Origin of the sequence: Pseudomonas sp. YuFO20 (assembly GCF_035064975.1) — a bacterium.
Lineage (GTDB): Bacteria > Pseudomonadota > Gammaproteobacteria > Pseudomonadales > Pseudomonadaceae > Aquipseudomonas > Aquipseudomonas putida_AE.
This window is the reverse complement of record NZ_JAXDEO010000009.1, coordinates 57672-114525: the sequence shown is the minus strand read 5'-3', so window position 1 is coordinate 114525 and position 56854 is coordinate 57672. Positions and strand designations below refer to the sequence as shown.

The following is a 56854-nucleotide window of genomic DNA, read 5'->3' as shown; positions in this document are numbered from 1 at the left end:
AAAGCTTTGCCCAGTTCTCCCTGCGCCAGAGCCGGGTCCACGCGGAGTTTTTCCGCAGCGAGCCGTTGCCGGCCGAGCAACAGGCGAAGTTTGAAGAGCGGGCGCGTTCGTCGCTGGCTCAGCAAGCGGAGCTGGAGCAGAACGAAGTCGGTGATTTCGATGTGTTTGTCGGCTCGTACCAGGCAAGCATCCTGGCGATCAGCAATTAATCGAAAATCACGCAAACCCTGTAGGAGCTGGCTCGCCAGCGAAGGCGGTGCAACCGTCACACCGCGCCGCCTGGTTCGCCAGCAAGCCGGCTCCTACAAAGATACCCTTAGAATTTTCCGCTCATAAGCTCATTCGAAAAAGTTATTTATTTTCGGATTCTTATATCATTTAGTCTCCTTTTCACGCCGACTCTCGGTCGCCTGACAAGGAGCTTCCCGATGAAACTGAATTTCCCTCTTCGCTTGCTGGCGGCCGCTTCTCTGGCTGCGGCGAGTCTGTTTGCCCAGGCGGCTGACGTGACCGTCGCTTACCAGACCACGGTAGACCCGGCAAAAGTCGCCCAGGCCGACGGCGCGTATGAAAAAGCCACCAAGGCCGACATCAACTGGCGCAAATTTGATAACGGTGCCGACATCATCGCCGCCATCGCCTCGGGTGACGTGCAGATCGGCTACCTCGGTTCCAGCCCGCTGACAGCCGCCATCACCCGCAAGGTGCCGGTGGAGACCTTCCTGATCGCCACCCAGATCGGCGCCGCCGAAGCCCTGGTGGCCCGCGACGGTTCCGGGATCAAGACCCCGCAGGACCTGATCGGCAAGAAAATCGCCGTACCGTTCGTGTCCACCGGCCACTACAGCCTGCTGGCCGCGCTCAAGCACTGGAACATCGACCCCTCGAAAGTCACCGTGCTCAACCTCGCTCCACCAGCCATCATTGCCGCGTGGAAACGCGGTGACATCGACGCCACTTACGTGTGGGACCCGGCCCTCGGTGTAGCCAAGGAAAACGGCAAAGTGCTGATCACCTCCGGCGAACTGGCCAAGTTCGGTGCGCCGACCTTCGATGCCTGGATCGTGCGCAAGGACTTCGCCGAGAAGCACCCGGAAATCGTCACCGCGTTCGCCAAAGTCACCCTGGATGCCTACGCCGATTACCGCAAGGACCCACAAGCCTGGCTGGCCAATCAAGGCAACGTCGACAAGCTGGTAAAACTCTCCGGTGCCAAGGCCAGCGACATTCCGCTGCTGCTGCAAGGCAACGTCTACCCACTGGCGGCTGACCAGGTGATCACCCTCGGCGCGCCGACCACCAAGGCCATCACCGACACCGCCGCGTTCCTCAAGGAACAAGGCAAGGTCGACGCTGTGCTGCCGGACTACGCGCCGTACGTCAGCGCCAAGTTCATCACGGATTGATCGGGAGTTAATGACGATGGCTTTGCTACAGCTGGAGCGCATCAGCGCACAGTACCCCGGCAGCCCTGCACCAGTGCTGGCGGATATTTCCCTGACCCTCGGCCCCCAGCAGTTGCTGGTGGCCCTCGGTCCGTCCGGCAGTGGCAAGACTTCGCTGTTGAACCTGATTGCCGGTTTCGTCGAGCCCAGCGCCGGGCGCATCACCCTTGACGGCGTGCCGGTCAAAGGGCCGAGCGCCGAACGCGGCGTGGTGTTCCAGGACGACGCCTTGCTGCCCTGGCAGGACGTGCTGGCCAACGTAGGTTTCGGCCTGGAATTGGCCGGCGTTGCCCGGGACCAACGCGAAGTCCGCGCAAGGGAAATGCTTGCGCTGGTGGACCTTTCCGGCTTCGAAAGCCGCCGTATCTGGCAACTCTCGGGCGGCCAGAAGCAACGTGTCGGCCTGGCCCGCGCGCTCGCTGCCGACCCGCGGGTGTTGCTGATGGACGAACCCTTCGGCGCCCTCGACGCCTTCACCCGCGAACAGATGCAGGAGCTGCTGCTGCAAGTCTGGCGGCGCACCGCCAAGCCGGTGTTCCTGATTACCCACGACATTGAAGAAGCGGTGTTCCTCGCCACGGATCTGATTCTGCTGGCGCCGAATCCTGGGCAGATCGTCGAGCGACTGCAGCTGGATTTCGGCCAGCGCTACGCCGCGGGGGAATCGGCCCGGTCGATCAAGTCCGATCCACGCTTTATCGAAACCCGCGAACACGTACTCGCCAAAGTGTTCTCCCAACGCAGCGCCGCCCAGCGGCAGGAGCGCGCATGAGCAGCTACGAAATTCCCGTTGCAGCGGTCAAGCCAGGTTCCACGGTCACGCCCCTGCGCCGCAGTTTGAGCACTCGCTGGATCAGCGTGCTGACCCTGGTCGCGCTCGTTGCCATCTGGTGGGCGGTCACCGCCACTGGAATGATCGAGCCGCTGTTTCTGCCGCCGCCGTCCGCCGTGCTGCAAAAAGGCTGGCTGCTGGTCACCAGCGGCTACATGGATTCGACCTTGTGGCAGCACCTGGGCGCAAGCCTCAGCCGCATCGGCCTGGGCCTCGGCTTCGCGGTGCTGACCGCCGTGCCAGTAGGCATCGCCATCGGTGCCAACCGCATTGCCCGGGGCGTGCTGGATCCTTTGATCGAGTTCTACCGCCCTATTCCTCCGCTGGCTTACCTGCCGCTGATCGTGATCTGGTGCGGCATCGGTGAGTTGTCGAAAGTGCTGCTGATCTACCTGGCGATTTTCGCTCCGATCGCTATCGCGACAGCGACCGGCGTGCGCACGGTAGACCCGGCGAAATTGCGCGCCGCGCAGTCACTGGGTGCGACCCGCGCGCAGTTGATTCGCCATGTGATCCTGCCCAGTGCCTTGCCGGATATCTTGACTGGCGTGCGCATTGGCCTCGGAGTTGGTTGGTCGACACTGGTGGCCGCCGAATTGATCGCCGCCACCAGCGGCCTGGGTTTCATGGTGCAGTCGGCTGCGCAGTTCCTGGTCACCGATGTGGTGGTGCTGGGGATTCTGGTGATCGCGCTGATTGCCTTCGCCATGGAGATGGGCCTGCGCGCCTTGCAACGCAAACTGGTGCCATGGCACGGCCAGGCTCACTGATTTTTAAATGTGGGAGCGGGCTTGCTCGCGAAAGCGGTGTGACAGTCACTTTTTGTTGCCTGACAGTTTGCATTCGCGAGCAAGCCCGCTCCCACAAAAAGCACGCCCCGGATTGAAGAGAACCACCATGAGCCACCTGACCATCGTCCCTCTAAGCTCGGCCCTCGGCGCGCAAATCAGCGGCGTCGACGTCAGCCAGCCGCTGAACCTGGAACAACGCGACGCCATAGAGCAGGCGCTGCTCAAGCATCAGGTGCTGTTCTTCCGTGACCAGCCGATCACGCCGCAGCAGCAGGCGCGATTCGCCGCCAATTTCGGCGACCTGCACATTCATCCGATCTACCCGAACGTGCCGGAACAACCTGAGGTACTGATCCTCGACACCGCCGTCACAGACGTGCGCGACAACGCGATCTGGCACACCGACGTGACCTTCCTGCCAACCCCGGCCATGGGCGCGGTGCTCAGTGCCAAGCTGCTGCCGGAGTTTGGCGGCGATACCCTGTGGGCCAGCGGCATCGCGGCGTATGAAGCCTTGTCGGCGCCGATGAAAACCCTGCTCGAAGGGCTGACCGCCACCCATGACTTCACCCGTTCGTTTCCGCTGGAGCGCTATGGCAACACGCCTGAAGCGCTGGCCCAATGGGAAGAGGCACGGCGCAAGAATCCGCCGCTGTCGCACCCGGTGATCCGCACGCATCCGGTGAGCGGGCGTCGCTCACTGTTCGTCAACGAGGGCTTCACCTCGAAGATCAACGAGCTGTCGGACACCGAGAGCGAGGCGATCCTCAAGTTCCTGTTCGCCCATTCGACCCGGCCGGAATTCACCATTCGCTGGCGCTGGCAGAAAGACGACATCGCGTTCTGGGACAACCGCGTGACCCAGCATTACGCGGTGGATGACTATCGCCCGGCGCGGCGGGTGATGCAGCGGGCGACGGTGTTGGGGGATGTGCCGTTTTTTTTTTAAGATCAAAAGATCGCAGCCTGCGGCAGCTCCTACATGGAAATGCGTTCCCCTGTAGGAGCTGCCGCAGGCTGCGATCTTTTGCTTTACAGCTTACTCAGCCGTAGAAGGCTTCTCCCAAAGATTGATCCCACCCTCCTGGGCAAACCGGTCAATCTCCGCCAGCTCCTCAGCACTGAAACTCAGGTTCTTCAACGCCCCGACGTTCTCGATGATCTGCTCCGGCCGGCTGGCACCGATCAGCGCCGAGGTCACCCGCGGGTCACGCAGGGTCCAGGCCAGCGCCAGTTGCGCCAGGCTCTGGCCACGACGCCTGGCGATCTCGTTGAGTGCACGCACATGCGCAATGTTGGCTTCGGACAAGTGCGAGGCCTGCAACGAACCACCGCCAGGACGGTTGACCCGCGCATCCGCCGGCACGCCGTTGAGGTACTTGTCCGTCAGCAAACCCTGGGCCAGCGGAGTGAAAGCAATGACACCGGTGCCGAGTTCATCGGTGGTGTCCAGCAGGTCCTTTTCCACCCAACGATTAAGCAGGTTGTAAGCCGGTTGGTGAATCAACAGCGGTACTTTCCACTCTTTGAGCAACGCCGCCATTTCACGGGTTTTCACCCCGGAATAAGACGAGATGCCGATGTACAGCGCCTTGCCCTGTTGCACCGCCGTGGCCAGCGCGCTGGCGGTTTCCTCCAGCGGGGTGTCGGGGTCGAAACGGTGGGAGTAGAAAATATCCACGTAGTCCAGGCCCAGGCGCTGCAGGCTCTGGTCGAGACTGGCAAGCACGTACTTGCGCGAGCCGCCGCCCTGACCGTAAGGGCCGGGCCACATGTCCCAACCGGCCTTGCTGGAAATGATCAGCTCGTCGCGGTACTGCTTGAAGTCTTCACGCAGCAAACGGCCGAAATTGATCTCGGCACTGCCGTACGGAGGGCCGTAGTTGTTTGCCAGGTCAAAATGGTTGATCCCAAGGTCGAAAGCCGTGCGCAACAACGCGCGCTGGGTATCGATCGGCGTGCTGTCGCCGAAGTTGTGCCACAGGCCCAGGGACAGCGCCGGCAGTACCAGACCGCTGCGGCCAACGCGGCGGTAGGGGATGGAGTCGTAGCGGTTTTCGGCAGCGGTGTAAGTCATCGAATCCTCTCTTGTCTGTCTTGAATCTGGTCTCGACTGCTTTGCAAGTCGCCCAGCATACGCCCAGACAAACGCCAGAAAACCTGAGACTCGAAAAATGGCTGAAACGTTTCACATTTTTCCATTCAAACGGCCCCCGCAAACACCTCCCCCAACCAATCCACAAACACCCGAACCCGTGGCGACATGTGCCGGTTGTGCGGGCACTGGATCAGGCCCAGTCCGGCGATCGCTGAGGCGACATAAATTTCCGCGGCCGGATTCGGCTTGGGTCAACGGGCAGATTCTGCGGGTGAACGGTGGGTTGGTTTAACTATGCTCAAACCGATATCGGGGTGACCCATTCGCGAGCAAGCCCGCTCCCACATTGATCCCGGTTGCTCACAAGATTAATGTTCAAAGGAGATACCCTGTGGGAGCGGGCTTGCTCGCGAAGGCGGCCGACCAGTCAATACACATCCGGCAGGCAAAACACACCATGCACACCACCATCATCATCACTTTTGGCCTGATCCTGCTCGCCCTGATGCTGTACATCGGCGAAAAGATCGGCTTTCCCCGCCAGGTCCTCGCCTACAGCTTCATCGTGCTGTGGCTGGCCCTGACGCTGATCAATGGCGCGGTGGGCATGGTGCATGCCGGCCAGCCGCTGGGCACGGAACTGGTGGTGGGCAGCGCCGTGTTCGGTATCCCGGTGGCGGCGCTGGTGTTGTTCATGGTGATGACCACCGAGGCCTAGACCCGCTCAACGCACCAGGTGCAAGAACTGCATGTGCCGTTCGTACTGGTCAAGGATGTCGTTGATGATCTGTTCCTTGGTGTATCCCACCAGATCGTAGTTCTGACTGCCCTCGCTCAAATGCACTTCGGCCCGGTAATAGCGCCGGTTGTTGAGTTCCTTGGAGCCCATGCCGCCGCGGGCGAATGACGGCGTAAAGTAGCCGCGCATCTGTACCTGATAGATGAACGGGTGTTCGTCGCCGTGACCGATTTCCAGGCTGACGCTGTCATTGACCGGCTCAGGGTGAGTCACGACCTTCAGGCCCTTTTCGATAAACACCGCCGACACCTCTTCGATGGCCGGGCGTATCGTCGAATCGAGGAAGCGATAGACCTCGTCCCGCGACGGGAAATGCACCGCCTGACTCAAGCGCTGGCGCCAACCACCGCGCCGCGAACCGGACACTGGTGCCAGGGAATGCATCTGCGCAATCTGCTTCTGCGATTCCAGATAAAACGCTTTATGCAGGCCCCACATCATCAACAGCAAAATCAGCGAGAACGGCAGCGAAGTCAGGACCACGGCGGACTTCAACGCATCGATGCTGCCGGAAAACAGCAGCGCACTGGTCACCAGCGCAGTCATTGCGCCCCAGAACACCCGCAGCCATTTCGGCCCGTCTTCATCCGGGTTGCCACCCTTGGCGGACAGCGTCGACAACACCACGGTGCCGGAGTCGGCAGAGGTGACGAAGAACACGAAGCTGATGAACACCGTGACCGCGATCACGGTCTTGCTCCATGGGTAGGTTTCCAGCAGCAGGTAGAGGGTCATCGACGGGTTGTCGATGGCCGACATACCCAGCGCCGTCATGCCGTGGTTGAGCACCTGATCGATGGCGCTGTTGCCGAAGATCGACATCCACGCCAGGGTGAAGCCCAGCGGAATCAGGAGCACGCCGAAGACGAACTCGCGGATGGTGCGGCCACGGGAAATCCGTGCAATGAACAGGCCCACGAACGGCGACCAGGCGATCCACCAGGCCCAGTAGAACACCGTCCAGCCACCCAGCCAGTCGCTAGGCTTGTCGTAGGCGTAGAGGTCGAAACTCTTCATCGGCAAGGCGCCGAGGTAGTCGCCGACGTTCTGGATCAGGGTATTGAGCAGGTGCTGGGTGGGCCCGGCGAACAACACGAACAGCAGCAGCGCACAGGCCAGCAGCATGTTGATGTCGGACATGACCCGCACGCCCTTGTCGACGCCGGACACCGCGACGATGATCGCCGCGCCCATCATCAGCGTGATCAGGCCGACCTGGATCCACTGGGTGTGAGCAATGCCGAACAGGTAGTCCAGGCCCGAGTTGAGGTGCAACACGCCAAAGCCCATGTCGGCACCGAGACCGAACACCGTGGCGATGATGCCAAAGCCGTCCACCGCGTAACCGATGGGGCCATTGATGCGCTTGCCGATCAGCGGGTACAGCGCCGAGCGCAGGGCCAGCGGCAGGTTATGCCGGTAGGCGAAGTAGGCCAGCGCCATGCCGACAAAGGCGAACACGCCCCAACCATGCAGGCCCCAGTGCAGGAACAGGATCTGCATCGCCTGCCGCGCCGCATCCGCCGTGCCGGCCTCGCCCTGGGGCGGTTGCAGCATATGGGTCAGGGGCTCGGACACGCAGAAGAAAAACAGCGTGATGCTGATCCCGGCGGCGAACAGCATGCCGGCCCAGGACAGATAACTGAATTCGGGCTCGTCGTGGTCGGCACCGAGTTTTATCTTGCCGTAGCCCGATAACGCGGTGACCACCACGAAGACCAGATACAAGGTCATCGCCAGCATGTAGTACCAGCCAACCGTGTTGGCCGCCCAGTTTTGCGCCGCCAGCAACCAGGCGCCGGCCTGTTCGGGCATGGCAATGACCACGACGCCGAACAGCAGAATGAAGGTCGCCGCGAAGTAGAACACCGGCGGATTCATGCGGACCAGGCCGCTTGGGGGAATGGACGATGCACTCATTGCAGGTGCACCTCGAAGGGGTCAATCGTGGCTGTAGAAATCGGACTCAGCAAAGGCAAGCCTCCTGTTGTGAGCGGGCAGCGAACCACCGGTTTAACTTGAATGAACGTTCAAGTTAAACATGAATAGGGGGCTAAGGACTAATTCCAGGGCTCGGCGGTCATGCTTTTGTAGGAGCTGCCGTAGGCTGCGATCTTTTGATTTTTGCTTTTGCGGTGCTTCTGAAAAGATCGCAGCCTCGTTGCACGAGACAGCTCCTACAGGGGGTTGCTGACAGCTTCTTACTTCTGAGCCCCGTCATCCAGTTGCAGATTGGCCTGGGTCAGGTTACTGCCCGCTGGCACACTGCGGGTCAGCCAGACATTGCCGCCAATGGTCGAGCCCTTGCCGATGGTGATCCGCCCCAGAATCGTCGCCCCGGCGTAAATCACCACGTCATCCTCGACGATCGGATGCCGCGCCTGGCCCTTCTGCAACTGGCCGTCTTCATCCGCCGGAAAGCGCTTGGCACCCAAGGTTACCGCCTGATAAATCCGCACCCGCTCGCCGATGATCGCGGTCTCGCCGATCACCACACCGGTCCCGTGGTCGATGAAGAAACTGCGGCCAATCTGCGCGCCCGGGTGGATGTCGATACCGGTGGCGGAATGCGCGATTTCCGCGCTGATCCGAGCCAGCAAGGGCAAGCCCGCACGATATAGATGATGAGCCAGGCGATGGTGAATCACCGCCAGAATGCCGGGATAGCACAGCAACACTTCATCGACGCTACGCGCCGCCGGATCGCCGTGATAGGCCGCCAGAACGTCGGTGTCCAACAGGCTGCGCAGCCCAGGCAACGCGAGGGCGAAGTCCTGGATGATCTGAATGGTTTTCGCCTCGACCTCGGTGTCGGCCTGGGCGCTGTGACGGGCGGCATAGCGCAATTCGAGCCGTGCCTGCGCCAGCAACGCATTCAACGCCACATCGAGGGTGTGGCCGACGTAGAAATCCTCACTCTCTTCGCGCAAGTCCACCGGCCCCAGGCGCATCGGGAACAGCGCCCCGCAGAGTGCCTCGAGAATCTCCGCCATGGCGGCCCGTGACGGCAACTCGCGACCACCCTGCTCACCGCTGGCGCGGCCGTTTTGTGCACGCCACTGCTCACGTGCCGTACGCAGTTGGCTAACGATGGTTTGCAACTGCCAATGGCTGGAACGCTCACTCACGGTAAAAACTCCTCACGGGCGGCCGGACAGTCTGGCCGCACTGACGGCGATTACTTTACGGCAAGGCCCGCAAGCAAAATTAAGAACCAATTGTGCTGTCGTAATTACAATTGGCTATAAGCGATTGGCGGTTGCTCCGAGAAAGTGGCGTGCCTATAGTCCAGTGACCTTCCACCGCCAGTACGGACCCATGATCAAACAACAGCTTGCCCGCTTCAACCGTCTAGACCTGCTGGGTCAACCGACCGCCCTGGAAAAACTCGAACGCCTGTCGGCCTGGCTGGGGCGCGACGTCTACGTCAAACGCGATGACCTGACCCCACTGGCGATGGGCGGCAACAAGCTGCGCAAACTCGAATACCTGGCGGCCGATGCCCTGGCCCAGGGCGCAGATACCTTGATCACGGCGGGAGCGCTGCAGTCCAACCATGTACGCCAGACCGCTGCCATTGCGGCCAAGCTGGGTCTGGGCTGCGTGGCCCTGCTGGAAAACCCCCTGGGCACCGACGACGCCAATTATGTCGGCAACGGCAATCGGCTGTTGCTGGATCTGTTCGATGCCAAGGTCGAGCTGGTCGAAAACCTGGATAACGCCGACGAGCAATTGCAATCCCTGGCTGCTCGCCTGCGCAGCAACGGCAAGAAGCCATACCTGGTGCCGATCGGTGGCTCGAATGCGCTGGGCGCCCTGGGTTATGTGAGAGCTGGCCTGGAACTGGCCGAGCAGATCAAGGACACCGGGCTGAATTTTGCCGCCGTCGTCCTCGCCTCGGGCAGCGCCGGAACCCACAGCGGCCTGGCATTGGCGTTGAGCGAAGTATTGCCGGAATTGCCAGTCATCGGCGTCACGGTTTCGCGCAGCGATGAAGACCAGCGGCCAAAGGTCCAGGGCCTGGCCGAGCGTACCGCCGAGTTGCTGGGGGTGACGTTGCCGGAGAGTTTCAAGGTCGAGTTGTGGGACGAGTATTTCTCGCCACGTTACGGCGAGCCCAATGCCGGGACGCTGGCAGCGGTGAAGCTGCTGGCCGGCCAGGAAGGCCTGTTACTGGACCCGGTCTACACTGGCAAGGCCATGGCGGGTTTGTTGAACGGGATCGGACGTTCACGTTTCGATGAGGGCCCGATCATCTTCCTGCACACCGGCGGGGCGCCGGCGTTGTTTGCCTATACGAGCTTCTTGTAAGAACCAAGATCAAAAGATCGCAGCCTTCGGCAGGTCCTACAGGGTACGCCGATCCATGTAGGAGCTGCCGAAGGCTGCGATCTTTCACCAAACAATGCATATTCCTTGAAGAAATAATAAAAATAGAATTTATTATTTTCTAATCTAAAAGCACCATCATATAGTCACGCCGCAGGCGAATTTGCAGCGAGACGCATACGCTGCTTTAGGGCAGGATATCGCAGTCGTCCAAATCCCGAATTTGCCAACTTTCCTTAAGCGTCTTCCATAAGAAAACACAGGGGCTTGTCATGAATTTTTCCGCACTACGTCGAAATCTGCTGGTGGGTTCGCTGGGCCTGGCCCTCAGTGCCGGCCTGATTGGCCAGGCCGTGGCCGGTGAGCAGCTGCAACAAATCAAGGACAAAGGCGTGATCAACGTCGGCCTGGAAGGCACCTACCCACCGTTCAGCTTCGTCGACGCCGACGGCAAACTGACCGGCTTCGAAGTCGAGTTCTCCGAAGCCCTGGCCAAAGAGCTGGGTGTGAAGGTCAAGCTGCAACCGACCAAATGGGACGGCATCCTCGCGGCACTGGAATCCAAGCGCCTGGACGCGGTGATCAACCAGGTGACCATCTCCGAAGAGCGCAAGAAGAAGTATGACTTCTCCGAGCCCTACACCGTTTCCGGGATCCAGGCGCTGGTACTGACCAAGAAAGCCGCCGAACTGAACATCAAGTCCGCGGCCGACCTGGGTGGCAAGAAAGTCGGCGTGGGCCTGGGCACCAACTACGAGCAGTGGGTCAAGGCCAACGTGCCGACCGCTGACGTGCGCACCTATGAAGACGATCCGACCAAGTTCCAGGACCTGCGTGTCGGCCGTATCGACGCCATCCTGATCGACCGTCTGGCCGCGCTGGAATACGCCAAGAAAGCCAAGGACACCACCGCTGCCGGTGAAGCGTTCTCCCGCCAGGAGGCCGGCATTGCCCTGCGCAAAGGCGAGCCTGAACTGCTGGCAGCCGTGAACAAGGCCATCGACAAGCTGCGCGCCGACGGCACGCTGAAAAAGCTTTCGGAAAAATACTTCAGCGCTGACGTCACTCAATAATGGAAGAAGCTTTTCAACTCGCACTGGACTCCCTGCCCTTCCTGCTCAAGGGGGCCTACTACACGGTCATCTTGAGCCTGGGCGGGATGTTCTTCGGCCTGGTGATGGGCTTCGGCCTGGCACTGATGCGCCTGTCGCGCTTCAAGCTGATCAGCTGGATCGCCCGCATCTACGTGTCGTTCTTTCGCGGTACGCCGTTGCTGGTGCAACTGTTCGTGATCTATTACGGCCTGCCGCAATTGGGCATGGAACTCGACCCGCTGCCGGCGGCCCTGATCGGCTTCTCGCTGAACATGGCCGCCTATGCCTGTGAAATCCTGCGTTCGGCGATCAGTTCCATCGAGCGCGGCCAATGGGAAGCTGCCGCCAGTATCGGCATGACCCGCGCGCAAACCCTGCGCCGGGCCATCCTGCCGCAGGCGATGCGCACCGCATTGCCGCCACTGGGCAACAGCTTCATTTCGCTGGTCAAGGACACCGCGCTGGCGGCCACCATCCAGGTGCCGGAGCTGTTCCGCCAAGCACAGCTGATCACCGCCCGTACCTTTGAAGTCTTCACCATGTACCTTGCCGCCGCGCTGATCTACTGGGTCCTGGCTACGGTGCTGTCGCACCTGCAGAACCAGCTGGAAGCACGGGTCAACCGGCACGACCAGGAGTCCTGACCCCATGATTGTCGTGGAAAAACTGACAAAGCAGTTCAAGGGTCAAGTGGTGCTCAACGGCATCGATCTGCAAGTGAAGGAAGGCGAGGTGGTGGCGATCATCGGGCCAAGCGGCTCGGGCAAGACCACCTTCCTGCGCTGCCTGAACTTCCTCGAAGAACCCACCAGCGGCCGGATCAAGGTCGGCGACATCGAGATCGATACCAGCCGCCCGCTTAACCAGCAACAGAGCCTGGTGCGCCGTTTGCGCCAGCACGTGGGCTTCGTGTTCCAGAACTTCAACCTGTTCCCCCACCGCACCGCCCTGGAAAACGTTATCGAAGGCCCGATCATCGTCAAGAAGATCGCGCACGCCGAGGCCGTTGCCCTGGGTAAAAAGCTGTTGGCCAGGGTCGGCCTGGCAGGCAAGGAAGACGCTTACCCGCGCCGCCTTTCCGGTGGTCAGCAACAGCGTGTGGCGATCGCCCGCGCGCTGGCGATGGAGCCGGAAGTGATCCTGTTCGATGAACCGACCTCGGCGCTCGACCCGGAGCTGGTGGGCGAAGTCCTGTCGACCATTCGCAGCCTGGCCGAGGAGAATCGCACCATGGTCATCGTCACCCACGAAATGGGGTTTGCCCGCGACGTGGCCAATCGTGTGGTGTTTTTCGACAAGGGCGTGATCGTCGAACAAGGCGAAGCGAAGGCGTTGTTTGCCAACCCCAAGGAAGAACGCACGAAACAGTTTCTCAGCAAGTTCCTGAACAACGCCCACAACTAAACCTCTCGTAACATCGGTCAACTTCCATGGATGGAAGTGCCACCCTCCCCGCACCAAACCCTTACTCTTACTCTTACTCTTACTCTTACATAATTAAATGTACGTGCACGACAAGCACATCTTGTCAGCGCACTCGATACATATATGTATTGCGCAACAGTTTTGCCGACTGGACATTCAAGCGCATCGTGAACCCACATAATGCGCCAGCCCCTCATAAAACGGCGCCTTGAGCAGGTAAAGTCGACTCATCGGAACGGCTTATTAACTTCAACGCGTAGGAGTTTTCTGAATAACACCCAACACTTCATTTAACTAGTCCACTCTATTGACACTGACTCCAGCGCACTCTTATCTAGTCTCCTGCCAGCGGCACTGATCACGCCAAATCATTATTTCAAATCAAAGTAATGAACGGTTTTGCTGTTGTTTCCCGAAACGGACTTCATTGCAAAACATCAAGGAGACTTCCATGACATGCACCTCAAATAAAATCGAACTTGCCGCCCCGACACTGGCGCAGTCCCACAAGGCCGGGATCAACCTCGCCTCGGCCGCGCACTTGCTGATCGAGGTGCCACCCTACCCCGGGATGGACGAAGGCGACCTGATCGAACTGTTCTGGGACAACTGCTACGTCGCCTCGAGGGCCCTGAAGGCCAATGAGATCGGCCAACCCGTTCAGCTACGGGTACCCGAGAGCTTTATCGCCAGTGGCGCTTCTCGCGTTCACTATCGAATCATGCAAATAGGGCAGGCGCCGATCGTATCGCCCGCCCGGCGGCTGCAGTCAAAACTCGAGTGCCCCGGTGGACAGCCTACTGCGCTGACTGGCGACGAGAACCAGAGCCTGGCACCGGTAAAACTTCCCGGAACGATTTGCCGGCAGGGGGTGAATCCCAACCAGATCAAGCGCGGCGTGCCAGTCACCATCGAGCCGTACCTGAACATGGCCGCCGATGACGAAATCACCCTGCGCTGGGGCGATGCCCGCATGGATTTGCCGCCACTCAAGGAGAGTGATGTGGGCCAGCCGATTCAGATCTGGGTGCCACCGGCGATCATTCTCGAAGCCGGCGAAGACCTGCGCCTGGAGGTGACTTACTGCATCCTTGATCGTGTCGGCAACAATTCGCGCTGGGCGCCAGCACGGGCGTTGAAGATTGGTTGTGCCAATCCCTATCTCAAGGTGCCGAAAAAAGAACACCTCAAAGCCGCCGAACGACGAAAGTGATGAGGAGCAGCTTGACCTTCTATACATATTCCTAAAAGTTAGTTCAAAAAACATTTATACACGTTTAGGGTATATAAACCGGACCACCGGACATTCTTGTTTTCGTTCGCCGCACCCCGCGGTGTTTCCATGAGATGTGAGGTAGGTATGGTCCGGAACACAATCACCCCAGTGCAGATCGCCAGGGCATTGCGTGTAGCCAAGGAGTGGCACTGATGTCCAGTCTGGCTGATGCAATCGTCCAGAGTGACCTGGACATCGCCCCCTTGTTGTTGCCCGCGCACGTGCTGCGCAACGATGCCCAGGCCATCAAGGCCGCCCATGAGCTGGCGCAAGTCGCTCGCCTGCAGGCAGCCCGGCGCGACCAGCAGCGCAAGCTGCCGTGGTCGGAAATCGAACAATTCACCCGCAGCGGCCTGGGCAGCATCGCCATTCCCCGCGAGTACGGCGGCCCGCAGGTTTCATTTGTCACCCTGGCCGAGGTGTTCGCGATCATTTCCGCGGCGGACCCGGCCCTGGGTCAGATTCCGCAGAACCAGTTCGGCATTCTCAACCTGGTGCTCGGCAGCGCCACCGAGGCGCAGAAAAAACAGCTGTTCAAGAGCGTCCTGGAAGGCTGGCGAATCGGTAATGCCGGGCCGGAACGCGGCGCTAAAAACACCCTGGAACTCAAGGCGCGCATTACCGCCGACGGTGTTGGGTTTGTCCTCAACGGGCAGAAGTTCTATTCCACCGGCGCGCTGTTCGCGCACTGGGTCGCGGTCAAGGCGCTCAACGACGATGGCAAGCAGGTGCTGGCCTTCGTCCGTCGCGGTACGCCGGGGCTGCGCATCGTCGATGACTGGTCCGGTTTCGGCCAGCGCACCACCGCCAGCGGCACCATTTTGCTCAACAACGTGCGGGTCGACGCCGAGCTGGTGGTAGACAACTGGAAGATCAATGAAAAACCCAATACCCAAGGCGCCGTCTCGCAGCTGATTCAAGCCGCCATCGACGCCGGTATCGCCCGTGGCGCCATCGACGACGCCATCGAATTCGTCAAAACCCGCGCCCGACCATGGGTCGACGCCAACGTCGAACGGGCCAGCGATGACCTGTACGTGATCGCCGACATCGGCAAGCTGAAAATCGAATTGCACGCCGCCGAAGCACTGTTGCGCAAGGCCGGGCAGGTGCTCGACCAGGTGAGCGCCGCGCCGCTCACCGCCGAGTCTGCCGCCCGCGCCTCGATTGCCGTGGCCGAAGCCAAAGTGCTGACCACCGAGATCTCGTTGCAGGCCAGCGAAAAGCTCTTCGAGCTGGCCGGCAGCCGCGCCACCCTCGCCGAATTCAACCTCGACCGCCACTGGCGCAACGCCCGGGTGCACACCCTGCACGACCCGGTGCGCTGGAAATATCACGCGGTGGGTGCCTATTACCTGAACGGCACTTTGCCCGCTCGCCATTCCTGGATCTGACGACCAGACATCTGGAGAAACACATGACCCTTTCTCAACACGTCGCGGTCATCACCAGCGATGAGCAAGCCCTGATCGTCGCCAGCGACCTGGCCGAAGATTTCAAACGCGACAGCGCCCTGCGCGACCGCGAACGCCGTTTGCCACACCCGGAACTGGAAGTGTTTTCCCGCTCGGGCCTGTGGGGCATCAGCGTGCCCAAGGAATACGGCGGCGCCGGCGTTTCCAACGTCACCCTGGCCAAGGTCATCGCCCTGATCGCCCAGGCGGATGGCTCCCTCGGGCAAATCCCGCAGAACCATTTCTACGCCCTCGAAGTACTGCGGGTTAATGGCAGCGAAGAGCAGAAAAAACGTCTGTACGCCGAAGTATTGGCCGGTCAGCGATTCGGCAATGCCCTTGCCGAACTGGGTACCAAAACCGCCCACGACCGCGTCACCCGCCTGACTCGCGATGGTGACGGCTATCGCATCAACGGTCGCAAGTTCTACGCCACCGGCGCGATCTACGCGCAGCGCATCCCGACCTCGGTGATCGATGAAAACGGCGTGCAGCAACTGGCGTTCGTCCCGCGCGACAGCCAAGGCCTGACCGTGATCGACGACTGGAGCGGCTTCGGCCAGCGCACAACCGGCAGCGGTTCGGTGGTGTTCGAAGATGTCTTTGTTACCGCCGAAGACGTGATCCCGTTTCAAAGCGCGTTCGAGCGCCCGACCCCGGTCGGCCCGCTGGCGCAGATTCTCCATGCCGCCATCGACACCGGCATCGCCCGCGCGGCCTATGAAGACGCGCTGCATTTCGTGCGCACCAAGACCAGGCCGTGGATCGACGCCACCCATGAAAAAGCCACCGACGACCCGCTGACCATCAAGAGCTTCGGCCACTTGAGCATTCGCCTGCACGCCACCGAAGCCTTGCTGGAGCGCGCCGGGGAATTCCTCGACAAGGCACAGGCCGACACCAATGCCGAAAGCGTCGCCGCCGCGTCGATTGCCGTCGCCGAAGCCCGGGCCATCAGCACCGAAATCTCCCTCGCCGCCGGCACTACCTTGTTCGAACTGGCCGGCAGCCAGGCCACGCTGGTCGAGCACGGGCTGGATCGCCACTGGCGCAATGCCCGGGTGCACACACTGCACGACCCGGTGCGCTGGAAGTACCACGCGGTCGGCAACTACTACCTCAACGATGAAAACCCGCCGCTGCGGGGGACCATCTGATGGCCGACGCGAAAAAGAAGATCCTGCTCAACGCGTTCAACATGAACTGCATCGGGCACATCAACCATGGCCTGTGGACGCATCCACGGGACACCTCGACCCAGTACAAGACGATCGAATACTGGACCGAACTGGCGCAACTGCTCGAGCGCGGGTTGTTCGACGGCTTGTTCATCGCCGACATCGTCGGCGTCTACGACGTCTACCAGAACTCGGTGGATGTGCCGCTCAAAGAGTCGATCCAGCTGCCGGTCAACGACCCGCTGCTGCTGGTCTCGGCGATGGCTGCCGTGACCAGCAACCTCGGCTTCGGCCTCACTGCCAACCTCACCTACGAACCGCCGTACCTGTTCGCCCGGCGCATGTCCACGCTGGATCACCTGAGCCGCGGTCGGGTGGGCTGGAACATCGTCACCGGCTACCTCGACAGCGCCGCCAAGGCCATGGGCCTGAGCGAACAGGTCGAGCATGACCGCCGCTACGACCAGGCCGATGAATACCTGCAAGTGCTCTACAAACTCTGGGAAGGCAGCTGGGAAAACGGCGCGGTGCTCAACGATGCGCAGCAACGGATCTACGCGCAACCGGAAAAAGTGCACAAGGTCGAGCACAAGGGCGAGTTCTATCAGGTGGAGGGTTATCACCTGTGCGAACCCTCGCCGCAGCGCACCCCGGTGCTGTTCCAGGCTGGCAGTTCCGATCGCGGATTGCTGTTCGCCGGGCGACATGCCGAATGCGTGTTCATCAGCGGGCAGACCAAGGCGTCGACCAAGGTACAGGTGGACAAGGTTCGAGCCAGCGCCGTCGAGGCCGGGCGCAACCCTGAGGACATCAAGGTATTCATGGGCTTGAACGTGATCGTCGGCGCGACTGAAGAACTCGCTTGGGCCAAGCACGCCGAATACCTGAGCTACGCCAGCGCGGAGGCGGGAGTGGCGCATTTTTCGGCCTCCACCGGGATCGACTTTTCCGAGTACGCCATCGACGAACCGATCCAGTACGTCAAGAGCAACGCGATCCAGTCCGCCACCAAAAACCTGCAGAACAACGACTGGACCCGCCGCAAATTGCTCGAGCAACACGCCCTCGGCGGACGTTACATCACCCTGGTCGGATCGCCTGAACAAGTGGCCGATGAGCTGGAATCGTGGATCGCCGAAACCGGGCTGGACGGTTTCAACCTGACGCGGATCGTCACGCCGGAAAGCTATGTGGATTTCATTGAGCTGGTGATTCCGGAACTGCAACGGCGCGGGTCGTACAAGACCGCCTACGACGACGGGTCCTTGCGCGAAAAGCTGTTTCATGGCGAGGCGCATTTGCCTGAGCAACACACCGGATCGGCGTTTCGACGCTAAAAGCTTCGCGAGCAAGCCCGCTCCCACATTTGAAATGCAATCCCCTGTGGGAGCGGGCTTGCTCGCGAAGATGCCCTGATAAACACCCCAAATTCATGCACTGACTGGAAAAACCATCATGACCAAGAACCACCTCTCTAACCCAGTCAAAGCACTGGCCCTGGCCCTCGGCCTGTTCAGCTGCGCAGTGTTCGCCGCCGACGCCCCACTGAAGATCGGCACCACCGCCGCCTTCGCCATTCCTCTCGAAGCGGCAGTAGAAGAAGCCGGCAAACAAGGCCTGAAAGTCGAACTGGTGGAGTTCACCGACTGGATCGCACCCAACGTCAGCCTCGCCGCCGGCGACATCGACGTGAACTACTTCCAGCACATCCCCTTCCTGGAAAACGCCAGGAACGCCTCCGGCTTTGACCTGGTGCCCTTCGCCCCGGGGATCATCAACAACGTCGGCCTCTACTCGAAGAAATACAAAAGCTTCGACGAGCTGCCGCAAGGCGCCAGCGTGGCCATCGCCAACGACCCGATCAACAGCGGCCGAGGCTTGCAGCTGTTGGCCAAGGCCGGCTTGATCACGCTCAAACCGGGTGTCGGCTACAAGGCCACCGAAGAAGACATCATCGCCAACCCGAAGAACATCAAGATCCTGCAGGTCGAAGCCGTGCAACTGGTGCGCGCCTATGACGACGCTGATCTGGTACAGGGCTACCCGGCCTACATCCGCCTGGCGAAAACCTTCGACGCCGGCTCCGCCCTGCTGTTCGACGGCCTCGACCACAAGGAATACGTGATCCAGTTCGTGATCCAGCCGAAAAGCAAAACCGACCCGCGCCTGATCAAGTTCGTCGACATCTACCAACACTCGCCGGCCGTTCGCGCAGCCCTGGATAAAGCCCACGGCAAGCTCTACCAAGCCGGCTGGGAGAGCTGAGCATGACGGCAGCCACGCAACGGCGACTGGACATTCCAGCGCTCAAGAATGCTGACCAGACCGAACTGCACCCGGCGCTCAATCGGGCCCACGTGCGCTTCATCGGCCTGGGTAAAACCTACGACGGCAAGCAAGGACCGGTGGCGGCGCTGCAAGGCATCGACCTGGCGATCCAGCGCGGTGAGGTGTTCGGCATCATCGGCCGCAGCGGCGCCGGCAAGTCGTCGCTGATCCGCACCATCAACCGCCTCGAACAACCGACTTCGGGTCGCGTGCTGATCGATCAAGTGGACATTGGCGAGTTCGACGAAGACCGCCTGGTGGCGCTGCGTCGGCGCATCGGCATGATCTTCCAGCACTTCAACCTGATGTCGGCCAAGACCGTCTGGCAGAACGTCGAGTTGCCGCTGAAAGTCGCCGGAGTGCCGAAGGAAAAACGCGAGCAGAAGGTGCGTGAACTGCTGGAACTGGTCGGCCTGCAGGGCAAACACAAGGCTTACCCGGCGCAGCTTTCCGGCGGGCAGAAACAGCGCGTCGGCATCGCCCGCGCGCTGGTGCATGACCCGGCGATTTTGCTGTGCGACGAAGCCACTTCGGCACTGGACCCGGAGACCACCCAATCGATCCTCGGCCTGCTGCGTGAGATCAATCAGCGCCTGGGCCTGACCATCATCCTGATCACCCACGAAATGGCGGTGATCCGCGAGATCTGCGATCGCGTGGTGGTCCTGGAACATGGACAAATCGTCGAGCAAGGCCCGGTCTGGGAAGTCTTCGGCAACCCTCAGCATGAGGTCAGCAAGACCTTGCTCGCGCCACTGCAACACGCCCTGCCGCCCGAGCTGCAAAGCCGCCTGCATCAACAAGCGCAGTCTTCGGAGGATGCCGTGGTGCTGCGCCTGCAATTCACCGGAACGGCCCATGCCGAACCAGACCTTGCCGCGCTGTTCGCTGCACTCGGTGGCCGCGTGCGTCTGTTGCAGGGCGGTGTGGAACGGATTCAGGGGCACGCGCTGGGGCAACTGCTGCTGGCGGTGACCGGCTCGCCTCTGGGCGCCGATGAACTGCGTCATCGCGCCGGCAACTGGGCGCAACAGGTAGAGGTGTTGGGTTATGTGGTTTGATCGCTTGCTGCAAGGCTTCATCGACACCTTCCTGATGGTTGGCGTGTCGTCGTTGATCGCACTGCTGGCGGGGATTCCGCTGGCGGTAGTCCTGGTCACCAGCTCCAAGGGCGGCATCTACGAAGCCCCGGCGCTGAACCGCGCACTGGGTGCCTTCGTGAACCTGTTCCGCTCGATTCCGTTCCTGATCCTGATGGTGGCGCTGATCCCGTTCACTCGGTTGATCGTCGGTACCACCTATGGCGTGTGGGCGGCGGTGGTGCCGTTGACCATCGCTGCCACGCCGTTCTTTGCACGCATCGCCGAGGTCAGCCTGCGCGAGGTCGATCATGGTTTGATCGAAGCGGCGCAGGCCATGGGCTGCCGACGTGGGCATATCGTCTGGCATGTGCTGTTGCCTGAGGCGCTGCCGGGGATAGTCGGGGGCTTCACCATCACGCTGGTGACGATGATCAACTCATCGGCCATGGCCGGGGCGATCGGTGCGGGTGGCTTGGGGGATATTGCGTACCGGTATGGGTATCAGCGCTTTGACAGTCAGATCATGCTGACGGTGATTGTGTTGCTGGTGGCGTTGGTGGCGGTGATTCAGTTGGGTGGGGATAGGTTGGCTCGGGGGTTGAACAAACGCTAGATCAAGATCAAAAGATCGCAGCCTTCGGCAGCTCCTACAGGGAATGTGTACACCCTGTAGGAGCTGCTGAAGGCTGCGATCTTGGCGATATTTCGTACAAGAAAATCGGCAATTCTGAAGGCTAAATCCCTTTCCTTTGCAGGACGTTTCCTAGATTATTCCGCTCGCTTGCGCCTGCAAATTCCGTGGTTAGTCTCGGTCCGTCACTGCTCATCAGTGATCGGGTTTAGTAGCCCGGAACAATAGGCGCATAGCGTTTCCATGCTCATGTCGGCACTTTGCCGCATGCGGAATATGGTGGCTGTGCGTGGGGCACCTTCGGGTGCACCGGTTTTCCTATTGACCGGCCTACTAACCTGCGTACAGCCGCCACCCAATCGTTTAGTAGGCGATACGTAAGGCCACCATCGCTGGCAAGCCAGCTCCTGCAGATGACCGACGCGATCCATTGTAGGAGCTGGCTTGCCAGCGAATGGCTGCGCAGCAGCCCCAGGCTTGATGGCGTATATTCGGCAAACCCCTATTGCCTGCGCAGCCGACCATGAAACAGACCCCCGACGACCTCGAACAGATCACGTCCACCACCCTGGGCCATTACAACTCGGTGGCCGAAGGTTTCCGCGAAGGCACCCGCGATCACGATGTCAGTCAGAACATCGACGCGCTGTTGCGGCATATCCAGGGTAAAGCGCCGTTCGACATTCTCGATTTTGGCTGCGGCCCCGGTCGCGACTTGCAGACCTTTACGCGCATGGGCCACACAGCGGTCGGTCTCGACGGATCGGAGAAGTTTGCGCAGATGGCCCGGGAGGACAGCGGTTGCGAAGTCTGGCAGCAGGACTTCCTGAAGCTGGATTTGCCGGACGAGCGTTTCGACGGGATTTTTGCCAATGCGGTGCTGTTTCATATCCCGCGCCAGGAGTTGCCTCGGGTGTTGAAGGAGCTGCGTGCGGCGTTGAAGCCGAAGGGTGTGTTGTTCAGTTCCAATCCCCGTGGTGAGAATCAGGAAGGCTGGAACGGGCCGCGGTATGGGGCGTATCACGATCTGCAGGCGTGGCAGCAATTGCTGACCGAGGCGGGGTTTGTGGAGCTGGAGCATTACTACCGGCCGGCGGGGCTGCCGCGGGAGCAGCAGCCTTGGTTGGCGAGTGTGTGGCGCAAGATTCAAGACTGACCATTGGTGGGGTCTGTACTGGCGCTTTCGCGAGCAAGCCCGCTCCCACATTGGATCTTTGTGTACACAAAATCTGCGTTCAATGAAGATCCAGTGTGGGAGCGGGCTTGCTCGCGAATAGAGCGCGCAGCGCTCGCCTTACTGCACTTCTTTCTTCGGCTCTTGGATCCTGTACCAGGCCACATACAACGCCGGCAAAAACAGCAGCGTCAGCAAGGTGGCGACAATGATCCCGCCGATCATCGCGTAGGCCATCGGCCCCCAGAACACCTCCCGGGCGATCGGGATCATGCCCAGGCTCGCCGCCGCGGCGGTCAGCAGGATCGGCCGGCGACGGTGCTCGGTGGCTTCCACCACGGCATCCCAGGGTGACGACCCTTGCGCCACGAACGCGTCGATCTGGGTCACCAGGATCACCGAGTTGCGGATGATGATGCCGATCAGCGCCAGGATGCCGAGAATCGCCACGAAGCCCATCGGCGTCCCGGTCGGCACCAGCGCCAGCACCACGCCGATCAGGCCCAGTGGCGCGACGCTGGCCACCAGGAACATCTTCTGCACGCTGTGCAGCTGGATCATCAGGAAGGTGGCCATCAGGAACACCATCAGCGGTACGACCTGGTTGATCGGCCCCTGGGCCTTGGCGCTCTCCTCCACCGTACCGCCCGTGGCGACCTTGTACCCCGCCGGCAACGAGGCGGCGAATGTGTCGATGTCCGGCTTGAGCAGTTTCACCAGGTCGGTGGGCTGGATATCACCGATCACCGCGGTCTTGATGGTGATCGTCGGCTTGCGGTCGCGACGCCACACCAGCGGTTGCTCCAGCTCGTAACGCACGGTGGCAAACGCCAGCAGCGGAATCGAGGTGCCGCCCGGGGTGAGGATCTGCAGGTTCTGCAGGGTTTCCGGCGAACCCCGTTCGGCGTCCACCGCGCGCCCGACCACGTTGATCAGGTAGATGTCGTCGTCGACCTGAGTCACCGTGGAACCGCTAACGATGCTGTTCATCAGGTTCGCCACGTCTTCGGACGACAAGCCAAGCTGGCGCGCCTTGTCCTGGGCGATGTCGATGCGTAGCACCTTGCCGGGCTCGTTCCAGTCGTAAATGATCTCGCCGATGTGCGGGTTCTTGTCCAGCACGGTCGCCAGATCGATGGCATGCTTGCGCACCTGGTCGATGTCCGGGCCGCTGACGCGGTACTGGATCGGCCGCCCCACGGGCGGGCCCATCTCCAGTGCCTGGACGAAACTGCCGATGCCGACGAAGTCTTTGCGCAGGCGCTCACGCAGGCGATCGCTGAGGGCTGTGCGCGTCTCGAAGTCCTTGGCGACGATCACCAGCTGTGCGTAGTAAGGGTTCTGCAGTTGCTGGTCGAGGGGCAGGTAGAAACGAATCGCGCCCTGGCCGATGTAGGTACTCCAGCGCACGATGTCGGGGTCGCCCTTGAGGGTCGCTTCCAGCTTGTCCACGGCTTTGCGGGTTTCATCGATGGAGGCGTTTTGCGGCAGGTTCAGGTCCACCAGGATTTCCGGACGATCCGAGGCCGGGAAGAACTGGTTCTGCACAAAGCGCATGCCGACAACCGACAAGGCGAATATCAGCATGGTGATGCCAATCGCCAACCAGCGATTGCGCATGCTCCACAGCAGGCCGCTATTGAAGGCCCGCCCCAAGCGCCCTGGCTCGGCCGAGTGCGGCTTCACATTGACGCTGAGGATGTGCACGCCGATCACCGGGGCGAACAGCACCGCCACCACCCACGAGACCATCATGGCCACGGCGATCACCGCAAACAGGGTGAAGGTGTATTCACCGGCCGAGCTGCCATTGAGGCCGATGGGGACAAAACCCGCCACCGTCACCAGGGTGCCGGTAAGCATCGGGAACGCGGTCGAGGTGTAGGCAAAGGTCGCGGCCTGCTCCTTGGTTTCGCCCAATTCCAGGCGCGAGACCATCATCTCGACCGTGATCATTGCGTCATCCACCAACAGGCCCAACGCGATGATCAGCGCACCGAGGGAAATCCGCTGCATGGTGATGCCGCTGTATTCCATGAACACAAACACCATCGCCAGTACCAGCGGGATCGAGCACGCCACCACCAGGCCGGCGCGTACGCCGAGGCTGATGAAGCTGACCACCAGCACGATCACCACGGCTTCGAACAAGGCACTGGTGAACCCGCCAACGGCGGCTTCCACCACCACAGACTGATCGGACACGTTGTGCACGCCGACGCCCACCGGCAGATTGGCCGTCAGCTCGCTGATGCGCTGGTGCAGGGCCTTGCCGAAGTCCTGGATGTTGCCGCCCGTTTGCATGGCAATGGCCAGGCCGATGGCGGGTTGGCCATTGAAGCGAAACTCCGGCGTCGACGGGTCGACGTAGCCACGCTGGATGTCGGCAATGTCGGCCAGGCGATAAAAGCGATCATTAAGGCGCAAATTGACGTTGGCCAGATCCTTCTCGGAAATGAACTGCCCGGACGTGCGCACGGAAATCCGCTCGGGACCGGCTTCAATGACCCCGGCCGGGGTCACCGCGTTCTGGGCCTGCAGGCTTTGTACGACTTGCTGTTCGTCGATACCCAGCGCCGCCAGTTTGCGGGTCGAGAAATTCAGATAGAGCACTTCGTCCTGTTGGCCGACCATCTCGATCTTACCCAGGCCCGGCACACCGCGGATATCGGCGCGCGCCTGCTCGACGTAGTCGCGCAACTGGCGCAGCGACAGGCCATCGGCGGTAAAGGCGTAGATCGAACCGAACACGTCGCCGAACTCGTCGTTGAACGACGGGCCCTGGATGCCCTGGGGAAACGAGTAGCGAATGTCGCCGATCTTCTTGCGCACCTGGTACCAGATTTCCGGAATGTCCTTGGCCTTGGTGGTGTCGCGCAAGTACACGTAGACCGTGGATTCGCCGGGACGGGTGTAGCTTTTCACGTAGTCGAGGGAATCAAGCTCTTCGAGTTTTTTCTCGATACGGTCGGTGACCTGCTTGAGGGTTTCTTCCTGGTTCGCACCCGGCCAGCGGGTCTGGATCACCATGGTCTTGATGGTGAACGACGGGTCTTCCTCGCGTCCCAGGTTGAGGTACGAAAACACGCCCATCAACAGTGAGACAAACATCAAATACCAGACGAACGACTGATGCTTGAGGGCCCATTCGGATAAGTTGAAACTCCCTTTCATTGTGGGCTGCCCTCGTCGACTTTCACTTTTTGCCCCGGCTTGAGGCTGTTCACACCGGCACTGACCACTCGCTCGCCGGCCTTGATATCGTTGGCCAGCACCACCGTGCTGTCCGTGCGGCTGACGATGCTGACATCCCGTGGGGAAACGGTTTGCGTCTGCGCATCGATGACCCAGACGCGGTTTTTACCATCGACCTCCTGCAAGGCGCTCAGGGGCAGTTCGATGCGCGGCTTGACCGCGCTCTTCAAGGTCACGCTGATCGCCGTGCCGAGACGAAATGCGGGCGGCGTCTCGGTCAGCGTCAGGCGCGCGCGGCGTGTGCGCGTTGCGCTTTCGGCCTGGGGCTCGATTTCGCGCACGGTGGCCGTGGTGGTAATGCTCGGGTTCAGTTGCGAGGCGACCTGAAACACCACGTCGGCGGGCAACTGCTCGATCAGGGTGTCGGGCAAGTCAATCACCGCTTCCTTGATGTCCGGCTGCGCCAGGGTCACCACCTGCTGGCCCGCGGTGACGACTTGCCCGGCTTCGGCAGCCCACGCCGTGACCACGGCCTTGTGATCGGAGCGCAACTCAACGTAGTTGAGCTGATCCCTGGCCTGGCTGACCGCGGCCTTGGCCTGGTCGAGCGAGGCCTGGGTGGTTTTCAGATCGGTAATTGCACTGTCGAGTTGCGCCTGTGAGCCCACCCCGCGATCGAACAGTTGTTGCTGGCGTCGGGCGCTGGCCTGGGCATTGATGAGCTGCGCCTGGATACTCGCCAGGTCGCCTTCGGCCGAACGCAACTGGTTCTGCTGGTCGGTGGGGTCGAGCGTGGCGAGCAAGGCACCTTTTTCGACTTCGGCACCGACATCGACGCTGCGACTGGCAATGCGCCCCGGCACGCGGAAGCCGATGTTGCTTTCATAGCGGGCCTGGATGCTGCCAGCGAATCGCCCCAGGTTTTCTTCGTCGAGGGCTTTGACCTTGATGGACAGCACCGGACGCACTGGCTCCGGAGCGGGTTCTTCTTTCGAGCAGGCCGCCAGCATCACACTGGCGAACACCAGTAGCAGGCGCTTCATGGCTGAGCCCCCGCAGTCAGGTCCTTGTAGGTGTCTTCGGCGATTTCCACCTTCACACCGGGGTGCAGCAACTGGCCCCCGGCGATCACGACTTTTTCACCGCCGGTGAGCCCGGCGCTGATGATGACTTTACCGGTCAGGTAGCGGCCCACCGTGACGTTGTGCAGTTGCGCCTTGCCTTCGCCATCCACCAGCCACACCGCCGGCTGGCTGATGTTTTTGGTCAGCGCCGACCACGGCAGCTCCACGGCGGATTTGCCCCGGGTATTGGCGGTGGCACTCACCACCGAACCCAACTGCATGCCTGGCGGCAAGGCGTCGAGGGTGACCTTGACCTGCACCGTACCGGTTTGCTCGGAGACGGCCGGGGTCACTTCGCGCACGGTCCCGGTGGTCTTGATCGCCGGGTTATCCAGCAGGCTCACCACCACCGCTCGATCCGACGGCGGCTCGGCCAGCAGCGATTCGTAGACGTTGAACACCGCATCGCGGTCGCCGTCCCGGGCCAGGCTGAAAATCGGTACCGTGGCCTGCACCACCTGGCCAACCTCGGCCTGGCGTGCTGTTATCACGCCCGGCGCGTCGGCAATCAACGCCGTGTAGCTCAGCTGTTCACGGGCGTTGGCCAGTTGCGCCTGGGCCGCCGCCAGCGAGCTTTGGGTGCTGCGCAAGGCCGCCTGGGCGGAATCGTATTCGCTTTGGCTGGTATAGCCTTTGGGCAAGAGTTTTTGCTGGCGCACGAAGGCGGCGGCGTTCTGTTTGACCTTCGCCTGCTCGGCGACGACCTGTGCCTGGGCCGAATCCACGTTGGTCTGCAGGTCCTTGGGATCGAGCCTGGCGAGCACCTGCCTGGCCGAAACCCGGTCGCCGACATCCACAGTACGCTGGATGATCTTGCCCCCGACGCGGAACGACAGCTCGGTTTGCACCCGGGCCTGGACATCGCCGGTCAACGTGATGTTGACGGCGTAGTCGGCCAGCTTGACCTCCTGCACGAAAACCCGTGGCCGATCCTTCTCGACCGGCTTTTCTTTGTCGCAAGCACTCAGCAAAGCCAGGAGGCTCAAGCCAAGCGCTATTTTCAATCCGGGAACAGCCATGCAGACTCCTTTGCGTTTAACGGGCGCGATTCGTCTGTCAGCTTAGAACAGGGTTTAATCTTCGCCTACGCAATAATCATCATTTCCACTGCAGGAGCTGCCGCAGGCTGCGATCTTTTGCGTTTGAATGATAAAGATCAAAAGATCGCAGCCTGCGGCAGCTCCTACAAGGTCACAGGGAACGTCCTTCATGCTAAAAACCCTCGCGGTGGCCAATTACCGCTCGATCAATAAACTGGTGATTCCGCTGGGCCGGCTGAACCTGATTACGGGCCCCAACGGCAGTGGCAAATCCAATCTCTACCGCGCGCTGCGCCTGCTGGCGGAAACCGCCCAGGGCGGCGTGGTCAATGCATTGGCCCGCGAGGGGGGATTGCATTCGACCTTCTGGGCCGGCCCGGAAACCATCAGCCGGCGCATGCGCAATGGCGAAGTGCCGATCGAGGCGACCGTGCCACGGGGCGTGAAGCGCCTGCGGCTGGGATTCTCCGGGGAAGACTTCGGTTACTCGATCAGCCTGGGGCTGCCCGACTCCAACGGTCACTTCATGCTGCCCGGGCACAGTACGCCTATTCCGTCGCGGTTCAGCCTCGACCCGCAGATCAAGCGCGAGTGCCTGTGGGCCGGGCCGTTCTATCGGCCAGCGAGCCTGCTGGTGGATCGCGACGGGCCGCTGATCCGCGCTCGGGCCAACCGCAGTTGGGACGTGCTGGCTCAACACACGCCAAATTTCGACAGCCTGTTCGATCAGGTCGGCAGCCTGCGTACCTCGCCAGAAGTGCTGGAAATGCGCGAGTTCATCCGCCGCTGGCGCTTCTACGATCACTTTCGCAGCGACGCGGACGCCCCGGTGCGTCAGCCACAACTGGGCACCCGCACCCCGGTGCTGCACCACGACGGCAGAGACCTGGCGGCGGCGTTGCAGACCATCATCGAAATCGGCGACCCCGAGGCATTGCGCAACGCGATCAGCGACGCCTTTCCCGGTGCGCGCCTGCACATCGAGCCGCTGGCCGGCGGGCGTTTTGCTATCGAGTTTTATCAGGAAGGACTGTTGCGACCGTTGTCGGCAGCCGAGCTGTCGGACGGCACCTTGCGGTATTTGCTGCTGGTGGCGGCGCTGCTGACGCCCAGGCCGCCGACGCTGATGGTGCTGAACGAACCTGAAACCAGCCTGCATCCGGATCTGCTGCCGGCGCTGGCGCGCTTGATCATCCGCGCGTCCGCACAGTGTCAGGTGTGGGTGGTTTCCCATGCGCGGCGGTTGATTTCGGCGTTGCAGGAAGATCCTGAATGCAATTGCATCGTGCTGGAGAAGAATCTCGGGCAAACCGGGATTGTGGGGCAGCGGATGCTGGATGAGCCGGCCTGGTATTGGCCGGATTGACCGGCCAACCTTTCTGATGTGCCTTCAGATAGAATGACGACGAATTTTTTTGGCCGTGCTCGAAGTCTCTTGACTGCCCCTCCAGCGCTTCAACAGTGCCCGACCAACCGCTAATTCAAGCCTCTCGTCGCTGTTTAGCGTCCCTGTTTTCACCAGCTGCTCTGATCTTGATTCGCCTGAAGATGGTTGCAGCTCCGCTAGCTCGAAAGAGTTCGAAGCCCGCCTGGAAGACCGGGGTGACGCGGGCGGTGTCGCGGTGTTTACCCGCCCCTTGTTCTTCACAAAACTCATCAAGGCAGCTTCAGTCCCGGGCTTTTTCACAGCCCAGTAAGTCCCCACTCTCGATGCTAAGGCCAACGTTGTCAGCCCTAACGCGACATACCCCAGTATTGCGGCTACCTCAGGATCATCACCAATTGCCACAATGGCACTTACAACCCCAACCAGACCTGTGGTGAGTATCGCACCACTGGCCGTCACCGTGCTCGCTGCCGCAAAGGCCTGTCTGGCCGGTAATTTCCTCAATGCACCCAGTCTCAAGGCATCCTTGGCCAAGTTATAGGAGGGGATGGGACGGGACATGCCCAGTCGTGTATTAGACACACTCATGAGGCTTGTGATCACTCGGCCTATTTCGGCAAACCGCCCCGTCGGATCACTGAGATTCACCGGATCCCCCAAACAATACGCATACGAATTCAACTCGCCCTGCCCAAACGGACTCAGCCGGTCAGGGCTGTTGAAACGCATCAGCACCGGGTTGAACGCCCGATGCCCGTTACCCAGCAAATAATACCCGGTCACCGGGTCACGACGTTCGCCGTTAAAGCCGAGAAGACTGCTCAGACCGCTTTCGGCCCGATGATGACCGTAAGCTGTGTAGACCTGTGGCAACGGCCCCACCGAATCAATCAGCTGCAAAACGGAGCGCTGTTGATCGGTGGCCAGCAACTGGCTCTTGAGGGTGTCGTTCTCGCTCGATTGCACGGCGAGCAGTTGCTCGCCGTGCTGAAATACAGAATGACTGGTCTGTCCCTGCCTTTCCGTTACCAGATGCTTATGACGATAGAAGCGTTGCACGCTGGCCTGGTCGGCGCACTCGAGCCCTGTGATCTGGTCCAGCGCGTCATAGTGATACCGACACATAGGGGTAGGTACAGCTGTCATCGCGGGAGCCTCCTGGTCGAAGGCCAATCTTGCACCCATACCGGAGCCTCGGGCACCTAGCAGAACTGCTAGGTGCCGAGTGGTTTTAATGTGCGGTTACGCACTTGGATCGTTCCCACGCTCTGCGACTGGAGGCATTCCCACGCAGAGCGTGGGAAGATAAAAAACGCCGACGCTCTATCAGCCGTCGGCGTTGCAAACCTTGAAGAGGTTTACCTGGTGAATCAGAACGCTGGCAGTACCGCGCCGCTGTACTTCTTCTCGATGAATGCTTTCACTTCCGGGCTGGTCAGGGCCTTGGCCAGTTTCTGGATGGCGGCGCTATCCTTGTTGTCTGGACGAGCCACCAGGAAGTTCACGTAAGGCGAATCCGAGCCTTCAATGATCAGCGCGTCTTTCGCCGGGTTCAGGCCCGCTTCCAACGCGTAGTTGGTGTTGATCATGTCAAGGTCGACCTGATCCAGCACACGCGGCAACATGGCCGACTCAAGCTCCTTGAACTTGAAGTTGTGCGGGTTCTTGGCGATGTCTTTTGGCGTGGACACGGCGTTTTTCGGGTCTTTCAACTCGATCAGGCCAGCCTTCTGCAGCAGGATCAGGGCACGGCCGCTGTTGCTGCCTTCGTTAGGAATGGCAATGGTCGCGCCGTCCTTGAGCTCGGCCAGGGTTTTGACTTTCTTCGAGTAGCCACCGAACGGTTCAACGTGAACACCGATCACGGTGACCAGGTTGGTGCCTTTGCCTTCGTTGAAGCTTTTCAGGTATGGCAGGGTCTGGAAGTAGTTGGCGTCCAGACGCTTCTGGTCGACCTGAACGTTCGGTTGAACGTAGTCGGTGAAGACTTTGATTTCCAGGTCCACGCCTTCTTTGGCGAGGGTCGGCTTGATCAGCTCAAGAATCTCGGCGTGTGGAACCGGGGTCGCCGCCACCACCAGTTTCTCGCCAGCCTGGGCCAGGCCCGCGGTCAGGGCAGCCGCCAGTGCGGTGAACAACAGAACCTTTTTCATGCAGTGTCCTTATCGAAAATCACGGTCGCTTGTGGCGACGGCTAGATATTTAGGTGCCAGTGAAGTGCTATCGCTGGCGTGACGCGGACAATACCGGGATTTTTTATTCCCGAACAATATCTTTTATTCACTTTCATATTCCATTTTGTTCATACAGCTCTGGCCCACACATTCAACTGTAGGAGCTGGCTTGCCAGCGATGGCGTCCGACCAGAAAAACCGCGTAAGCCCAATCGCGAGCAAGCTTGCTCCTACAGGAGGGCGGTGTGTTTCAGGAGTTGTTTCAAGGCTTCTATTTCGGCGACGGAGCCGTTGCCAAGAATCTGTCGGAGTTGCCGTTCGATTTGCGCCAAACCTTCATCAGGCAAATTCAAATGCTCCGGCAGGATCTCGTCACCGGTACTCACCAACAGCGCAAAGTGAATGACGTTTTCCAGCTCCCGGGTATTGCCCGGCCAGCTGTGTCTCTCAAGTACCGCTTGTGCGGCCTCGCTGATCAGTGGCACTGGCAGGTCCAGGCGCTGGCTGTAGATGCCGAGGAAATATTCGGCCAGGGACAGGATGTCACCCACCCGCTCGCGCAGGGCCGGCAGTTCGAGCTGGCCTTCGCTGAGATAGTGGTAGAGCCGCTCATGGAATTTTCCGGCGGCAACCGCCTGGGCCAGGTCGATGCTGGTGGCGGCGACCAGGCGCACGTCCACCGGGCTCGGTTGATGCGCACCAACGCGGGTCACTTCGTGGTTTTCCAGGGCGGCGAGCAATTTGATCTGGATCGGCAGCGGCAGGTCGCCGATTTCATCCAGATACAAAGTGCCGCCGTTCGCCGAACCGAACCAACCGGCGCGACTGCTGGCCGTGCCGCTGAAACTGCCGGCGGCATAACCGAACAATTCGGCATCGGCGTAGGTCGGGCTGATTGCCCCGCAGTTGACCGAGACGAACAATCCACCGCGATCACTGGCGCGATGGATGTGCCGCGCCAGCAGCTCCTTGCCGCTGCCGGTTTCCCCACGGATCAGCACCGAGATCGAGCGCGGCGCCAGTTGCTCCAGCTCCTGGCGCAGTTGCCGCGAACGCGGATCGACGAATACCAGCGCCTTGGCGCGGATGCTCAGGGGACTTTTTTCCGCGTCGGGAAAGGTCAGCAGCGGCTGGCCGAAGGTTTCAAAACTCATGGCAGGCTCCCGCCCAAATCCTCCAAAGGACGGGGGCGTTGAAAAAGACGAAAGGGTCAGGCGCGGCGCAGGGCGTGGTGTTCCATGCGGTTTTGCAGACGATAGAGATAGGCAAAACCCTGCTCCCAACGCTGATGACCCGACTTCACATTGATGTGCCCGGCACCCGCCAGGATTCCCGCTTCCGCGCCCCAGTTACGCGCCAGTTCCACAGCCCGCGGCGCGCTGACGGCGCTGTCGTTGTCAGAGCTGACGACCTGGCTGGGGAAGGGCAGCAGGTCGGTTGGGATCGGTGCGAAATTGCGCAGGGCCGGGGCGCATGCCGGGCGCTCGACGTCCGCCGGCGCGACCAGCAGGGCGCCACGTACCTGACGCAGAAACTGCACAGGTGCGGTCGCCGCCCAATGCGCGACGGTGATGCAGCCAAGACTGTGGGCGATCAGGATCACCGGGGTACTGTCGGCGGCAATCGCCTCGGCCAGTGCCGCCACCCAGTCTTCACGACGCGGCGTCAACCAGTCGGCCTGCTCCACCCTTGCGCTGTTCGGCAGGCTGTTCTGCCAGTGGCTTTGCCAATGATCTTCCGGCGATCCTTGCCAGCCCGGCACAATCAGGTAGCGAATGGATTCGTTGCGCATGGGGGAGCTCTCCTGCTGCGTGTCTGTTCCTGATCGAGTATAGGGACGGGATTTATATTCGTTAAGGAATAAGAAGCTATTTATTAAGACCTATATAGAATATGACCCGCGCTCAACTGTAGGAGCTGGCTTGCCAGCGAAGGCGACTTGCCTGACACACCGCTTTCGCTGGCAAGCCAGCTCCTACAGGGGTGATGTGTTTGACAGAAATAAAAAAAGGGCCGCACCCTGCCAAGGAGACGGCCCCGGAAAATCGAAAATCTTTCAGCGCGCGGTGATCACCGACAACTTGGTAATACCTGCCCGCTCAATGGACGCCATGGCCCGTGCCACTTCGCCGTAATTCACCCCGTCGTCGGCCTGCAATTGCACCCGAACCTCCGGGTCCTTGGCCTTGGCCGCTTGTAGATTGAATTCCAGCAAATCCGGCTGGATTTCATCCTTGTTGATAAACAGCTTGCCGGCCCCGTCGATGCTCACCACCAGCGGGTCCTTCTGCTCCACCGGCGCCACCGCTTCGGTCTTGGGCAGGTTGATCGGGATCGCGTTGGTCAGCAGCGGCGCGGTGACGATGAACACCACCAGCAGCACCAGCATCACGTCCACCAGCGGTGTCACGTTGATCTCGCTCAGCACCTCATCACTGTCTTGCGTGGAGAAGGCCATATCAGGACGCCTCCACTTTCTGCGCGTTACCCGATGCCGCGCCTTTGTGCGCCGTCGGATGGATCAACACGCGGAACGAGCTCTTCTGCGCCAGGCTGTAGAAGTCGTGGGCAAAGTCGTCGAGGTCCGCCGCCGTCAGCTTCAAACGGCGCAAGAAGTAGTTGTAAACCAACACCGCCGGCACCGCGACGGCGATCCCCACACCGGTGGCCACCAAGGCTGCACCGATCGGCCCGGCCACCGTTTCCAGGCTCGCCGAGCCCGCCGCGCTGATGCCCTTCAACGCCTCCATGATTCCCCACACCGTACCGAACAAACCAATGAACGGCGACGTACTACCGATACTCGCGACCACCGCCAACCCGGTTTCCAGCGAACGGCGCTCGCGCACGATCTGCTGACGCAAGGCCCGCTCAAGGCGATCCTGATGATTGATCGCCTGGCTCAAGTCCGCTGCGTGTGGCGCCTCGCCCACCTGGATCGCCGCATAACCGGCCTGTGCCACCCGCGCTGCAGCGCCGGGCTGGGTTTCGGCTAACTCAGCCGCAGAATCCAGACTGGAAGCGGCCCAAAACTGTTTATGAAATTTGCGGTCCTGAGCTTTCAGGCGACCGAACTGCACACCCTTGAGCAACGCCAGGCCCCAAGTGGCGACAGAAAAAACCACCAGCAGCCAGATCACCGCGCTTTCGATGGATTCGAGTGGAGATGCCAATAACGTCATGGTGAATTCCTCATGTAAACGTTTCGCGCTAAATAGGTGTCGGTTTAATGAATCTTGAAATCTATGGGCACGCTGACCCAGCCGTCCTGGGCTACATCACCCTGCTTGGCGGGCACGAAACTCCAGCGTTTCACGGCGCTCAGGGCGGCCTCATCGAGGGCCTCGCGGCCGCTGCTCTTCTGAATCTGGATCTCGCCGGGCTTGCCGCTGGCGAGAACATGTACTCGTAACAACACCGTGCCTTCCCAACCGCGACGCTGGGCCAGCGACGGATATTCCGGCGCCGGGTTTTTCAGGTACGCGGCGTTGGCCGAGGCAGGCGTCACAGGCGCTGGCGCGGGTGGCGCGGGCGGTGCCGGTGCTGCAACCGGAGTAGCCGGTTGTGGCGGTGCAGGCGGTTGCTCGACTGCCTTGGGCGCAGGTTTAGGTACTGGCTTGACCACGGGCTTTGGCTTGGGAATCGGTTTTGGCGCCGGTTTGGCTGCCAGCTCATCCACCACGGGGGGTGGCGGTTCGACCACCGCTGGCGGAGGTGGCGGAGGCGGCGGAGGTGGCTCAACCGCTGGCGGTGCCGGACGCGAAAACTCGATGGTCATCGGTGGAATTTCCGGCGGCACGATCGGCAATGCCTTGGTCGGCTGCTGATTGACCCAGTAAATCACCGCGCCGTGCACCAGCAACGCCAGCACACCGAGCAGGATCGCTTCGCGTCGGCTCAGGACGCCCTTGGGTGCACGCTGCAAACGCAGCTGGCCCAAAGGCACGCGGTGAACCCGCCCGAGGTCGACCAACTCACCACCTGGCGCGTGGCGCCAAAGCACCTCGTGTGCGCTGGCGGCGTTCTGGACATTGCCCATTGATTTACTCCCTGCGGTCTTTTTGCGAATTACCCCATACGACGAACCCGACGTTCCCCCGAACGACGTATCGACGGGTTAATCATTGAGTCAGACGCTTATCTCTGAAAGTAATATTTGAAGTTATAGATAGACCCAAAACGAATATGAAAAAAGCTCGATTCGTTGCAGGCCATGTCGCGTAAGGGCTGCGGCCAGGCGGCCGAAAACACATGCTTTTCAGGCATTGAAAATATTCCCCCAAGGCATGGTTTTCGGCGCATCAGAAGTCGTAGCGACCAGTCACACCCAAGGTCCGTGGTGTCCCGAGCAAACCTTCGTAACCGCCGTTGGCGCCGGTCCAGAGGGTGGTGTAATAGGTTTTGTCGAAGGCGTTTTTCAGCCACAGCGAGACGTCCCACTGGCCCTGCTTGAAGTCGCCACGCAGGCCGGTGGACAGGTTGACCACGGCGTAGCTCGGGATCTGGCCGAAGTCCGAATCCTCCACCGTGCCCACCGCTTTGGAGCGGAACGCATAGCTGGCGGTGACGTACTCCTCGAAGCCGTTACTCAGGTTCCATTTGTATTCGCCGTTGGCGTTGCCGATCCATTTCGAAGCACCGACCACCTGGTGGCCGGTGAGATCGCACGAGGCCGGGGCGCCTGGCGCCAGGCTGACTTCCGGCGGGCACGGCGCATCCTTGTAGGAGAGGTAGCTGACGTCGTTGTAGGAGCCGTTGACGTTCAACGTCAGGCCGCGCAACGGGATCAGCGTGCTGTCGAATTCCACGCCACGGGAGCGCACGGAACCGGCGTTAGTCAGGTATTGCACGCGGTTGACGTCGTCGTAGGCGTTGGTCTGGTAGCCGTTGACCTGGGTCCAGAAGACGTTGGCGTTGAGTTGCAGGCGACGGTCCCAGAGGGTGCTTTTGAAGCCGAGTTCGGCGTTGTTGGCGCGCTCGGTGCCGATAAGCAGCGAGTCGGAGCCGGCGACCGGGGCAGTGCCCACGGCCAGGTTGACCCCACCGGATTTCTCGCCGTGGGACAGCGTGGCGTAGCCGAGCAGGCTATCGCTGAAGTGATAGCTGAGGTTCAGCAGACCCGAGGGGCTGGAGCTGTACTGGTTCAAATCGCCGGAGTCGTAAGCCCCGGCACGACCTTGTCTGACCGCCGCTGCCGCGCCAGCCACCGCCGCGCCACCCACTGGCGCATTACGGTCGACCCAGGCGCTTTTCTCTTCGTAGGTGCCGCGCACACCAGCGGTGAAGTCCAGCCGATCGCTGAGGTGCCAGGTGCCTTGGGCAAACAGGGCGAAGCTGTCGGTCTGGATGTGGCCTTTGCCGATGCTGGTGACGTTGGCCAGTGCGCCCGCAGGTGTGCCGTTCCAGATGTCCGCTTGCGGGCCGTAATAGGAGAACGATTTGTTGTCCAGGTTGGAGCCGAAGTAATAGGCGCCAAGCACATAATCGAAGAATCCGCCGGTGGGCGAGGCCAGGCGAAACTCCTGGGAATACTGCTTATCCTCCACCGAAACGCCAGCGTTGTAGAAGGCGGTTACGTTCAGGCCGTCATCGTTGCGCGGAGTGAAATTCCACCAGCGATAGGCGCTGATCGAGGTCAGGGTGAAGTCGCTCGGCAGCGTCCAGTTGGCCTCGACCGACGTGCCGCCCTGATGCACGGTGACGTGCTGATCGTTGTTCAGGTTGACCTTTCGGTGGGTGCCATCGACCAGCGTGGCGCCCGCCGCATTGGCCCGGTTCTGATAGAGGTTGACGCCATTGATGGTCGGTCCGGTGTTGTACAACACGCGGGTGCCGGCGCTGGAATCCTCTTCGTTGTAATCACCAATCCAGCGCAGGTTGAAAGACTCGTTCGGCTTGAACAGCAACTGGCCACGAAAGCCATCCCGTGAGCCGCCGTTCAGGTCGTGGCCGTCGTATTCGTTCTTGATGTCGCCATCGCTGCGGGTGCGGTAAGCGGAAAATCGACCCGCCAGTTCATCATTCAACGGACCGGAAATCGTGCCCTTGGTCTGGAAGTAACCGTCCTCGCCCACCGAGCTTTCGATGCTGCGCTCTGGTGTGAATGACGGCGCCCGCGTGCTGATGTTGATCACGCCCGCGGTGGTGTTCTTGCCGAACAAGGTGCCTTGCGGACCGCGCAGCACTTCGAGCTGCTCGATGTCCATCAAGTCGAACACCGCCATACCCGGCCGACCGAGGTAGACGTTGTCGATGTACAGCCCGACGCTGCCTTCCAGGCCATCGCTGGCCGGGTTGTTGCCCAGGCCACGGATCGACACGCTGGACTGGCGCGCATGCATGTAGGCGACATTGACGCTAGGGACCAGTTGCTGCAGATCCTGGATGCGATAGACCCGCTGGGTTTCCAGCACCTGGCCGCTGACCACGCTCATGGGGGTCGGTACATCCTGCGAGCTTTCTTCGCGACGGCGGGTGGTCACGGTCACGGTTTCCAGTTGAGCGCCATCGGCCTTGGCCGACGCGGCTTTCGTAGTAGCCTCTTGCGGGGTGGCAGTCTCGGCTGCGTAGCCTTGGGTCCAACTGGCGCTCCCCGCCAGCAGCAGAGCCAGGGGCAGGCGTTTGAGCCGTCGGGGGGTGAGGGGTGACGTTAGGTTCAACGGACTCATGAGGCGGCTCCTGGTCAAAAACACACAGCGACTTTTCAGTAGTGCATATTCTTTAAAGTTATTTATTTATGTTTTTACAAAGATTTACTGCATAAGAGATTGCCTTTATAAGGAGTCGACCTAATGCATATCCAATGCATTTCCCCGATATTTTTAATGTGAAAAATGCATATCGACTTGCGCCAGCTTCGCCACTTCATCGCCCTCGCCGATCAGCGCAGCTTCGTTGCGGGCGCCGTGGCGGTGAACCTGTCGCAGTCGGCATTCAGCCGCAGCATCCAGGCGCTGGAGCACAGCGTCGGCTGTCAGTTGGTGGATCGCGGGCGCAAGGACCTGGCGCCGACCAAACAGGGTCAGGTATTGCTCGAGCACGCGCGGCGGCTGGTCAGCGGCGCGCAGCAGATGGCCAACGAGATCAGCCAGTTCAACGGCCTGGAGGCCGGCGAGTTGCGCTTCGGTTGCGGCCCGGCGCCCGCGGCGGGATTGATCCCGCGGGCGATCGGCAGCTTCATCGGTCGCTACCCCAAGGCGCGGGTGCAATTCCAGGTGGATGACTGGCAAAGCCTGAGCAAGCGCCTGCTGAGTGAAGAGTTCGAATTTTTCGTCGCCGACACCCGGCAGTTCGAGGCCGACCCGGACTACCTGACCCAACGCCTGCGCCCGCGAAAATGGCATTTCTGCTGCCGCGCCGGGCATCCCCTGGCCGCTCGCGAAAGTGTCACTGCCGCCGAATTGATGAGCTACCCAATGGCCGTGACCATCCGCCCGCCGAACCTGCGCAAAGTCATCGTCGACCTGAGCGGCCGGCCGGATTTCACACCCAATGTGGAATGCGAAAACAGCTACAGCCTGCTTGGGGTGGTGCTGCGTTCGGATGCGATTGGCATCGTCGGCGAGTATTCGGATGCGCTGCATAATGCCAAGGGTGAGTTGGTGCGCTTGAAGGTCGACGGGCTGGCCGATGACCTGGAGGAGCTGTACACCCGCTATGGGATTGTCAGTCGCGCGGGGTATCGGTTGTCACCGCTGGCGGAGGCGATGATTGCGCAGATCAAGGAGATTGATGCGCAGGATGATGAAGTGTGTTCGCTGGAGAATCTCGCTGTTTGATCTGGCCTCATCGCTGGCAAGCCAGCTCCTACAGGGGCTGGTGTACACCGATCCATTGTGGGAGCGGGCTTGCTCGCGAAGGTGTCAGCCCAGGCAAAGATGCATTCACTGCATGAAAACCATTCCCCAAACGCACTTGCCTCAACCCCGCCCCAACAGCGAAAAACCTCGCCTGTCTTTCGATCGGTGAACCCCATGCCAAACACCCCAAACCCCGTGCGCAACGTGCTGTACATCATGTGCGATCAACTGCGCCGCGATTACCTGTCGTGCTACGGCCATCCGCACTTGCACACCCCCAACATCGATCGCCTGGCCGCCGCCGGCGTGCGTTTCAGTCGTGCCTACACCCAAGGCACCATCTGCGGCCCGTCGCGGATGTCGGCCTACACCGGGCGCTATGTCAGCAGCCATCAGGTCGCCTGGAACGCCGTGCCCTTGCCGCTGGAAGAACTGACCATCGGTGACTACCTGCGGCCCCATGGCATACGTACCGCGCTGGTGGGCAAGACCCACGCCACGCCCAATCTCGATGCCTTGCAGCGGCTGGCCATCGACCCGCTCGGCGACCAGGCTTCGGTCCTGAACGAAGTCGGCTTCGAGCCATTTTTCCGTCATGACGGGATCTTCCCCGACGACCCGTTGTTCGATGACAAACGCGAATCCGCGCCCTACACCCACCATCTGCGCGACCTTGGGTTTACCGGGCGCAACCCGTGGCACGACTGGGCCAACGCGGCCGCAGGCGAACAGGGCGAAATCCTCAGCGGCTGGAAAATGCGCAACGCCCATCTGCCGGCGCGCGTACCGGAGCAGCATTCGGAGACCGTCTACACCACCGACCGCGCCCTCGACTTCATTGCCGAACAGGGCGAGCAGCCGTGGTGCCTGCACCTGTCGTACATAAAACCCCACTGGCCCTACATCGCCCCTGCGCCCTATCACGCGCTGTATGGCGCAGAACAGGTGATAGAGCCGGTGCGTGCAGCGCAGGGCGAGGCCAGTGATCACCCGGTATACAACGCGTTTCGCCAGCACGAGGAGAGCCTGAATTTCTCCCGGGATGAAGTGCGCCTGAACGTGATCCCGACGTACATGGGCCTGATCAAGCAGGTCGATGACCAGCTCGGGCGGCTGTTCGATTTTCTCCAGAGCAGCGGTCGTTGGGACGACACCCTGATCGTATTCACCAGCGACCACGGCGATTTTCTTGGCGATCACTACCTGGGGGAAAAAGAGTTTCTGCTGGAGCCGGCGGTGGGCGTTCCGCTGATCGTGCGCGACCCGCGCCCGACGGCGGACGCCACGCGTGGTTCGGTGGACGAGCGACTGGTGGAAACCATCGATGCACTGCCTACCTTCCTCGAGGCGCTGGGCTTGCCAGGTGCCGAGCATCGCCTTGAAGGACGCTCGCTGATTCCCCTGTTGCACGGCGTGCAAACCGACTGGCGCCGCTTTGCGATCAGCGAATACGACTACGCCTTTCAGGCACCTGCCCGGGAGCGGCTGCAGCAACCCATCGACCGTTGCCGCATGACCATGGTGCGCAGCGAGCGCTGGAAATACCTGGCGTATGACGGCTTTCGAGCGCAGCTGTTCGACCTGCTCAATGATCCGCAGGAATTACGGGACCTGGGTGCCGACCCGGCGTATGCCTCGGTTCGGGAGGAGCATGCGGGGTATCTGTTTGAGTGGGTGCGTGGGTTGAAGCGGCGCACGACCATCAGTCATCAGGAGATTGATTTGCGTGGGCAGCGGTTTCGCTACGGTGAGCCGGAAACCGAGAAAATGGTGCAGATCGGCGTGTGGTGAAAGAGCTTCGCGAGCAAGCCCGCTCCCACACTTGATCCGTGTACGCAGGACGAATGTGGGAGCGGGCTTGCTCGCGAAGAGGCAAGATCAGACGCCCGAGATTTCAGCCCCTTTGATAGTCTGACTACGCTGCCCCGCCACCCCCACCGGCACCTCCCCCTTGAGCGTCACACGCCGCACCACGCGGTCCTGGGTACCATAGTCATCCACCGCGTAATGCTGGGTGGAGCGGTTGTCCCAGATCGCCACATCACCGACCTGCCAGCGCCAGCGCACGGTGTTTTCCTGGCGGATGACGTGGCTTTGCAACAGGCCGAACAAGTGCGCCGAATCGGCCTGGGAGTAACCCTTGATGCGCTTGACGAAATGTCCCAGCAGCAAGCTTTTCTCGCCGCTGATCGGGTGCACGCGCACCACCGGGTGCTCGGTCTCGTAGACGGTCGAAGTGAATATCTTGCGGTAGCGCTCCAGCTTCTCCTCCGACACGTCCGGCTTGCCGCCTGCGTAGTCGTACTCGTTGCTGTGCACCGCCACGAGTTTGTCCGCCAGCTCGCGCAGCTCCGGCGCCAGTTCGTTGTAGGCGGTGGCAGTGTTGGCCCACACGGTGTCGCCACCGAAGGCCGGTGCCACCACCGAACGCAGGATCGAGGCTTTTGGATAGGCGTCGACGAAGGTCACGTCGGTGTGCCAGGAGCTGGCACGCTGGCCTTGGGCGCCGTCCAGTTCCAGCAGGAAACGGGTGCCGTCGCGCACCGGCACGGTCGGGTGCGCCACGGGTTCGCCGAGTAGATGGGCGAAGGCTTCCTGACTCTGATCGTCGAGGTGGGTCTGCTCGCGGAAGAAGATCACTTTGTACTGCACCAGCGCCTGCTGGATCGCTTCGACGGTGCTGGCATCCAGTTCACCGGAGAGCTTCACGCCACGAATTTCGGCACCGATCCGACCGGCCACCGGATGGATTTCAAGCGCGTGAACAGCGGGTTTTACGGCTAAAGCGGCATTGCTCATGGGTAGACCCTCGATCGGACTGCTGACGGTTGAGCGGCAGCGAAACAACGCTCTATCTATATTCTCTTTAGATCTAATAGATATTCACATGCTTCGTTGACGGAATAAGAGCTTGCATTTAAAACCTCAACCAACCCTCGTCGCAAATGCCTTCGAGCTATTTTTAGGATGCCGGGAAAGCATATGGATCTTCGCCAGTTGCGCTACTTCATCGCCCTCAACGAACACCGCAGTTTCGTCCGTGCGGCGGACGCCATGGGCATCACTCAACCGGCGTTCAGCCGCAGCATCCAGGGGCTGGAACAAGAGTTCGGCTGCGTGCTGGTAGACCGTGGCAACAAGGATCTGCGCCCGACACCCGAAGGCCTGGTGGTGTTGCAACATGCTCGCAGCCTGGTGCAAGGCGCGGCATTGCTCAGCGCCGAAGTGACGCAGATGACCAAGCTTGATGCCGGTGAGTTGCGCTTCGGTTGCGGACCCGCCCCGGCGGTGAAACTGGTGCCGGATGCGGTCGCGCAATTCATCAATGCCCACCCGAAAGTGCGCACCTGTTTCGAAGTGGATAACTGGGAAAAACTCAGCCGCGCGCTGAGCCGCGAAGAGATCGAATTCTTCATCGCCGACATCCGCCATTTCGAAGCCGACCCGAACTTCCAGACCCAGGCCCTGACGCCCAAGCGCGGGGTGTTTTTCTGCCGTCCCGGGCATCCGCTGTTGGCCAAGGAAAGCCTGTCGACCAACGACATGTTCGACTACCCGCTGGCGACCACGCTGATCCCACCGGGCATCCGCAAACTACTGGCGAACCTCAGTGGGCGCATGGATTTTTCCCCGACCATCGAGACCGAGCATTTCCCGGCACTGGTGAAAATCGTGCTGCAGTCGAACGCGATTGGGGTGGGCACAGAGGAAGCATTCGTCGAGGACATTGCCCAGGGTTCGCTGGTGCTGTTGCACTGGCGCAATCTGCCGCAGAACATCGAAAGCATGAATGCCCGGTGCGGGATTGTCAGTCGCACAGGGTTCAGGTTGTCGCCGGCGGCGCGGGCGATGATCGAGATGTTGGTTGCCGTGGACAAGCAGGAGATCGCAGTCGCGGTTTGATGGCCTCATCGCTGGCAAGCCAGCTCCTACAAGGACGCGGCGATCCCTGTAGGAGCTGGCTTGCCAGCGAAGGCGTCGGCTCTGACACCAACGATTCAGAGCTTGGCCGCAGCCAACTCAGGCGCCACCCAATCGCTCACCTTGAACGCCTTGCGAATCAGCTTCTGCTGCGAAGCCAGATCCACCGCATCCTGCAATTTACCCAGGAACACCGGATCCAGGGTCGACGGGAAAACCTCGCTCAAATTCTGGTCCTTCAAATCCTCGGTCAGAATCACCGATGGATAACTCGCCAGCCCCGACACCAACTGAATGTACGCCTCCTTGTTGCTGTCCTGGGTCAGCCATTGCACTGCCTGCTGCTGGGCCTTGAGCAATTTCGTCACCACCTCGGGATGCTCATCGACAAACTTGCCGTTGCCCACCAATACGGCCTGAACACTGCCCGCGCCGCCAAGATCCTTGGTGTTCAACGGCAACTCGGCCAAGCCCTTGGCTTGCAACGCCGTCAAACTTGAACCACCCCACGACGCATCGATCTGTTTGGCGGCGAGTGCCGCAACCGCAGCGTTGAAATCCAGGTTGATGACTTTCAGATCCTTCTCGCTCAACCCCTGGCTGGCCAGCGCCGCATCGAACGACAACTGGCTGGCGGTGCCGCGAAAGATCGCAACGCGCTTGCCCTTGAGGTCCTGCAGGGTCTTGATCCCCGAACCCGGCACCACGCCGAGGTAATGCTTGACCCCGCGCGCCGAGGCACTCAGCACCCGGGTATCCAGGCCATTGGACTTGCCGATGATCGCCGCCAGGTCGCCCAGATACGCCAGGTCGACCTGATCGTTGGCGAAGGCTTCGTTGATCACCGGGCCCGCGCCCTTGAAGAAATTCCACTGAATCTTGATGCCCTGGTCAGCGAAGGCCTTTTCGTAGATCTGTTGATCGCGCAGCACGTCCACCACGCCGCCTGCACTGTGTTGAGTGCCGGCGCTGAGGTCGGGTACGGCGATGCGGATTTCCTTGAGTTCGGCGGCCTGGGCGGTGAATGCCAGTAAGCCCGCCAAGGCCGGTACGGCGATCAGGCTGATGACGCGTTTGAAGGGAATGTTCATGGGTGCGGCTCCTGGGCGACGGCGTTGAGGAGCTGAAAGTAGGCTGAATCGTGACCTGCACTTAAATACTATAAATTCACATTTTTATATCTTTTAGGCCTAAGTGAGCGAGTACGGGGCGCCTGGAGCGGTATGCATGACCAGCATCGAAAATATTCTTCGAATGCATTGGATGCGTATTGGCTGGAGGCCTTAAATGGTCTTGCTTATCTCCCAATAGAATTGATTTGAATTTTTATAGAACAATTTTGCATACAACCTAAAACCCTGTGGGAGCGGGTTTGCTCGCGAAGGCGATGGATCAATCGATACGTCATTGCCTGACACGCCGTCTTCGCGAGCAAGCCCGTTCCCACAAAAGGCAGGCCGTATTGCAACCCGACAACGGAGGTCGTCCATGGCCCGTGTTTCCCTTCTCAGCCTGCCGCTGGCAGCGCCGCCGCTCAACGGCCGGCGGTTATGGCCAACACTGAACCAACGCCTGTTGCCTTGGCTGCTGCCCCTGAGCCTGTTCGCACTGTGGTGGCTGGCCAGCCGCAATCAGTGGATGAGTGAACAGATCCTGCCGCCGCCTTCGCTGGTCTGGAACAGCGCGCTGGAACTGTCCCACGGCGAGTTGTGGAGCCATCTGTGGATCAGCCTGCAACGTCTGTTCTGGGGGCTGCTGGCGGGGATCACGGCGGGTGCGATATTGGGCGCGGCGCTGGGTTTCAGCCGCACACTGGAACGCCTGGTGTTCCCGACATTCGCCGGGTTGGCGCAAGTCCCGACGCTGGCGTGGATTCCACTGTTCATGGTGTTTTTCGGCATCGGCGAAGTGTTGAAACTGGTGGTGCTGATCAAGGCCATCGTGGTGCCGGTGACCCTGCACACGTTGGTGGGCGTACGTGATGCACAACCCAAATTGCGGGAAGCAGCCGCGGTGCTGCGCCTGCCGCCACGCTTGTTGATCCGCCGCCTGGTGCTGCCCGCCGCCTTGCCGGCGTTCATGGCCGGTGTGCGCCTGGCACTGGCCGCTGGCTGGACCTCATTGCTCGCCGTCGAACTGCTCGCCTCCAGCGAAGGCATCGGTTACCTGATGGTCTGGGCGCGGCAGTTGTTCATGCTCGACATCGTATTTGTGTGCATCGTGGTGATCGGCTTGATCGGTGTGGCCATGGATCGCGGCATCGGCCTGCTGGACAAAAAACTGGTGCACTGGCCGCACCCGGCCACGGCCGAAATTCGCCGTGGCCCTAAATATCAAGGTTGGCAACGCCTGCAGCCCTGGTTGCTGCCGCTGGCGTTGCTACTGCTGTGGCAACTGGCGACGAATCAGCAATGGGTGGACGCCAACATTCTGATCAGCCCGCTGACAGTGCTGGAGACCACTTGGAACGGTTTACTCGACGGCACGCTGATCAGCGGCATGGCGCTGAGCCTGGGGCGCACCCTTGGCGGTCTATTGCTCGGCGGCGGCCTCGGTTTTGCGCTGGGCTTGCTACTCGGACTTTCTCGCGCCAGTGAACGAGTCCTCGGCCCAACCCTCGCCGCGCTGCGCCAGATCGCGATTTTCGCATGGGTGCCGCTGCTCACCGCCTGGTTCGGCCTTGGGGAACTCGCCAAGTGGGTCTTCGTCGCCCTCGCCGCGTTTTTCCCGTTGTTCATCGCCACCCAACGCAGCGTCGCCAACCTCTCGCCACAACTGAACGAGGCCGCCCGAGTGCTGCGTCTGAATCTGCGGCAACGCCTCGCCCGCCTGGTTCTGCCGGGCGCAGCGCCAGGGATTTTCGCCGGCCTGAGGCTGAGCCTGATCTACGCCTGGCTGGGCACCATCGGCGCCGAATATTTCATGCCGTCCAACGGCGGCATCGGCAGCCAGATGATCGGCGCCCAACAACTGCTGCGAATGGACCTGATCATGGCCGGCATGTTGCTGGTCGGCCTCACCGGCGCCCTGCTCAACCTCATTGGCCAACGCCTCGAAACCCGCGCCACCCGCTGGAGACACGCATGAACGCACCCATCGTCAGCTTCAACCACGTAGGCAAAACCTTCGACGTCGACGGCTTTGAACTGGAGGCCATCCGCGAATTCAACCTGGACATTGCCGAGGGCGAATTCGTCGCGATTGTCGGCTCCAGCGGCTGTGGAAAATCCACGTTGCTGCGGCTGCTGGTGGGCCTCGATACGCAGTTTCGTGGGCAGATCAGCGTCGACGGCCAAGCCGTCACCGGCATCGGCGGCGAACGCGGCATCGTCTTTCAGGAGCACCGCCTGTTCCCCTGGCTGACGGTGGCCGACAACATCGGCCTGGGCCTGGTCAACGAGCCGTTGAGTGCTGAGCAAAAGCACAAGCGCATCAGCGATTTCATTGACCTGGTGGGCCTGCGCAACTTCAGCCGCGCTTATCCACACCAGCTCTCCGGCGGCATGGCGCAACGGGTGGCGATCGCTCGCGGCCTGGTGGCCAGCCCAAGGATTCTGCTGCTGGACGAACCCTTCGGCGCCCTCGATGCCCTGACCCGCCAGCAGATGCAGGACGAACTGCTGGCGATCCGCGCGCGGGCAAAAATCACCACGATTCTGGTCACCCACGATGTCGAGGAAGCGATCTTCCTCGCCGACCGCGTGGTGGTGATGGAGCCGCGTCCCGGGCGCATCAAAAAAGTGGTCGACATCGCCCTGCCCCATCCGCGCCTGCGCAGCAGTTTCGACTTCCACCAGCTGCGCGAAGAGCTGCTGCACGAACTCACCAGCGACGATCACTACCAACCGCCTGTGCCGGTGCAGGTGCGTGATTTGCCACTGTCTTTCATTGCCTGCTGAACAGGAGATTCTTGATGCCGCAACGTCCCAACTTTCTGGTGATCCTGGCCGATGACCTGGGCTTTTCCGATATCGGCGCATTCGGCGGAGAGATCGCCACGCCGAACCTCGATGCCCTGGCCAACAACGGCCTGCGCCTGACCGATTTCCACACTGCACCGACCTGCTCGCCGACGCGTTCGATGCTGCTGACCGGCACCGATCACCACATCGCCGGCATCGGCACCATGGCCGAAGCCCTGACCCCGGACCTGATCGGCAAGCCTGGTTACGAGGGGTACCTGAACGATCGCGTCGCCGCCTTGCCCGAGCTGCTGCGCGAGGCCGGTTACCAGACGTTGATGAGCGGCAAATGGCACCTGGGCCTGACCGCCGAACTGGCGCCCCATGCCCGTGGTTTCGAGCGTTCGTTCTCGCTGCTGCCGGGCGCCGCCAACCATTACGGGTTCGAGCCGACCTACGACGAACACACGCCGGGCCTGTTGAAATCCACCCCGGCGCTGTACATCGAAGACGATAAATTCATCGACGAATTGCCGAAGGATTTCTATTCCTCCGATGCCTTCGGCGACAAGCTGCTGCAATACCTCAAGGAGCGCGATCAAACCCGGCCGTTCTTCGCTTACCTGCCGTTTTCCGCGCCGCACTGGCCGTTGCAAGCGCCTGCGGAGGTGGTCGAGAAATACCGCGGCCGCTATGACGCCGGTCCCGAAGTGTTGCGCCTGGAGCGCCTGGAAAAACTCAAGGCCCTGGGGCTGATCGAGGCGGATGTCGAGCCGCATCCGCTGATCCAGCTCAGCGCCCAATGGGACGCCTTGAGCGACGAACAACGGCAGATTTCCGCACGGGCCATGGAGGTGTATGCGGCGATGGTCGAGCGCATGGACTGGAACATCGGTCGCGTCGTCGACTACCTGCGTAACCAGGGCCAACTGGACAACACGTTCATCCTGTTCATGTCCGATAACGGCGCCGAAGGTGCGCTGCTGGAAGCATTCCCAAAATTCGGTCCAGAGCTGCTGACCTACCTCAACCAGCATTACGACAACAGCCTGGACAACATCGGCCGCGCCAATTCCTACGTCTGGTACGGGCCGAACTGGGCGCAAGTGGCGACCGCGCCTTCGCGGCTGTTCAAGGCGTTCACCACCGAAGGCGGGATTCGGGTGCCCGCGCTGGTGCACTACCCGCAACTGCCGCTCAAGGGGCAGATCAGCCATGGGTTCGGCACTGTGATGGACATCACGCCGACCATTCTCGACCTCGCCGGGGTGCGCCATCCGGGCAAGCAATGGCGCGGTAAGCCAGTGGCACCGTTGCGCGGCAAGTCGTGGCTGGGGTTTCTATCGGGCGAAACGGCGCAAGTGCATGACGAGCACACCGTGACGGGTTGGGAGTTGTTCGGGCGGCGGGCGATTCGCCAGGGGCAATGGAAAGCCGTCTACATCCCGGGGCCGGTGGGGCCGGCGACCTGGCAGCTTTATGATCTGGGCAGCGATCCGGGGGAGATTCATGACCTGGCGTTGAGTCAGCCTGCCAAGCTCAACCTGTTGATCGAGCATTGGCAGAACTATGTGGATGAGACCGGGGTGATATTGAGTGAGTCGCCGTTTCAGCCGGATTGAGGTTGCCTCAACCGGCCTCTTCGCGAGCAAGCCCGCTCCCACATTTGATCTCGGTTGTTCACAAATTTTGCGAACGCTGAAGATCCACTGTGGGAGCGGGCTTGCTCGCGAAGGCGTCCTCTCAGTCAACCATTAAGCCTGCGCCGCACGCACCTCTTCTCGCGCTGCAACATCCCCACGCACAAACCGGTTCGCCCGCGCAAACGTCCCGAAATCATTGAACCGCACCCCCATCTCACGCATCACCTTATGCGCCACCGGCACGGTCAACTGGCGGATGTAGAACGGTTCCTTCACCACAAAGTGATGAATCCCATGGCTGCTGCCGAAGTTGAAGCAGAACGCCTGCAACGGCCACAGCCACCGGGCATTGAGCACCTGGCACTGCTGCATCACGTTGCCCGGCTCGATGTCGCCGTAGTAGTGCATGTTGGAGCTGATGAAGTGCAGGCAGAAAGTGCGCAGCACGTTCGGGCCGATGATCACCACTGCGGCGATATCGATCACGTTCATCACCGACAGCGTGGTTGCCGACCACTCGATCGGCGTGCCCATCAGGTAGGCGATGCCGTTCGCGGCGTGGAAGCCGAGAAACACGTACCACGCGCCCCAATGCATCAGCGCCAGTGGCGCGTAGACCTTCAGGGTGCGGTGGATGATGCTGAACTTTTGCGCCCAGGTCCTGGCCCGCAGCATGCGAATGAACGACGACATCATGTTGTCGCCAATCATCAACAACCGCGCGAATCCCCAAGGCTCGCCGTTGGTGATGGCGCGTTCTTCCATGTCGGTCTCGGTGCCGGACACCTTGTGGTGATTGAGGTGCAGGTGTCGACGAATCCATGGATTGATCGTGCTCGGACGCGCCAGCCAGACCAGCCCCATCATCAGGTTGTGCGGCAGCCGCTGCTTGCGAAAGTACATGCTGTGAATCAGGTCGTGCTCGAGTTCGTGGGTCAAGGACGCGAAAAAAGCATTGAGCAGCAAGCACACCCACCACGCCATGTAACCCTCGATGTAGAGCACCGCCGAACCGATCATGCCGGCCAGGGCGAAGGCCAGAATGCCCGCGCCCAAGGCGTCCTGATGCTTGAGAACCGGGTAGCGCTGGCGCAGTTCGACACCCTTGGCCAGCACCACTTCGCGAATATGTGCAGATCGCTGAGCAGCATTCAGTCGCTGGGGACTTGCAGAAGTACCTTGCATGCTTCCATCCTCTGGTTATTGATGTTCGCATCCTGCCCGCTTCATACGCCTGGAGCGGTAGCCGAGAACGCCAACCTGTTGACCGGAAGCGCCAATCAGCATGACCGAACCGACCTCCCTCGCCAGCTGGACCCGCGCCCTGCGCAAGCAACTCGACGCCCTGGGCCTCGACAGCACTGCCCTGTGCCAGCAAGCCGGGCTCGATCCGCAACTGATGGACGACCCCAACGCCCGTTATCCGTTGTCCGGAACCACGCGCCTGTGGGAAATCGCGGTGCAGGTCAGCGGCGACCCGGCGATCGGCTTGCGCGTCTCGCGCTTCGTCAGCCCCACCACCTTTCACGCACTCGGGTATGCGCTGGTGGCCAGCGGCAGCCTGCGGGAAGTCTTCGAACGCATCGTGCGTTATCACCAGGTGGTCAGTGACGCCCTGGAACTGGAACTGACCCGCGGCGAAGACCGCTACTGTTTCCACCTGAGGATTCCGCCAGGCAATCCGGCCCCGGCCTATGAGGCCATCGACGCCTTCGTGGCGATTTATGTGCGCACCTGCCGCAACCGCCTGGGCCGCGACTATGCACCGCTGGCGGTGTACTTGCGTCGTCCTGAGCCGGCGGACCCGCATCAATGGCACAAGGTCTTTCGCTCACCGGTGTATTTCGCCACCGGGGAGGATCGGTTGGAGTTCGCGCTGGCGGACTTTGACAGTCACCTGGACGACGCCAACCCGGAACTGGCCGAACACAACGAAGCCGTGCTCAACCGCACCCTGGCGCAACTCAAGCCGCTGACCTGGGAGCGCAAGGTCCGCGACGCCATCGAAGAGCAACTGCCGGAAGGCGAACCCAGTGCCGAACACATCGCCAAGGCACTGCACCTGAGCCTGCGCAGCCTGCAACGGCACCTGGCGGATGAGGGATGTCGGTTCGATACGCTGCTCAACGAAAGCCGCGAAAACCTGGCGTTGCTGCACCTGCGTGATCCGCAATGCTCGTTGAGCGAAATCAGCTATTTGCTGGGGTTTGCCGATACCAGCAGTTTCAGCCGTGCGTTCAAGCGCTGGACGGGGATCACGCCGGGGCAGTTTCGCGATGGGTTGCGCTGATCAGCTCTTCACAAGACTGCGGGCCATACCTGATTTCCACTGTTCCATCAGCGCTTCGCCAACGCTCGCAAAGTGACGATTGCCCTTGATGTGGTCCGCCATCTCCGTCATTGCCATGTCCATGCCATGTGCGACTTGCTGCAACAGCTCATTACAGCGTCCCTCGGTCAGATTGCAGGCCGACCGGCCAAAGCGCATCAGCATTTTGTACTTGGGCCATGCTTTTGACCCGCCTAGCAACAACGCCATACTGTCGTTCTTGATGTAGACCGAAGTGGTCACGATGTCGTAGGCGGGAGCGAGGTTGATTTGCGCATCCGTACCACAATCCTCGTACAGCACACCGAAGTTCTTGAGGTGAGCATCGCCATTTTTCAGGCCGGACGAGAGCGCAACAATCTTGAAAAAAGACTCCAACGCATGGTTGAGCAATGGCGGGGAGACGAATGCTCTTATCTGCCTTGCGGCACCTTCGTATGAACCATCGTATTTAGCCTTCGAAGGCCAGGCATTCAGGACGCAGAAATCCTCGAACCCCAAGTAACCTCGCTCATTCAGATCGAAACGTTCGACGACCAGGAATTTGCCGTGCTCGCTAAGTTCGAACTTCGGGACTTCAAGGCCCGAGTGCAAGGCGGCCCGCATGCAAAAATACTCGTTGGCCGCAAGCTCAGGGTATTCCTCGGGCCGGAAGGACTTGACCAGGTGCGTCGCGCCTCGATGAATCAACCGGTCGACAGTCGTCGCACTGTCACGGACAAGCACCTTCGGCTGCACGCCGGAAACGCCCGAGTATTGGCCATACGTGCGCAATAGATCATCGAACAAACCTTGCGCACCGTCGTGAACCAGCAGGTCCGCGAGGCTGGTTTCAGGTGGACGGTCGCTCGCATCCTGCGCGTTTGCAATGCCCACTCGACCAAGCTGGTACGGGCCAACAATCGCCAGCATTGTAAAGTCATCGAAACCCCTGACCGCTTTACTGAAACGACGAACCAACTCTTCGCGCAGAGCTCCCTCTGGCAAGTTCATTTCGAAAATTGGCGGAACACCTCGTTCCCACGTGTAGCTTTCGAGACGAGCCGGCATGGTCAACGAAACCGCGTTTTCTTCCTGCGTGCTGTCGGCATAGGTAAAAACCGAATCACTGCGCGACTGACCACGCCCGAGCGTGCCGGCCACGGCTCCCGAGACACTGATATATAGCCGGTCCTGCTCCTGCGGCTCAGCCATGGAAGTTTGCCTTCTTCAGAGAGTCCAGCGTTGGACGCTGCGCCTGACGAGGCACGGCGATGAGCTCATAGCCGAACCCGTTGAGGATCGCCTCAACCTTGCGCAGACCGATTTCGGAGATCGTGTTGTTCTCGATTCCAGAAATCGTGGAGCGGCTCATTCCGTACTGTTTTCCCAGCGCCTGCTGGGAAAGCTTTTGCTCTTTACGCAGTGAGCGGATCAGTTCACCAAGGTTTTCCATTTATCGACCTGCATCGTATACCGTGCAAAGCACCACGAAATGTGGAATATGCATTGTATTTAGTGCAGTTTAAAGACTAAGTCCAGCTGGTTTTTTACAGCGCCTGAAAACTTCAGCGTCCCTGACCCCGCCGCAACAACTTGCGCACCCGCGCCACCAGTTCACTCACGGCAAAGGGCTTGAGCAGGTAATCATCCTCGTGCAACTCCAAGCCGCGCAGGCGATCCTCGATACCATCCTTGGTAGTGAGCAGGAGCACTGGGGTCTCACCGAGCTTGCGGATCTGTTGCAGCAACTGCCAACCATTGAGCCCCGGCAGCATGACGTCGAGGATGATCAGCTCATACTCGCCCGCCTCGATGAAGCGCCGGCCGTCCATACCGTTGACTGCCACATCCACCGCATAGCTCGCTTCGCTCAGGCCATTGGCCAGGAGTTTGGCGGTCTCGGGTTCGTCTTCCACTAGCAATACACGCATGGCACACCTCGATTGTCGTTCCGACAGGCTAGGCGCGTTTGCCGGTAAAGCCCACCATTAAACGGCAACTAACGCCCGCAACCGCTGAACATCGAGGATTTCAATTTCGCCATACCCCAGATTCAATATCCCCTGCCCCTGCAAATCCTTGAGGATCTGGTTGGTGGTCTGCCGTGACAGCGACAACATCGAAGCAAGCTGCTCCTGCGGCAATTGCAGGACGCGGCGTGGTTCGTCGATTTCGCCGTACCCTTCGGCGATCATCAGCAAGCGATGGGCCAGCCGCACCGGGGCCGGCATCAGGCTCAGCTGTTCGAGATTGATGAAGGTCAGGCGCAGTTTCTGACTCATCAGCAGCGCCAGTTGCCGCCAGTACACCGGCTGTTCATCGAGCAACGTGAGCAGGGCGATTTGCGGAATGTGCAACAGCGTGCACGGGCCCAGTCCAAAGGCGTCGTGGGTACGCGCCTGGCCATCGAACAGGCAGATTTCGCCAAACCAGTGCGGCGCTTCCACCAGGCTCAGCAACGCCTCTTTGCCCTGCTCGTTCACGGCGCCTATACGCACCGCGCCTTCGAGCACCGCGTACAGGCCACAGGGCTGATCGCCGCGCTGGAACAGGCGCTGACCGGCTGATAAGCGCCGCACCCTGGCGGCGTCCAGCAGACTATCCTGTAGGGAAACAGGCAAATGGCTGAACCACTGGCCGCGCAACAGGCGTGGCCGCCAGTCCTGCATATCCATGAAAACTCCTAGAGATTGTCGCCTGGCTGACAGAGCAGTGAATGGCCCCGAGGCATGATCGTGCACCCTACAGGAGGAACAACAATGAAAAAAAGCCTCGTTGATCATCTCAGTCAATACGCCGCCTACCACCGTGATCCGCGCAACATTGCCACCCACTTTGTCGGCATCCCGTTGATTGTAGTGGCGGTGGCGGTGTTGCTGTCTCGTCCGCAATGGGCTGGGGGTTGGCTTTCACCGGCGGTGCTGGTCGCGCTGGCGTCGGCGTGGTTCTACCTGCGCCTGGAGTTGCGCCTTGGGGTGTTGATGACGGTGTTGCTGGGGCTGTGCATTTGGGCGGGCCAGGTCCTGGCGCAGCAAAGCACGCTGGTCTGGCTGAGCAGCGGCGTGGCGATGTTTGTGATTGGCTGGGCGATCCAGTTTGTTGGCCACCATTATGAAGGGCGCAAACCGGCGTTTGTCGATGATGTGACGGGGTTGATTGTCGGGCCGTTGTTTGTGGTGGTTGAGTTGGCGTTTTTGCTCGGGTTGCGGCATGAGCTGAAAGAGCAGATCGAGGCGCGGGCGGGGGGTGTGCGGGTCAATCCAAACAAAGCGGCGGCCTGAGCGGATCTGTAGGAGCTGGCTTGCCGGCGAAAGCGGTGTGTATGACACACCGCGTCATCGTTAATCGCTGGCAAGCCAGCTCCTACAGGTCAGAGGTTGGCGACCTTCTGCCAGACCTTCGGCTTGAAGAACAGCGTCTCGCCCTTGGCCAACCCGATCAGGCTGTCGTGATCCTTGACCACTTCGGCTTCGATCAGATCACTCTGGCCTTCGACCTTCAGCGTCACCCGCGTCGTCGCACCCAACGGACGGATATCGCGCACTTGCGCGGCGTGGTGATCTTCCAGTTCATGGCGCGACAGCGACACCTCGTGCGGACGGAACAGCACATGATTGTCTTCGCCCAGGTGCAGACGGTTCGAATCACCGAGGAAGTGATAAACGAAATCGCTGGCTGGATTTTCGTAGACGTCACCCGGTGCGCCGATCTGCTCGATCACGCCCTTGTTCATCACCACGATGCGGTCGGCGACTTCCATCGCCTCTTCCTGGTCGTGGGTCACGAAAACGGACGTCAGGTTGATGTCTTCGTGCAGACGCGCCAACCAGCGACGCAGCTCTTTACGAACCTTGGCGTCGAGGGCGCCGAAGGGTTCGTCGAGCAGCAGCACTTTCGGCTCCACCGCCAGGGCACGGGCCAGGGCGATACGCTGACGCTGGCCACCGGACAGTTGTTCCGGATAACGATCCGACAGCCAATCCAGCTGCACCATGTTCAGCAGTTCGTGCACCTTGGTCGCGATCTGGCTTTCGCTCGGGCGCTGGTTTTTCGGCTTCATGCGCAGGCCGAACGCGACGTTGTCGAACACCGTCATGTGGCGGAACAAAGCGTAGTGCTGGAACACGAAACCGACGTTGCGATCACGCACGTCGTGGCCGGAAACGTCTTCGCCGTGGAACACGATATTGCCCTGGTCCGGGGTTTCCAGGCCGGCGATGATCCGCAGCAACGTGGTCTTGCCGCAGCCCGACGGGCCGAGCAGCGCGACCAGTTCGCCGCTCTGGATGTCCAGGCTGATGTTGTCCAGGGCCTTGAACGCATTGAAATTCTTGCTGACGTTACGCACTTCGATCGACATGAATTATTCCTCCGCGGCGCTGGCGCGCAGGCGGTTGATACGGTTTTCGCTCCACTGCTTGAGCAGCAGGATGAAGAGCGCCAGGATCAGCAACAGGCTCGCCACGGCGAACGCGGCCACGTGGTTGTATTCGTTGTAGAGGATCTCGACGTGCAGCGGCAAGGTGTTGGTCACCCCGCGAATGTGCCCGGAAACCACCGACACCGCACCGAATTCCCCCATGGCCCGCGCGGTACAGAGCACCACGCCGTAGATCAGGCCCCATTTGATGTTGGGTACGGTGACGTGCCAGAACATCTGCCAGCCATTGGCCCCGAGCAAGCGCGCGGCCTCCTCTTCCTGGGTGCCCTGCTCCTGCATCAGCGGGATCAGTTCACGGGCCACGAACGGCACGGTGACGAATATCGTCGCCAGCACGATGCCTGGCAAGGCGAAGACGATCTGGATGTCGTGGTCCTGCAACCACGGGCCGAACAGGCCCTGGGCGCCGAACATCAACACATAGACCAGGCCGGCGATGACCGGCGATACCGAGAACGGCAGGTCGATCAGGGTCACCAGCATGCTCTTGCCGCGGAACGAGTACTTGCTCACGCACCACGCGGCACTGACGCCGAACACCAGGTTCAACGGCACCGAAATCAGTACGGCAATCAACGTCAGCTTCAGCGCCGACAGTGCGTCGGGTTCGAAGATCGCGGTGAAGAACGCACCCAGGCCGTTTTTCAAACCCTGGGACACCACGATGAACAGCGGCAGCAACAGGAACAGCGCAAAAATCAGCCAGCCAAGACCGATCAGGATTCGCCGCGAGGTCGCGCTGCCACGGCGGGCAGCGTTGGCCGAAGAGGCGGCAGCAATAGACGATTGGGACATTGTTCGCGCCTCCTTATGGGGTTTCGATGCGCCGCTGCAGCAAGTTGATCAGCAGCAACAGAATGAAGGAAACCACCAGCATCAGTACACCAATGGAGGTAGCGCCGGTGTAATCGTACTGGTCCAGCTTGACCATGATCAGCAGCGGCAGGATCTCGGTTTTCATCGGCATGTTGCCGGCGATGAAAATCACCGAACCGTACTCGCCGACCCCGCGGGCAAAGGCCAGGGCGAAACCGGTCAACCAGGCCGGAAGCAATGCCGGCACCAGGATATGACGGAACACCTGCAACGGTTTTGCACCCAGGCACGCCGCCGCTTCTTCCACTTCACGGGGAATATCGGCCAGCACTGGCTGTACGGTACGTACTACGAATGGAAGTGTCACAAAAGTGAGGGCAAGGGTGATGCCCAAGGGGGTGTAGGCGATCTTGAAACCCAGATCCGCTGCAAACTGACCCACCAGGCCGGTTGGGGTGTACAGCGCGGTCAGCGCAATACCGGCCACGGCGGTGGGCAATGCGAAGGGCAAATCGATCATCGCATCGATGATTTTGCGTCCCGGGAAGGTATAGCGCACCAGCACCCAGGCCAGCAGCGTGCCGATGATGCCGTTGATGATCGCCGCGTACAGGGCGGTGCCGAAGCTCAGCTTCAGCGCCGCCAGCACCCTTGGCGCCGAGATGATTGCCCAGAACTGCTCCCAGGTGAGTTGAGCGGCATGCACGAACATCGCCGCCAGTGGTATGAGCACAATCAGGCTGAGGTACACCAAGGTGTAGCCCAGCGTCAGCCCGAAGCCGGGTATGACGGGGGAGATACGACGCGACATAAAAGTCCCTGGTTGAGAATGCACAAAGCCTCGAATCGCGATTCGAGGCTCATTGATGGCTATTTAAGATTACTGCGCCTGGTAGATCTGGTCGAATACGCCGCCGTCGTTGAAGAATTTCGGCTGCGCGGTTTTCCAGCCACCGAAGTCTTTGTCGATGGTCACCAGGTCCAGTTTCGGGAACTGCTGGACGTATTTCGAGGCGACTTCCTTGTCCCGTGGACGATAGAAGTTTTTCGCCGCAATTTCCTGGCCCGCCGGGCTGTACAGGTGCTTGAGGTAGGCCTCGGCGATCTGCTCGTTGCCCTTCTTCTCGGCGTTCTTGTCGACCACCGCCACTGGAGGCTCGGCAAG

Annotated in this window: 52 protein-coding genes and 1 pseudogene (2 of these 53 only partly in view); 27 read left to right on the top strand and 26 right to left on the bottom strand. The window is 60.8% G+C overall.

Annotation, left to right across the window (positions count from 1 at the left end; genetic code table 11):
- The 5 genes from gshA to tauD all read left to right on the top strand — a co-directional run.
- On the top strand, positions 1-209 hold the 3' portion of the coding sequence (gshA, locus tag SOP85_RS07455; RefSeq protein ID WP_323626549.1) for a glutamate--cysteine ligase. The gene continues 1375 nt to the left of window position 1, outside the view; 209 of the gene's 1584 nt are visible here — the last part of the coding sequence; its start codon lies off the left edge, out of view; its stop codon occupies positions 207-209.
- A 219-nt stretch (positions 210-428) separates the two neighbouring features.
- Complete coding sequence (tauA, locus tag SOP85_RS07450; protein ID WP_274075085.1) at positions 429-1406, top strand: taurine ABC transporter substrate-binding protein; 978 nt, start codon at positions 429-431, stop codon at positions 1404-1406.
- Positions 1407-1422: 16 nt separating this feature from the next.
- Positions 1423-2217: a taurine ABC transporter ATP-binding subunit gene (gene tauB, locus SOP85_RS07445; RefSeq protein WP_323606548.1), complete on the top strand. Its 795-nt coding sequence runs from the start codon at positions 1423-1425 to the stop codon at positions 2215-2217.
- Positions 2214-3047, top strand: coding sequence for a taurine ABC transporter permease TauC (tauC, locus tag SOP85_RS07440; protein WP_323626547.1), 834 nt, complete (start codon positions 2214-2216; stop codon positions 3045-3047). Before tauB ends, tauC begins: the two co-directional genes overlap by 4 nt.
- Positions 3048-3174: 127 nt before the next feature.
- Positions 3175-4017 carry a taurine dioxygenase gene (gene tauD / locus SOP85_RS07435; protein WP_323626546.1) on the top strand — a complete coding sequence of 281 codons (843 nt, stop codon included), beginning with the start codon at positions 3175-3177 and terminating at the stop codon, positions 4015-4017.
- Positions 4018-4107: 90 nt separating this feature from the next.
- Here the strand turns inward: tauD and mgrA are convergent, their stop codons facing one another.
- Both mgrA and SOP85_RS07425 read right to left on the bottom strand, forming a co-directional pair.
- The gene (gene mgrA, locus SOP85_RS07430) at positions 4108-5145 is read right to left on the bottom strand and encodes an L-glyceraldehyde 3-phosphate reductase (protein ID WP_274075081.1); all 1038 of its coding nucleotides are present in this window, start codon (positions 5143-5145) and stop codon (positions 4108-4110) included.
- A 125-nt stretch (positions 5146-5270) separates the two neighbouring features.
- Positions 5271-5399, bottom strand: a pseudogene (locus SOP85_RS07425) (LysR family transcriptional regulator); the annotation flags it as partial.
- 224 nt (positions 5400-5623) lie between these two features.
- On the opposite strand from SOP85_RS07425, the gene SOP85_RS07420 reads away from it, so the two are divergent.
- Complete coding sequence (locus SOP85_RS07420; protein WP_274075080.1) at positions 5624-5884, top strand: hypothetical protein; 261 nt, start codon at positions 5624-5626, stop codon at positions 5882-5884.
- A gap of 6 nt (positions 5885-5890) precedes the next feature.
- Here SOP85_RS07420 and betT read toward each other — a convergent pair whose 3' ends face one another.
- Entirely contained in the window at positions 5891-7846 is a 1956-nt protein-coding gene (gene betT, locus SOP85_RS07415) for a choline transporter BetT (protein WP_323626557.1), read from the bottom strand.
- A 320-nt stretch (positions 7847-8166) separates the two neighbouring features.
- Positions 8167-9093, bottom strand: coding sequence for a serine O-acetyltransferase EpsC (epsC, locus tag SOP85_RS07410; protein WP_323606551.1), 927 nt, complete (start codon positions 9091-9093; stop codon positions 8167-8169).
- Positions 9094-9283: 190 nt separating this feature from the next.
- Here epsC and SOP85_RS07405 point away from each other — a divergent pair, with 190 nt between their 5' ends.
- From SOP85_RS07405 to SOP85_RS07350, 12 genes are all read left to right on the top strand, one after another.
- Positions 9284-10276 carry a D-cysteine desulfhydrase gene (locus SOP85_RS07405; protein WP_323626545.1) on the top strand — a complete coding sequence of 331 codons (993 nt, stop codon included), beginning with the start codon at positions 9284-9286 and terminating at the stop codon, positions 10274-10276.
- 290 nt (positions 10277-10566) lie between these two features.
- Positions 10567-11367, top strand: coding sequence for a cystine ABC transporter substrate-binding protein (tcyJ, locus tag SOP85_RS07400; protein ID WP_077186170.1), 801 nt, complete (start codon positions 10567-10569; stop codon positions 11365-11367).
- On the top strand, positions 11367-12032 hold the full coding sequence (tcyL, locus tag SOP85_RS07395) for a cystine ABC transporter permease (protein ID WP_274075077.1): 666 nt from the start codon (positions 11367-11369) through the stop codon (positions 12030-12032). The genes tcyJ and tcyL overlap by 1 nt, the downstream gene beginning before the upstream one ends.
- 4 nt (positions 12033-12036) lie before the next feature.
- Entirely contained in the window at positions 12037-12792 is a 756-nt protein-coding gene (gene tcyN, locus SOP85_RS07390; protein ID WP_274075076.1) for an L-cystine ABC transporter ATP-binding protein TcyN, read from the top strand.
- A gap of 472 nt (positions 12793-13264) precedes the next feature.
- Positions 13265-14026 (top strand): hypothetical protein, encoded by a 762-nt coding sequence (locus SOP85_RS07385; RefSeq protein WP_323626544.1) that lies wholly within the window; start codon positions 13265-13267, stop codon positions 14024-14026.
- A gap of 215 nt (positions 14027-14241) precedes the next feature.
- Entirely contained in the window at positions 14242-15483 is a 1242-nt protein-coding gene (locus tag SOP85_RS07380) for an SfnB family sulfur acquisition oxidoreductase (protein ID WP_323626543.1), read from the top strand.
- A gap of 23 nt (positions 15484-15506) precedes the next feature.
- On the top strand, positions 15507-16700 hold the full coding sequence (locus SOP85_RS07375) for an SfnB family sulfur acquisition oxidoreductase (RefSeq protein ID WP_323626541.1): 1194 nt from the start codon (positions 15507-15509) through the stop codon (positions 16698-16700).
- Entirely contained in the window at positions 16700-18058 is a 1359-nt protein-coding gene (locus SOP85_RS07370) for an LLM class flavin-dependent oxidoreductase (protein WP_323626540.1), read from the top strand. The genes SOP85_RS07375 and SOP85_RS07370 overlap by 1 nt, the downstream gene beginning before the upstream one ends.
- A gap of 118 nt (positions 18059-18176) precedes the next feature.
- Complete coding sequence (locus SOP85_RS07365; RefSeq protein ID WP_323626539.1) at positions 18177-18986, top strand: MetQ/NlpA family ABC transporter substrate-binding protein; 810 nt, start codon at positions 18177-18179, stop codon at positions 18984-18986.
- A gap of 2 nt (positions 18987-18988) precedes the next feature.
- The gene (locus SOP85_RS07360; RefSeq protein ID WP_274075070.1) at positions 18989-20110 is read left to right on the top strand and encodes a methionine ABC transporter ATP-binding protein; all 1122 of its coding nucleotides are present in this window, start codon (positions 18989-18991) and stop codon (positions 20108-20110) included.
- Positions 20100-20744, top strand: a complete 645-nt coding sequence (locus SOP85_RS07355) for a methionine ABC transporter permease (RefSeq protein WP_323606558.1) — start codon at positions 20100-20102, stop codon at positions 20742-20744. The genes SOP85_RS07360 and SOP85_RS07355 overlap by 11 nt, the downstream gene beginning before the upstream one ends.
- 541 nt (positions 20745-21285) lie before the next feature.
- The gene (locus SOP85_RS07350) at positions 21286-21918 is read left to right on the top strand and encodes a class I SAM-dependent methyltransferase (RefSeq protein ID WP_323626538.1); all 633 of its coding nucleotides are present in this window, start codon (positions 21286-21288) and stop codon (positions 21916-21918) included.
- Between the two features lie 138 nt (positions 21919-22056).
- Here the strand turns inward: SOP85_RS07350 and SOP85_RS07345 are convergent, their stop codons facing one another.
- Genes SOP85_RS07345 through SOP85_RS07335 form a run of 3 tightly spaced genes read right to left on the bottom strand, consistent with a single transcriptional unit; the run spans position 22057 to position 27274 of the window.
- Positions 22057-25110 carry an efflux RND transporter permease subunit gene (locus SOP85_RS07345; protein WP_323626536.1) on the bottom strand — a complete coding sequence of 1018 codons (3054 nt, stop codon included), beginning with the start codon at positions 25108-25110 and terminating at the stop codon, positions 22057-22059.
- Positions 25107-26174: an efflux RND transporter periplasmic adaptor subunit gene (locus tag SOP85_RS07340; RefSeq protein WP_323626534.1), complete on the bottom strand. Its 1068-nt coding sequence runs from the start codon at positions 26172-26174 to the stop codon at positions 25107-25109. Before SOP85_RS07340 ends, SOP85_RS07345 begins: the two co-directional genes overlap by 4 nt.
- On the bottom strand, positions 26171-27274 hold the full coding sequence (locus SOP85_RS07335) for an efflux RND transporter periplasmic adaptor subunit (RefSeq protein ID WP_274075066.1): 1104 nt from the start codon (positions 27272-27274) through the stop codon (positions 26171-26173). The genes SOP85_RS07340 and SOP85_RS07335 overlap by 4 nt, the downstream gene beginning before the upstream one ends.
- Positions 27275-27464: 190 nt before the next feature.
- On the opposite strand from SOP85_RS07335, the gene SOP85_RS07330 reads away from it, so the two are divergent.
- Positions 27465-28661 carry an AAA family ATPase gene (locus SOP85_RS07330; protein WP_274075065.1) on the top strand — a complete coding sequence of 399 codons (1197 nt, stop codon included), beginning with the start codon at positions 27465-27467 and terminating at the stop codon, positions 28659-28661.
- 24 nt (positions 28662-28685) lie between these two features.
- Here SOP85_RS07330 and SOP85_RS07325 read toward each other — a convergent pair whose 3' ends face one another.
- The 8 genes from SOP85_RS07325 to SOP85_RS07290 form a co-directional block, all read right to left on the bottom strand.
- The gene (locus tag SOP85_RS07325) at positions 28686-29828 is read right to left on the bottom strand and encodes an RHS repeat-associated core domain-containing protein (RefSeq protein WP_323626533.1); all 1143 of its coding nucleotides are present in this window, start codon (positions 29826-29828) and stop codon (positions 28686-28688) included.
- A 224-nt stretch (positions 29829-30052) separates the two neighbouring features.
- The gene (locus SOP85_RS07320) at positions 30053-30835 is read right to left on the bottom strand and encodes a MetQ/NlpA family ABC transporter substrate-binding protein (RefSeq protein WP_323626532.1); all 783 of its coding nucleotides are present in this window, start codon (positions 30833-30835) and stop codon (positions 30053-30055) included.
- Between the two features lie 251 nt (positions 30836-31086).
- Entirely contained in the window at positions 31087-32010 is a 924-nt protein-coding gene (locus SOP85_RS07315) for a sigma 54-interacting transcriptional regulator (RefSeq protein ID WP_323626529.1), read from the bottom strand.
- Positions 32011-32066: 56 nt separating this feature from the next.
- Complete coding sequence (locus tag SOP85_RS07310) at positions 32067-32648, bottom strand: alpha/beta hydrolase (protein WP_323608067.1); 582 nt, start codon at positions 32646-32648, stop codon at positions 32067-32069.
- Between the two features lie 264 nt (positions 32649-32912).
- Positions 32913-33314: an ExbD/TolR family protein gene (locus SOP85_RS07305; protein WP_034148436.1), complete on the bottom strand. Its 402-nt coding sequence runs from the start codon at positions 33312-33314 to the stop codon at positions 32913-32915.
- Position 33315: 1 nt separating this feature from the next.
- Positions 33316-34038, bottom strand: coding sequence for a MotA/TolQ/ExbB proton channel family protein (locus tag SOP85_RS07300; protein ID WP_323626527.1), 723 nt, complete (start codon positions 34036-34038; stop codon positions 33316-33318).
- A 44-nt stretch (positions 34039-34082) separates the two neighbouring features.
- The gene (locus SOP85_RS07295) at positions 34083-34895 is read right to left on the bottom strand and encodes an energy transducer TonB (protein ID WP_323626526.1); all 813 of its coding nucleotides are present in this window, start codon (positions 34893-34895) and stop codon (positions 34083-34085) included.
- A gap of 262 nt (positions 34896-35157) precedes the next feature.
- Positions 35158-37524 carry a TonB-dependent receptor gene (locus tag SOP85_RS07290; RefSeq protein WP_323626525.1) on the bottom strand — a complete coding sequence of 789 codons (2367 nt, stop codon included), beginning with the start codon at positions 37522-37524 and terminating at the stop codon, positions 35158-35160.
- A gap of 165 nt (positions 37525-37689) precedes the next feature.
- Here SOP85_RS07290 and SOP85_RS07285 point away from each other — a divergent pair, with 165 nt between their 5' ends.
- Positions 37690-38634, top strand: coding sequence for a LysR family transcriptional regulator (locus tag SOP85_RS07285; protein WP_323626524.1), 945 nt, complete (start codon positions 37690-37692; stop codon positions 38632-38634).
- Between the two features lie 195 nt (positions 38635-38829).
- On the top strand, positions 38830-40446 hold the full coding sequence (locus SOP85_RS07280) for an alkaline phosphatase family protein (RefSeq protein ID WP_323626523.1): 1617 nt from the start codon (positions 38830-38832) through the stop codon (positions 40444-40446).
- Positions 40447-40533: 87 nt separating this feature from the next.
- Here the strand turns inward: SOP85_RS07280 and SOP85_RS07275 are convergent, their stop codons facing one another.
- Positions 40534-41454: a TauD/TfdA dioxygenase family protein gene (locus SOP85_RS07275; protein WP_274075056.1), complete on the bottom strand. Its 921-nt coding sequence runs from the start codon at positions 41452-41454 to the stop codon at positions 40534-40536.
- 183 nt (positions 41455-41637) lie between these two features.
- Between SOP85_RS07275 and SOP85_RS07270 the strand changes: the two genes are divergently transcribed.
- Complete coding sequence (locus tag SOP85_RS07270; RefSeq protein ID WP_274075055.1) at positions 41638-42558, top strand: LysR family transcriptional regulator; 921 nt, start codon at positions 41638-41640, stop codon at positions 42556-42558.
- Positions 42559-42653: 95 nt separating this feature from the next.
- Here the strand turns inward: SOP85_RS07270 and SOP85_RS07265 are convergent, their stop codons facing one another.
- Entirely contained in the window at positions 42654-43667 is a 1014-nt protein-coding gene (locus tag SOP85_RS07265; protein WP_274075054.1) for an ABC transporter substrate-binding protein, read from the bottom strand.
- A gap of 397 nt (positions 43668-44064) precedes the next feature.
- Here SOP85_RS07265 and SOP85_RS07260 point away from each other — a divergent pair, with 397 nt between their 5' ends.
- The 3 genes from SOP85_RS07260 to SOP85_RS07250 are packed head-to-tail and all read left to right on the top strand — an operon-like array spanning position 44065 to position 48100.
- Positions 44065-45663, top strand: coding sequence for an ABC transporter permease (locus tag SOP85_RS07260; RefSeq protein WP_323626522.1), 1599 nt, complete (start codon positions 44065-44067; stop codon positions 45661-45663).
- Complete coding sequence (locus tag SOP85_RS07255) at positions 45660-46475, top strand: ABC transporter ATP-binding protein (protein WP_323626520.1); 816 nt, start codon at positions 45660-45662, stop codon at positions 46473-46475. Before SOP85_RS07260 ends, SOP85_RS07255 begins: the two co-directional genes overlap by 4 nt.
- Positions 46476-46489: 14 nt before the next feature.
- Positions 46490-48100, top strand: coding sequence for an arylsulfatase (locus SOP85_RS07250; protein WP_323626519.1), 1611 nt, complete (start codon positions 46490-46492; stop codon positions 48098-48100).
- 132 nt (positions 48101-48232) lie between these two features.
- Here SOP85_RS07250 and SOP85_RS07245 read toward each other — a convergent pair whose 3' ends face one another.
- Entirely contained in the window at positions 48233-49306 is a 1074-nt protein-coding gene (locus SOP85_RS07245) for a fatty acid desaturase (protein WP_323626518.1), read from the bottom strand.
- 100 nt (positions 49307-49406) lie between these two features.
- On the opposite strand from SOP85_RS07245, the gene SOP85_RS07240 reads away from it, so the two are divergent.
- A complete protein-coding gene (locus tag SOP85_RS07240; RefSeq protein ID WP_274075049.1) occupies positions 49407-50411 on the top strand; it encodes an AraC family transcriptional regulator in 1005 nt (334 codons plus the stop codon).
- Here the strand turns inward: SOP85_RS07240 and SOP85_RS07235 are convergent, their stop codons facing one another.
- The 4 genes from SOP85_RS07235 to SOP85_RS07220 all read right to left on the bottom strand — a co-directional run bounded on the left by SOP85_RS07235 (position 50412) and on the right by SOP85_RS07220 (position 53107).
- Complete coding sequence (locus SOP85_RS07235) at positions 50412-51644, bottom strand: type II toxin-antitoxin system HipA family toxin (protein ID WP_323626517.1); 1233 nt, start codon at positions 51642-51644, stop codon at positions 50412-50414.
- Positions 51637-51885 (bottom strand): helix-turn-helix domain-containing protein, encoded by a 249-nt coding sequence (locus tag SOP85_RS07230; protein WP_323608078.1) that lies wholly within the window; start codon positions 51883-51885, stop codon positions 51637-51639. Before SOP85_RS07230 ends, SOP85_RS07235 begins: the two co-directional genes overlap by 8 nt.
- 112 nt (positions 51886-51997) lie before the next feature.
- Positions 51998-52363, bottom strand: coding sequence for a response regulator (locus tag SOP85_RS07225; protein WP_323626516.1), 366 nt, complete (start codon positions 52361-52363; stop codon positions 51998-52000).
- Between the two features lie 57 nt (positions 52364-52420).
- Positions 52421-53107: a Crp/Fnr family transcriptional regulator gene (locus SOP85_RS07220; RefSeq protein WP_323626515.1), complete on the bottom strand. Its 687-nt coding sequence runs from the start codon at positions 53105-53107 to the stop codon at positions 52421-52423.
- An 84-nt stretch (positions 53108-53191) separates the two neighbouring features.
- Between SOP85_RS07220 and SOP85_RS07215 the strand changes: the two genes are divergently transcribed.
- Complete coding sequence (locus SOP85_RS07215; RefSeq protein ID WP_323626514.1) at positions 53192-53713, top strand: Mpo1 family 2-hydroxy fatty acid dioxygenase; 522 nt, start codon at positions 53192-53194, stop codon at positions 53711-53713.
- An 89-nt stretch (positions 53714-53802) separates the two neighbouring features.
- Here the strand turns inward: SOP85_RS07215 and SOP85_RS07210 are convergent, their stop codons facing one another.
- The 4 genes from SOP85_RS07210 to SOP85_RS07195 all read right to left on the bottom strand — a co-directional run.
- Positions 53803-54792: a sulfate/molybdate ABC transporter ATP-binding protein gene (locus SOP85_RS07210; RefSeq protein ID WP_274075043.1), complete on the bottom strand. Its 990-nt coding sequence runs from the start codon at positions 54790-54792 to the stop codon at positions 53803-53805.
- Between the two features lie 3 nt (positions 54793-54795).
- A complete protein-coding gene (cysW, locus tag SOP85_RS07205) occupies positions 54796-55668 on the bottom strand; it encodes a sulfate ABC transporter permease subunit CysW (RefSeq protein ID WP_274075042.1) in 873 nt (290 codons plus the stop codon).
- Positions 55669-55681: 13 nt separating this feature from the next.
- Positions 55682-56500 carry a sulfate ABC transporter permease subunit CysT gene (cysT, locus tag SOP85_RS07200; protein ID WP_323626511.1) on the bottom strand — a complete coding sequence of 273 codons (819 nt, stop codon included), beginning with the start codon at positions 56498-56500 and terminating at the stop codon, positions 55682-55684.
- A gap of 69 nt (positions 56501-56569) precedes the next feature.
- Positions 56570-56854 carry the 3' end of a sulfate ABC transporter substrate-binding protein gene (locus tag SOP85_RS07195; RefSeq protein ID WP_323626510.1) on the bottom strand. The gene runs 729 nt beyond the window's last position, so 285 of the gene's 1014 nt are visible here — the last part of the coding sequence; its start codon lies beyond the right edge, outside the window; the stop codon is at positions 56570-56572.

Excerpts from the sequence above, each read along its gene's own strand:
- tcyL (WP_274075077.1), top strand. The coding sequence starts at position 11,367 with ATGGAAGAAGCTTTTCAACTCGCACTGGACTCCCTGCCCTTCCTGCTC.
- SOP85_RS07215 (WP_323626514.1), top strand. The coding sequence starts at position 53,192 with ATGAAAAAAAGCCTCGTTGATCATCTCAGTCAATACGCCGCCTACCAC.
- SOP85_RS07260 (WP_323626522.1), top strand. The coding sequence starts at position 44,065 with ATGGCCCGTGTTTCCCTTCTCAGCCTGCCGCTGGCAGCGCCGCCGCTC.
- cysT (WP_323626511.1), bottom strand. The coding sequence starts at position 56,500 with ATGTCGCGTCGTATCTCCCCCGTCATACCCGGCTTCGGGCTGACGCTG.
- SOP85_RS07295 (WP_323626526.1), bottom strand. The coding sequence starts at position 34,895 with ATGGGCAATGTCCAGAACGCCGCCAGCGCACACGAGGTGCTTTGGCGC.
- SOP85_RS07380 (WP_323626543.1), top strand. The coding sequence starts at position 14,242 with ATGTCCAGTCTGGCTGATGCAATCGTCCAGAGTGACCTGGACATCGCC.
- SOP85_RS07235 (WP_323626517.1), bottom strand. The coding sequence starts at position 51,644 with ATGGCTGAGCCGCAGGAGCAGGACCGGCTATATATCAGTGTCTCGGGA.
- SOP85_RS07265 (WP_274075054.1), bottom strand. The coding sequence starts at position 43,667 with ATGAACATTCCCTTCAAACGCGTCATCAGCCTGATCGCCGTACCGGCC.
- SOP85_RS07290 (WP_323626525.1), bottom strand. The coding sequence starts at position 37,524 with ATGAGTCCGTTGAACCTAACGTCACCCCTCACCCCCCGACGGCTCAAA.
- SOP85_RS07315 (WP_323626529.1), bottom strand. The coding sequence starts at position 32,010 with ATGAGTTTTGAAACCTTCGGCCAGCCGCTGCTGACCTTTCCCGACGCG.
- SOP85_RS07335 (WP_274075066.1), bottom strand. The coding sequence starts at position 27,274 with ATGGCTGTTCCCGGATTGAAAATAGCGCTTGGCTTGAGCCTCCTGGCT.
- SOP85_RS07275 (WP_274075056.1), bottom strand. The coding sequence starts at position 41,454 with ATGAGCAATGCCGCTTTAGCCGTAAAACCCGCTGTTCACGCGCTTGAA.
- SOP85_RS07370 (WP_323626540.1), top strand. The coding sequence starts at position 16,700 with ATGGCCGACGCGAAAAAGAAGATCCTGCTCAACGCGTTCAACATGAAC.
- tcyN (WP_274075076.1), top strand. The coding sequence starts at position 12,037 with ATGATTGTCGTGGAAAAACTGACAAAGCAGTTCAAGGGTCAAGTGGTG.
- SOP85_RS07385 (WP_323626544.1), top strand. The coding sequence starts at position 13,265 with ATGACATGCACCTCAAATAAAATCGAACTTGCCGCCCCGACACTGGCG.
- SOP85_RS07420 (WP_274075080.1), top strand. The coding sequence starts at position 5,624 with ATGCACACCACCATCATCATCACTTTTGGCCTGATCCTGCTCGCCCTG.
- tauB (WP_323606548.1), top strand. The coding sequence starts at position 1,423 with ATGGCTTTGCTACAGCTGGAGCGCATCAGCGCACAGTACCCCGGCAGC.
- SOP85_RS07230 (WP_323608078.1), bottom strand. The coding sequence starts at position 51,885 with ATGGAAAACCTTGGTGAACTGATCCGCTCACTGCGTAAAGAGCAAAAG.
- SOP85_RS07360 (WP_274075070.1), top strand. The coding sequence starts at position 18,989 with ATGACGGCAGCCACGCAACGGCGACTGGACATTCCAGCGCTCAAGAAT.
- SOP85_RS07330 (WP_274075065.1), top strand. The coding sequence starts at position 27,465 with ATGCTAAAAACCCTCGCGGTGGCCAATTACCGCTCGATCAATAAACTG.
- SOP85_RS07250 (WP_323626519.1), top strand. The coding sequence starts at position 46,490 with ATGCCGCAACGTCCCAACTTTCTGGTGATCCTGGCCGATGACCTGGGC.
- betT (WP_323626557.1), bottom strand. The coding sequence starts at position 7,846 with ATGAATCCGCCGGTGTTCTACTTCGCGGCGACCTTCATTCTGCTGTTC.
- SOP85_RS07405 (WP_323626545.1), top strand. The coding sequence starts at position 9,284 with ATGATCAAACAACAGCTTGCCCGCTTCAACCGTCTAGACCTGCTGGGT.
- SOP85_RS07245 (WP_323626518.1), bottom strand. The coding sequence starts at position 49,306 with ATGCAAGGTACTTCTGCAAGTCCCCAGCGACTGAATGCTGCTCAGCGA.
- SOP85_RS07340 (WP_323626534.1), bottom strand. The coding sequence starts at position 26,174 with ATGAAGCGCCTGCTACTGGTGTTCGCCAGTGTGATGCTGGCGGCCTGC.
- SOP85_RS07350 (WP_323626538.1), top strand. The coding sequence starts at position 21,286 with ATGAAACAGACCCCCGACGACCTCGAACAGATCACGTCCACCACCCTG.
- SOP85_RS07310 (WP_323608067.1), bottom strand. The coding sequence starts at position 32,648 with ATGCGCAACGAATCCATTCGCTACCTGATTGTGCCGGGCTGGCAAGGA.
- SOP85_RS07355 (WP_323606558.1), top strand. The coding sequence starts at position 20,100 with ATGTGGTTTGATCGCTTGCTGCAAGGCTTCATCGACACCTTCCTGATG.
- tauA (WP_274075085.1), top strand. The coding sequence starts at position 429 with ATGAAACTGAATTTCCCTCTTCGCTTGCTGGCGGCCGCTTCTCTGGCT.
- SOP85_RS07305 (WP_034148436.1), bottom strand. The coding sequence starts at position 33,314 with ATGGCCTTCTCCACGCAAGACAGTGATGAGGTGCTGAGCGAGATCAAC.
- SOP85_RS07220 (WP_323626515.1), bottom strand. The coding sequence starts at position 53,107 with ATGGATATGCAGGACTGGCGGCCACGCCTGTTGCGCGGCCAGTGGTTC.
- SOP85_RS07285 (WP_323626524.1), top strand. The coding sequence starts at position 37,690 with ATGCATATCGACTTGCGCCAGCTTCGCCACTTCATCGCCCTCGCCGAT.
- tcyJ (WP_077186170.1), top strand. The coding sequence starts at position 10,567 with ATGAATTTTTCCGCACTACGTCGAAATCTGCTGGTGGGTTCGCTGGGC.
- cysW (WP_274075042.1), bottom strand. The coding sequence starts at position 55,668 with ATGTCCCAATCGTCTATTGCTGCCGCCTCTTCGGCCAACGCTGCCCGC.
- SOP85_RS07240 (WP_274075049.1), top strand. The coding sequence starts at position 49,407 with ATGACCGAACCGACCTCCCTCGCCAGCTGGACCCGCGCCCTGCGCAAG.
- mgrA (WP_274075081.1), bottom strand. The coding sequence starts at position 5,145 with ATGACTTACACCGCTGCCGAAAACCGCTACGACTCCATCCCCTACCGC.
- SOP85_RS07325 (WP_323626533.1), bottom strand. The coding sequence starts at position 29,828 with ATGACAGCTGTACCTACCCCTATGTGTCGGTATCACTATGACGCGCTG.
- SOP85_RS07210 (WP_274075043.1), bottom strand. The coding sequence starts at position 54,792 with ATGTCGATCGAAGTGCGTAACGTCAGCAAGAATTTCAATGCGTTCAAG.
- SOP85_RS07280 (WP_323626523.1), top strand. The coding sequence starts at position 38,830 with ATGCCAAACACCCCAAACCCCGTGCGCAACGTGCTGTACATCATGTGC.
- tauC (WP_323626547.1), top strand. The coding sequence starts at position 2,214 with ATGAGCAGCTACGAAATTCCCGTTGCAGCGGTCAAGCCAGGTTCCACG.
- SOP85_RS07300 (WP_323626527.1), bottom strand. The coding sequence starts at position 34,038 with ATGACGTTATTGGCATCTCCACTCGAATCCATCGAAAGCGCGGTGATC.
- SOP85_RS07365 (WP_323626539.1), top strand. The coding sequence starts at position 18,177 with ATGACCAAGAACCACCTCTCTAACCCAGTCAAAGCACTGGCCCTGGCC.
- SOP85_RS07320 (WP_323626532.1), bottom strand. The coding sequence starts at position 30,835 with ATGAAAAAGGTTCTGTTGTTCACCGCACTGGCGGCTGCCCTGACCGCG.
- SOP85_RS07375 (WP_323626541.1), top strand. The coding sequence starts at position 15,507 with ATGACCCTTTCTCAACACGTCGCGGTCATCACCAGCGATGAGCAAGCC.
- SOP85_RS07270 (WP_274075055.1), top strand. The coding sequence starts at position 41,638 with ATGGATCTTCGCCAGTTGCGCTACTTCATCGCCCTCAACGAACACCGC.
- SOP85_RS07225 (WP_323626516.1), bottom strand. The coding sequence starts at position 52,363 with ATGCGTGTATTGCTAGTGGAAGACGAACCCGAGACCGCCAAACTCCTG.
- SOP85_RS07345 (WP_323626536.1), bottom strand. The coding sequence starts at position 25,110 with ATGAAAGGGAGTTTCAACTTATCCGAATGGGCCCTCAAGCATCAGTCG.
- SOP85_RS07255 (WP_323626520.1), top strand. The coding sequence starts at position 45,660 with ATGAACGCACCCATCGTCAGCTTCAACCACGTAGGCAAAACCTTCGAC.
- tauD (WP_323626546.1), top strand. The coding sequence starts at position 3,175 with ATGAGCCACCTGACCATCGTCCCTCTAAGCTCGGCCCTCGGCGCGCAA.